Source organism: Mesorhizobium sp. Arg314 (assembly GCF_053714275.1).
In genome coordinates this window covers 386,145-436,376 of record NZ_JBSKBP010000001.1, presented here as the reverse complement: position 1 = coordinate 436,376, position 50,232 = coordinate 386,145, and the positions used below count along the sequence as shown (strand labels likewise).

43 protein-coding genes, 1 tRNA gene, 1 other RNA gene and 1 pseudogene (1 of these 46 cut by a window edge) are annotated in these 50,232 nt (G+C 64.0%); 18 read left to right on the top strand and 28 right to left on the bottom strand.

The window, feature by feature from the left end; genetic code table 11:
* The 10 genes and pseudogenes from ACWGS9_RS01985 to ACWGS9_RS01940 form a co-directional block, all read right to left on the bottom strand.
* Positions 1-802 (bottom strand): annotated as a pseudogene (locus tag ACWGS9_RS01985) (IS630 family transposase); the annotation flags it as partial.
* Between the two features lie 543 nt (positions 803-1,345).
* Positions 1,346-2,581, bottom strand: a complete 1,236-nt coding sequence (locus tag ACWGS9_RS01980; RefSeq protein ID WP_454503636.1) for a DUF1501 domain-containing protein — start codon at positions 2,579-2,581, stop codon at positions 1,346-1,348.
* 16 nt (positions 2,582-2,597) lie between these two features.
* Positions 2,598-4,055, bottom strand: coding sequence for a DUF1800 domain-containing protein (locus ACWGS9_RS01975; RefSeq protein WP_454503635.1), 1,458 nt, complete (start codon positions 4,053-4,055; stop codon positions 2,598-2,600).
* Positions 4,056-4,223: 168 nt separating this feature from the next.
* Positions 4,224-4,511, bottom strand: coding sequence for a GCG_CRPN prefix-to-repeats domain-containing protein (locus ACWGS9_RS01970; RefSeq protein WP_454503634.1), 288 nt, complete (start codon positions 4,509-4,511; stop codon positions 4,224-4,226).
* A 108-nt stretch (positions 4,512-4,619) separates the two neighbouring features.
* Complete coding sequence (locus ACWGS9_RS01965; RefSeq protein WP_454503633.1) at positions 4,620-5,060, bottom strand: periplasmic heavy metal sensor; 441 nt, start codon at positions 5,058-5,060, stop codon at positions 4,620-4,622.
* Complete coding sequence (locus tag ACWGS9_RS01960; protein WP_454503632.1) at positions 5,057-5,506, bottom strand: hypothetical protein; 450 nt, start codon at positions 5,504-5,506, stop codon at positions 5,057-5,059. The genes ACWGS9_RS01965 and ACWGS9_RS01960 overlap by 4 nt, the downstream gene beginning before the upstream one ends.
* 74 nt (positions 5,507-5,580) lie before the next feature.
* Positions 5,581-6,123, bottom strand: a complete 543-nt coding sequence (locus ACWGS9_RS01955; RefSeq protein ID WP_454503631.1) for an RNA polymerase sigma factor — start codon at positions 6,121-6,123, stop codon at positions 5,581-5,583.
* A gap of 45 nt (positions 6,124-6,168) precedes the next feature.
* Positions 6,169-6,621, bottom strand: a complete 453-nt coding sequence (locus ACWGS9_RS01950) for an EF-hand domain-containing protein (protein ID WP_454503630.1) — start codon at positions 6,619-6,621, stop codon at positions 6,169-6,171.
* A gap of 158 nt (positions 6,622-6,779) precedes the next feature.
* Positions 6,780-6,968 (bottom strand): YodC family protein, encoded by a 189-nt coding sequence (locus ACWGS9_RS01945; protein ID WP_073989443.1) that lies wholly within the window; start codon positions 6,966-6,968, stop codon positions 6,780-6,782.
* Between the two features lie 1,056 nt (positions 6,969-8,024).
* Positions 8,025-8,100 (bottom strand) — tRNA-Thr (locus ACWGS9_RS01940).
* A gap of 338 nt (positions 8,101-8,438) precedes the next feature.
* Here ACWGS9_RS01940 and ACWGS9_RS01935 point away from each other — a divergent pair.
* Positions 8,439-9,635: a hypothetical protein gene (locus ACWGS9_RS01935; protein ID WP_454503629.1), complete on the top strand. Its 1,197-nt coding sequence runs from the start codon at positions 8,439-8,441 to the stop codon at positions 9,633-9,635.
* Between the two features lie 252 nt (positions 9,636-9,887).
* Here ACWGS9_RS01935 and ACWGS9_RS01930 read toward each other — a convergent pair whose 3' ends face one another.
* Both ACWGS9_RS01930 and ACWGS9_RS01925 read right to left on the bottom strand, forming a co-directional pair.
* The gene (locus tag ACWGS9_RS01930) at positions 9,888-11,495 is read right to left on the bottom strand and encodes a cisplatin damage response ATP-dependent DNA ligase (RefSeq protein ID WP_454503628.1); all 1,608 of its coding nucleotides are present in this window, start codon (positions 11,493-11,495) and stop codon (positions 9,888-9,890) included.
* A 241-nt stretch (positions 11,496-11,736) separates the two neighbouring features.
* The gene (locus tag ACWGS9_RS01925) at positions 11,737-12,747 is read right to left on the bottom strand and encodes a ligase-associated DNA damage response exonuclease (RefSeq protein ID WP_454503627.1); all 1,011 of its coding nucleotides are present in this window, start codon (positions 12,745-12,747) and stop codon (positions 11,737-11,739) included.
* A 236-nt stretch (positions 12,748-12,983) separates the two neighbouring features.
* Between ACWGS9_RS01925 and ACWGS9_RS01920 the strand changes: the two genes are divergently transcribed.
* Together ACWGS9_RS01920 and ACWGS9_RS01915 are read left to right on the top strand one after the other, a co-directional pair.
* Positions 12,984-13,928 carry a methyltransferase domain-containing protein gene (locus ACWGS9_RS01920; protein ID WP_454503626.1) on the top strand — a complete coding sequence of 315 codons (945 nt, stop codon included), beginning with the start codon at positions 12,984-12,986 and terminating at the stop codon, positions 13,926-13,928.
* A 134-nt stretch (positions 13,929-14,062) separates the two neighbouring features.
* Positions 14,063-14,437, top strand: coding sequence for a hypothetical protein (locus tag ACWGS9_RS01915; RefSeq protein ID WP_454503625.1), 375 nt, complete (start codon positions 14,063-14,065; stop codon positions 14,435-14,437).
* A gap of 129 nt (positions 14,438-14,566) precedes the next feature.
* Here ACWGS9_RS01915 and ACWGS9_RS01910 read toward each other — a convergent pair whose 3' ends face one another.
* The 7 genes from ACWGS9_RS01910 to ACWGS9_RS01880 all read right to left on the bottom strand — a co-directional run bounded on the left by ACWGS9_RS01910 (position 14,567) and on the right by ACWGS9_RS01880 (position 24,166).
* On the bottom strand, positions 14,567-15,508 hold the full coding sequence (locus ACWGS9_RS01910; RefSeq protein WP_454503624.1) for a 2-hydroxyacid dehydrogenase: 942 nt from the start codon (positions 15,506-15,508) through the stop codon (positions 14,567-14,569).
* A gap of 81 nt (positions 15,509-15,589) precedes the next feature.
* Positions 15,590-17,218, bottom strand: a complete 1,629-nt coding sequence (locus ACWGS9_RS01905) for an ABC transporter ATP-binding protein (protein ID WP_454503623.1) — start codon at positions 17,216-17,218, stop codon at positions 15,590-15,592.
* The gene (locus ACWGS9_RS01900) at positions 17,215-18,354 is read right to left on the bottom strand and encodes an ABC transporter permease (RefSeq protein WP_454503622.1); all 1,140 of its coding nucleotides are present in this window, start codon (positions 18,352-18,354) and stop codon (positions 17,215-17,217) included. Before ACWGS9_RS01900 ends, ACWGS9_RS01905 begins: the two co-directional genes overlap by 4 nt.
* The gene (locus ACWGS9_RS01895; protein WP_454503621.1) at positions 18,354-19,448 is read right to left on the bottom strand and encodes a microcin C ABC transporter permease YejB; all 1,095 of its coding nucleotides are present in this window, start codon (positions 19,446-19,448) and stop codon (positions 18,354-18,356) included. The genes ACWGS9_RS01900 and ACWGS9_RS01895 overlap by 1 nt, the downstream gene beginning before the upstream one ends.
* Positions 19,449-19,478: 30 nt before the next feature.
* Positions 19,479-21,356: an extracellular solute-binding protein gene (locus ACWGS9_RS01890; RefSeq protein ID WP_454503620.1), complete on the bottom strand. Its 1,878-nt coding sequence runs from the start codon at positions 21,354-21,356 to the stop codon at positions 19,479-19,481.
* Entirely contained in the window at positions 21,356-23,233 is a 1,878-nt protein-coding gene (locus ACWGS9_RS01885; RefSeq protein WP_454503619.1) for an extracellular solute-binding protein, read from the bottom strand. Before ACWGS9_RS01885 ends, ACWGS9_RS01890 begins: the two co-directional genes overlap by 1 nt.
* A 255-nt stretch (positions 23,234-23,488) precedes the next feature.
* The gene (locus ACWGS9_RS01880) at positions 23,489-24,166 is read right to left on the bottom strand and encodes a c-type cytochrome (RefSeq protein ID WP_454503618.1); all 678 of its coding nucleotides are present in this window, start codon (positions 24,164-24,166) and stop codon (positions 23,489-23,491) included.
* A gap of 193 nt (positions 24,167-24,359) precedes the next feature.
* Between ACWGS9_RS01880 and ACWGS9_RS01875 the strand changes: the two genes are divergently transcribed.
* Positions 24,360-25,088: a 3-deoxy-manno-octulosonate cytidylyltransferase gene (locus ACWGS9_RS01875; RefSeq protein WP_454503617.1), complete on the top strand. Its 729-nt coding sequence runs from the start codon at positions 24,360-24,362 to the stop codon at positions 25,086-25,088.
* Positions 25,089-25,097: 9 nt separating this feature from the next.
* Positions 25,098-25,961: a prephenate dehydratase gene (locus ACWGS9_RS01870; protein ID WP_320214235.1), complete on the top strand. Its 864-nt coding sequence runs from the start codon at positions 25,098-25,100 to the stop codon at positions 25,959-25,961.
* 326 nt (positions 25,962-26,287) lie between these two features.
* Here ACWGS9_RS01870 and ACWGS9_RS01865 read toward each other — a convergent pair whose 3' ends face one another.
* Genes ACWGS9_RS01865 through ACWGS9_RS01855 form a run of 3 tightly spaced genes read right to left on the bottom strand, consistent with a single transcriptional unit; the run spans position 26,288 to position 27,997 of the window.
* On the bottom strand, positions 26,288-26,590 hold the full coding sequence (locus ACWGS9_RS01865; RefSeq protein ID WP_454503616.1) for a Dabb family protein: 303 nt from the start codon (positions 26,588-26,590) through the stop codon (positions 26,288-26,290).
* A gap of 10 nt (positions 26,591-26,600) precedes the next feature.
* Complete coding sequence (gene nudC, locus ACWGS9_RS01860) at positions 26,601-27,542, bottom strand: NAD(+) diphosphatase (RefSeq protein WP_454503615.1); 942 nt, start codon at positions 27,540-27,542, stop codon at positions 26,601-26,603.
* 35 nt (positions 27,543-27,577) lie between these two features.
* Positions 27,578-27,997, bottom strand: a complete 420-nt coding sequence (locus ACWGS9_RS01855; RefSeq protein ID WP_454503614.1) for an HIT domain-containing protein — start codon at positions 27,995-27,997, stop codon at positions 27,578-27,580.
* Between the two features lie 180 nt (positions 27,998-28,177).
* Between ACWGS9_RS01855 and ffs the strand changes: the two genes are divergently transcribed.
* The 11 genes from ffs (at position 28,178) to ACWGS9_RS01800 (ending at position 39,560) form a co-directional block, all read left to right on the top strand.
* An RNA gene (gene ffs / locus ACWGS9_RS01850) (signal recognition particle sRNA small type) lies at positions 28,178-28,274 on the top strand.
* Between the two features lie 106 nt (positions 28,275-28,380).
* The gene (locus tag ACWGS9_RS01845) at positions 28,381-30,183 is read left to right on the top strand and encodes a DNA polymerase III subunit gamma/tau (RefSeq protein ID WP_454503613.1); all 1,803 of its coding nucleotides are present in this window, start codon (positions 28,381-28,383) and stop codon (positions 30,181-30,183) included.
* An 82-nt stretch (positions 30,184-30,265) separates the two neighbouring features.
* A complete protein-coding gene (locus ACWGS9_RS01840; RefSeq protein WP_027165932.1) occupies positions 30,266-30,589 on the top strand; it encodes a YbaB/EbfC family nucleoid-associated protein in 324 nt (107 codons plus the stop codon).
* A gap of 203 nt (positions 30,590-30,792) precedes the next feature.
* Positions 30,793-31,800, top strand: coding sequence for a cell wall hydrolase (locus ACWGS9_RS01835; protein WP_454503612.1), 1,008 nt, complete (start codon positions 30,793-30,795; stop codon positions 31,798-31,800).
* Positions 31,801-32,002: 202 nt separating this feature from the next.
* The gene (gene recR / locus ACWGS9_RS01830) at positions 32,003-32,608 is read left to right on the top strand and encodes a recombination mediator RecR (RefSeq protein WP_454503611.1); all 606 of its coding nucleotides are present in this window, start codon (positions 32,003-32,005) and stop codon (positions 32,606-32,608) included.
* 191 nt (positions 32,609-32,799) lie between these two features.
* Complete coding sequence (locus ACWGS9_RS01825; protein ID WP_454503610.1) at positions 32,800-34,074, top strand: lytic murein transglycosylase; 1,275 nt, start codon at positions 32,800-32,802, stop codon at positions 34,072-34,074.
* Positions 34,075-34,329: 255 nt separating this feature from the next.
* Positions 34,330-35,967, top strand: a complete 1,638-nt coding sequence (locus tag ACWGS9_RS01820) for an ABC transporter substrate-binding protein (RefSeq protein WP_454503609.1) — start codon at positions 34,330-34,332, stop codon at positions 35,965-35,967.
* An 18-nt stretch (positions 35,968-35,985) separates the two neighbouring features.
* Positions 35,986-37,053: an ABC transporter permease gene (locus ACWGS9_RS01815; RefSeq protein ID WP_454503608.1), complete on the top strand. Its 1,068-nt coding sequence runs from the start codon at positions 35,986-35,988 to the stop codon at positions 37,051-37,053.
* On the top strand, positions 37,050-37,970 hold the full coding sequence (gene nikC, locus ACWGS9_RS01810; protein WP_454503607.1) for a nickel transporter permease: 921 nt from the start codon (positions 37,050-37,052) through the stop codon (positions 37,968-37,970). The genes ACWGS9_RS01815 and nikC overlap by 4 nt, the downstream gene beginning before the upstream one ends.
* Before the next feature lie 10 nt (positions 37,971-37,980).
* A complete protein-coding gene (locus ACWGS9_RS01805) occupies positions 37,981-38,817 on the top strand; it encodes an ABC transporter ATP-binding protein (RefSeq protein ID WP_454503606.1) in 837 nt (278 codons plus the stop codon).
* Positions 38,814-39,560: an ABC transporter ATP-binding protein gene (locus ACWGS9_RS01800; RefSeq protein ID WP_454503605.1), complete on the top strand. Its 747-nt coding sequence runs from the start codon at positions 38,814-38,816 to the stop codon at positions 39,558-39,560. Before ACWGS9_RS01805 ends, ACWGS9_RS01800 begins: the two co-directional genes overlap by 4 nt.
* Positions 39,561-39,761: 201 nt before the next feature.
* On the opposite strand, the gene ACWGS9_RS01795 is transcribed toward ACWGS9_RS01800, so the two are convergent.
* From ACWGS9_RS01795 to ACWGS9_RS01785, 3 genes are read right to left on the bottom strand one after another with little or no spacing between them, the layout of a single operon-like run.
* Positions 39,762-42,863, bottom strand: coding sequence for an efflux RND transporter permease subunit (locus ACWGS9_RS01795; protein ID WP_454503604.1), 3,102 nt, complete (start codon positions 42,861-42,863; stop codon positions 39,762-39,764).
* Positions 42,863-43,936 carry an efflux RND transporter periplasmic adaptor subunit gene (locus ACWGS9_RS01790; RefSeq protein WP_454503603.1) on the bottom strand — a complete coding sequence of 358 codons (1,074 nt, stop codon included), beginning with the start codon at positions 43,934-43,936 and terminating at the stop codon, positions 42,863-42,865. Before ACWGS9_RS01790 ends, ACWGS9_RS01795 begins: the two co-directional genes overlap by 1 nt.
* On the bottom strand, positions 43,933-45,069 hold the full coding sequence (locus tag ACWGS9_RS01785; protein WP_454503602.1) for an efflux RND transporter periplasmic adaptor subunit: 1,137 nt from the start codon (positions 45,067-45,069) through the stop codon (positions 43,933-43,935). The genes ACWGS9_RS01790 and ACWGS9_RS01785 overlap by 4 nt, the downstream gene beginning before the upstream one ends.
* 377 nt (positions 45,070-45,446) lie before the next feature.
* On the opposite strand from ACWGS9_RS01785, the gene ACWGS9_RS01780 reads away from it, so the two are divergent.
* Complete coding sequence (locus ACWGS9_RS01780; RefSeq protein ID WP_454503601.1) at positions 45,447-46,724, top strand: 4-aminobutyrate--2-oxoglutarate transaminase; 1,278 nt, start codon at positions 45,447-45,449, stop codon at positions 46,722-46,724.
* 52 nt (positions 46,725-46,776) lie between these two features.
* On the opposite strand, the gene ACWGS9_RS01775 is transcribed toward ACWGS9_RS01780, so the two are convergent.
* From ACWGS9_RS01775 to ACWGS9_RS01765, 3 genes are read right to left on the bottom strand one after another with little or no spacing between them, the layout of a single operon-like run.
* Positions 46,777-47,103, bottom strand: coding sequence for a type II toxin-antitoxin system RelE/ParE family toxin (locus ACWGS9_RS01775; RefSeq protein WP_454503600.1), 327 nt, complete (start codon positions 47,101-47,103; stop codon positions 46,777-46,779).
* A 3-nt stretch (positions 47,104-47,106) separates the two neighbouring features.
* A complete protein-coding gene (locus ACWGS9_RS01770; protein WP_454503599.1) occupies positions 47,107-47,337 on the bottom strand; it encodes a type II toxin-antitoxin system ParD family antitoxin in 231 nt (76 codons plus the stop codon).
* 38 nt (positions 47,338-47,375) lie between these two features.
* Positions 47,376-48,629 carry an NAD(P)/FAD-dependent oxidoreductase gene (locus tag ACWGS9_RS01765; protein WP_454503598.1) on the bottom strand — a complete coding sequence of 418 codons (1,254 nt, stop codon included), beginning with the start codon at positions 48,627-48,629 and terminating at the stop codon, positions 47,376-47,378.
* A 415-nt stretch (positions 48,630-49,044) separates the two neighbouring features.
* Here ACWGS9_RS01765 and ACWGS9_RS01760 point away from each other — a divergent pair, with 415 nt between their 5' ends.
* Positions 49,045-50,232, top strand: the 5' portion of a protein-coding gene (locus ACWGS9_RS01760) for an imelysin family protein (RefSeq protein WP_454503597.1). 102 nt of this gene lie beyond the right edge of the window; the window shows 1,188 of its 1,290 coding nt (coding positions 1-1,188); the start codon lies at positions 49,045-49,047; the stop codon falls past the right edge of the window.

Sequence of the window (50,232 nt, the reverse complement as noted above, 5' to 3'; positions counted from 1 at the left end):
AAGAGCTGTTCGATCGGATTGAGATCGGGTGAGTATTTCGGCAGGAAGAAGAGCCTTGCGCCGGCGGCGCGTATGGCCCGGCGCACCGCCTTGCCTTTGTGCGAGCCGAGATTGTCCATGACGACGATGTCGCCGAACCGCAGGGTCGGGACGAGCACCTTCTCGATATAGAGGAGGAACCTCTCTGCGTTGATCGGGCCGTCGATCAGCCAAGGCGCATCGACACGGTCTTGGCGCAGCGCCGCCAGGAAGGTCATGGTCTTCCAGTGGCCATGCGGCACTTTGGCCTTGATGCGCTGTCCAACCGGCGCCCAACCCCTGAGCGGCGACATGTTGGTCTTGGTCCAGGTCTCGTCGATGAAGACCAGCCGCGCGGGATCGACCCGGCCCCGATACTTCGTCCACTGCATCCGCCGTCGCGCGATATCGGGACGATCCTGCTCGGCGGCGATCAGCGTCTTTTTTTGTGACTGAGCTTCTCGGCGTGCACGAACTCCCACACCGAGCGGTAGTCGACCTGCAGGCCACGCTCGCCGAGCTCGGCCACAAGGCCGCGCAAGGTGAAGTCCCTGTCGTGACAGCGCTCGATCAGCCAGTCGCGCCACGCTCCCGAGAGCTTCTTCGGTTTGTAGCCGCCAACCTGGCGTGGTGCCGCGCTGCCAGTTTCTTCGACACGCTTAAGCCACGCAATGGCCGCGCTATAGCTGACGCCAAAGCGAGCCGCCGCCGCCCGCCGCGACAGCCCTTCCGTCTTCACCGCGGCCACAACCCGCTCGCGAAGGTCCATCGAATATCCTGCCATCCATGCTGGCCTCCTCCCAGCATGAATGTTGAATCAGAACTGCGATGATTTGGGAATCCTACGACTCATATAAATCTCATCCCGCTCTAGGGCCCGCCTGTCGTGACAGCCCGACCCGGCGCTGCCGCGAACCGATCTGACGTCACTGGCACCCCGGCTATTGGAGCTGGTGATCGCTTTCTGGGGATGAACGCCCGCGCTGGAGGCGGTGCGGGCGTTTTTTGTTGAGCTCCTCACACGAGGGTTCATTTCGTTGGGCTTCCCGAAAACGTTCGTGATTGGCCGAAGCCTCTCAGCTTCGTCATCCACGGGCGGAGCGGAAGCGAAGCGGACGCGGAGACCCGAGAATCCATTCCGTTACCTTAATCGTAGAATCCAGCGGAGCAGAATTCTGCACCGTGGCAATGCCTCAACGTCACGGAATGGATCCTATGGTCTGCGCGCGTCGCTTCGCTCCTTGCTCCGCCCGTGGATGACGAACTGACAGGCGCCTTGGCCAATATCCACATTATGCCAAATGCAGGCACGATCTGGATTGGTGGCTCACACCACCAGATCTGGCATTGGCTTCACCGCCACCGACTCCGGAAACACCTTGTCGCCTAGCACCGCCGCAGACAGCCCGAACTGATCCGCCAGCAGGCCCTTGAGCACCGCGCGCACATCGCTGGTCGGCGCCAGGTCGCGTTGTTCGTAGAGCTGGGCCGGCTTCAGCCCCGGCCAGTCGGCGATGACGCGGCCGCCCTTGATCGCGCCGCCGGCGAGCAGCGCCACGGTGGCGGTGCCGTGGTCGGTGCCGACCGTACCGTTGATGCGCGCGGTGCGGCCGAATTCGGTGATGGCGACGATCGCCGTGTCCTTCCATCTCGAGCCAAGCCCTTTCTCGAATTCCTCGAAGGCGCCGTCGAGGCCGCCGAGCAGATTGGCGAGCCGGCCTGTCGCGCCGCCTTCGTTGACATGCGTGTCCCAGCCGTCGAAGGCGAGCGCCGCGATGCGCGGCCCGTCATCGGCCGCCATCAGCCTTGCCGCGCCCTGCGCCGACTGCCGCATGCCGCCGGCATTGTCGAGGCCGTTTGGCTTCATCGTCTTGCGGTCGAGCTGGTCGCCCATTGCCATGCGGTCGGCGTCGAGCCCTTTCTGCAGCGCCGCAGCCAGCACCGGGTCGCGATGGCTGTAGAGGTCGAGCACGCGCTCAGCCAGCGCATCGCCGGGCGTCGGCAAGGCCTGCGGCGCCCAGCCGAGCACGGGAGCGGCGCCGCGCATCACCAGCGGCGTCGAAGGCCCGACCGCGAGCCCGCCGGCCTTCGCTATCCTGTCGCCCGCCGGCAGGCTGGCCAGCGCCCGGTTGAGCCAGCCGGTGGTGGCATTGCCGGGGCCGGGCAGGCCGCTTTCCAGCACGTCCTGGCCGTCGAAATGCGAGCGGTCGCGGTAGCCGGTCGCGGCCGCATGCACCACCGCCGCCTGGCTTGCCTTGAACAGGCGCGCAAACACCGGCATTGCCGGGTTGACGGCGAAGAAACCGTCGAGCGGCAATGCCGGGTTGGCGCCGGAGAGCGAAAGCGCGATGTCGCCATGCAGGCCGGCATAATCGGGATCGCCGACCGGCCCGACCGTCGATAGCCCGTCAAGCGCGCCGCGCAGCACGATGACGATCAGGCGCGGGTCGCGATTGTCGGCCGCGCGGGCAAAGCGCGGCAGGAAAGCCCATGCAAACAGTGCGCCGCCGGTCATCAGCACGGCGCGGCGGGACAGGTTTGGGGTTTCGCAAAGAAAGCTCATCGCCGCATCTCCATTGCTACCGTCGCTGGAATTCTGGCGCCATCAACAGCAGCGCCAGGCCCTGCTGCCTGGACTCGGCGCGCGAAATCGCCTGCCGTGTCTCGGCCGATACGGACGCGCCGATCAGCGACGCCAGCATCTCGTTGGGATTGCCGATGTCGTCCGCCTGCTTCGCGGCCTGCCAAGCAATATCCAGCCGCGTCTTGAGGCCCTCGGCGGAGGTCCATGCATCCGTCTGGTCGGAAAAGCCGTTCGGCCCCGGCGGCTGCCAGAGCGGTTCGCCAAGCGCCCGCAGCCAGCGAAGCGACCGTTGCGGTTCGTTGCCGGCGGTAGCGCCGACCGCTCGTCGCAGCGCGACGACATAGTCCAATGGCGAGCGCAGCTTAGTGAGCGGCGTCGACCAGGCTTCGGGGATATCGATCAACGTCAATGCGATCGAGCGCAGGTCGCCGTCGGTCTTGGTGAAGACCGCGGCCAGGCGGGCGACCGTCGCCGGCGGCGGATCGTCCGCGATGAAATGGCGCGCAAGCTTGGTGGCGATGTGCCGCGCGGTTGCCGGATGGCGGGCGATGTCGTTGAGCGCCGCCTCGGCCTGGCCCATACCACCGTCGGGATAGGTCTTGCCGAGGAGCATCGCCTGGCCCGGCTGGTGGGCGTTGGCGTTGAAGACGAATGTGCCCGGTTCTCCAAGCCGCCCCTCGCGTCCCGCCATCGTCCAGCCGGTCAGCATGCCGGCGAAACTGGTGACGTCGGCTTGGGCATAACCGCTGCCGACGCCAAGCGTGTGCAGCTCCAGGATCTCGCGGGCGAGGTTCTCGTTGAGGCCGCGGTTGCGTCGCTTGCCGGCGCGCGAATCCGGCCCGATCGACTGCTGGTTGTCGAGATAGAACAGCATTGCCGGGTGGTGCTCGACGGCCAAAAGCATGTCGGCGAAGCGGCCGAGCACGAAGGGGCGGATCGCCTCGCGCTCGAAGGCGCCGGCGCTTGCCCGCACGACCGGCGCCTTGGCGGCGGAAACGCAGAAATGGTTCGACCAGAAGCCGACCAGCCTCTCCACGAAGCCGGGTGTCGCGGCGAGCGCCTTGTCGAAACGAGCCTGCGCTTCGTCGCGATAGATATCGGCCTCGACGCGCGGCACCGCGGGTTTGGCTTTTGTCTCGGCCGGGCCGGTTGGATCAGCTGCTGCCGTCGGCTGCATGGCGGGCGCCGCCGTCTCGTCCCGTGCCGCCTTGCGTTCCGCGGCCGCCGTCATGCTGGCCTGGATCGCCGCGGTGCTGTCCAGCAACCCGGCGTTCCGCGGATCGTCGGGCGGAATGAGCGCGATGTCCTGCTGCTTGAGCTCGGCCTTGAGGTAACCGCGCGGATCGGCGGCGATCTTGCCAAGGTCGTCGCCGGATTTTGCACCGAGGCCGAAGCGATTGAGCGCGACCAGGGCCGGATCCGGCAATACGGGATTTGCAACTGGTGTGGCCAACGAAGCCTCCGTCCGAAGCCGACTCGAATCAGTGAGATAGAGCATGATGTCGTTCGAAAACCGCTTCACACTTTTCGGCACCATGCTCCGGCGCGTCGGCCGGCATGTTCCATGGATCGCAAGGGCGCTCATGAGGCGGGCCGCGGCACGGGCATCATGAGGCGGTTCCTACCAGCGGCGCCAGTGGTGCCAGCGGTGATAGGGGTGCCAGACCGGGCCGATATAGACGCGCGGCCCGCCCCAGTAATGATAGCCGGGATAGATCACGCGGCGATTGGGGACGCAGCGGCCCCAGTGGTTGGGGTGCCAGCCCGGACCGCAGCCCCAGGCGACGTGCTCTATCATTGCGGACGCCGGCGCAACCGGTGCGATCGGCATCGCCGATGCGGCACTTGCCGCGGCTGTCCCGCCGATGGCGAGCGCGGCCGCGATGGAATATTTTGTCAGACCGTTCATGGGATACTCCCGAAAGTTTCGAGGTTGAAGAGAACCTGCCCGCCAAAGGCGGTCACAGGCCTGTCCCTCTTTCCCTTGAACGGCATCGCCGGCGCTTTCCGTCGCTGCCTATGGCGATTTTTTTGCGGGCGGCTGCCTGCCGGCACGCCGCAACAGGGCGTCCGCCAGCAGTTGACGATCTTCCGGCGAGCCTGATGCCGCGAATTCGATGATGCGCTGCTCCAGCCTCGCGCGGACGGTGACATCGGCATTTCGAGCCCGCTCGAGTGCTGCCGCGAGCGCTGCCGTGTCGAGCGTCGGCTGTTGCAGGAGGTTGGCGGCCTCGCGCCTTGCGGCCTGGCCGTCGAGGATGACATCTCGCGATTCCCGGCGAGCTTCGCGCAGCGCCTGGCGGAAGACCTTGCGGTCGGCCGCGGGCAGCCGGCCGCCCGCCGATTCCAGCGAATAGCCCGGATTGGATTTGCCGATCAGCCAGCCGGCGCCGCCGGCCATCGCGCCGATCAGAAAAACATTCAGCACCAGCGATGCCGCGACAAGACGGGGGCTCATAGGTCCTCCTCGGTCTGGTCGGCGCCGGGACCGGCATCGCCGAACGACGTCGCATTGGCGTCCATCACATAGTGGTCGGAGGGAGCGTCCGGGGTGACGACGGTCACCAGCGCCAGCCCGGCCACGGCGCCGGCGAGGCCGACGCCCGCAAGCCCGAAGCCCAGCCACCAGAACCGCCGGCGGAGGCCTTGCCTGACGTCTGCCGTAGCACGGGCGACGATCGTGCCATAAAGCGCGGAGCTTGGCGCCTCGACGCTATGCCGGTTGAGCATGGCGTCGAGCCTGACGGCGCGCCGCAGGACAGCGCGGCCTTCCTCGGTCTCGGCAAACAGCAAGGCGGCTGCCTGTTCGGCCGGCGGCCAGCGATGCAATGCGCTGCCATAGGCATCCGCCAGCGCGGCAAAACGCTTGGCGTCCATCGGCCCTTCCGCAGTCTTCTCAGCCATCTCGCTTCCCCTTCCACCGTTCCGACGTGGCCCCCCACGTCATCATCTGCAAAGCCGGCAATTCCCTCGCTGTTTCAGTCAACGTCATCATCTCCGATAAGCATGGCCTGCAATGCGCGTCGGCCACGCGCGAGCAGGCTTTCCAGCGCATCGACGCTGACCTGCATGGCGCTGGCCGCCTCGATGTTGGACAGCTCCTGATAATACACCAGCACGATCGCCTCGCGCTGCCGCGGCGTGATGCGCTGCAGCGCATGGCTGACCCGCCGCTCGTCGTCGCCCGGCAGGGCATCGGGAAGCGGCGCCTCGTCGGCCACCTCCGGCAGCTCGTCCGTCGTCCATTCGCGTCGGCGCCGCAGCCGGTCGTAGCAGAGGTTGAGCGCAACGCGGTGGATCCAGGTGTCGAAGCGTGCGCGCCCCTGGCGCCAGCCCGAGGCGTGGCGCCAGATACGCACGAAAGTCTCCTGGGCGACGTCTTCCGCCTCCGCAGCGTCGCCGAGCATCCGCGTGGCCAGAGCCAGGACGCGTGGCAGCTTGCGCGCCACCATCGCCTGCACGGCGGCGGGATCGCCGGCACCGATGCGGCGTACCAGTTCCTCGTCCGGATCGGCGCCCATCAGCCCGGGCGCTCGCGATTGTCATTATGCGGCATAACCTCTTGGTCATTGCTCCTGATTGGGAGCGGTTTTGTGGCCCGGCCTCTCGTCGGCGCTGAGCACGCCGTCACTGTTCTTGTCGAGCCTTGCAAAGCGCTTGGCGAGGAAGGCGTCGAGCTCGGCCTTGTCGACGAAGCCGTCCTTGTTGGTGTCCATGCGTGCGAAGGATTTGGCCGGATCGCCCTTGGCCTTGCGCTCGGTCTGGAAAGCGGTCCATTCGGCGAGGCTGACCTTGCCGTCATTGTCCGTATCCGCCCGCATGAACGCCTTTTCCCGGCGCGCCTCGAACGTCTCCAGCGTCAGGCCGGACTTGGTGAGGCCGGACGTGGCGGCAGCGGCAGCCGAGGTGCCCGGCGTCGTCTGGGCCGGTGCGGGGGCAGGGGTCGGCGTCGCTGTCTGGGCGACCGCGGCCGCGGTCTGCAAGCCAAGGGCAACGACAAGTATCGTAGGGCGGATCATGCTCTCGTCTCCGGTTGGGCGGGGCCATTGGCGGCCACGCTTCAGCCGTTAAACGCGGCGACGAGCAAAATCCGTCGGTCCTTCATCGACCGGACATCAAATCCATCGGATCGGGCTGCGCCGGACCGGAGCGTCCCCAAAAGGACTGAAAGCGACGACTATCTCGGCTGGTCGACCACCACCAGCTGGTCCGGCTTGAAGCCCGCATGCTGCGGGGTCCAGACGTCGCCTTCGCGGTTGAACCAGTGGCACAGATACATGCCGGAGGCCGCGCCGTCGCTGATTGTCATTTCCGGGCCTCCGGATTTCAGCCTGACGACGTCTCCGGTCTTGAAACTATTGGGCATTTCGACCTCCCATGCTGACAAGTGGAGTTTCCCACCAACAGCGATTCCCGACAATGGCCGAGATGCGCCGATGACGTGGTGCAGGGCTGGGAAGGCGTGGAAAGACTGATGCCGCTTGCGTGACACGCCGGGCAGCACTGAATGCGTGGGCGGATCATGTCGAGGCTTTGGAGCCGAAGCGGCCGCGTGATCGCTCTTTGCGTTTAATCGGTGTCGCGCCGCGGAACCGGCGTCTGCACCGATTGGCTGTCTTCTCCGGCCGGGCGGCCGGTCTTAGACCTTTCATCGGGCCACAACGCTTGTGCCTTCATTACCGCTGCCAAAAGATTATCTGCTCCGACGCTTCCGATCTCAGTTGGAAGCGGGCTGTTGCCGCCTGCTCCGAAATCGACGTGATAGACCCTGCAACTCCTCATCGCACTTCCGACAATTGCGTCTCGGCACGGGCGCTAAGATGGAAGCCCGGCTCGCTTTTTAGGATTGAGATCCGCAAGCCGGGCTATGCACCGACCGATGGGCGGGGGGCTTGGGGTTATCAGCCGGCGCGATCGCGAGACTGTCTGATTTGCCCGCTGGCCCACAATCGACCGAGGTCCATCCTGCCAAGCGCATTGGTCCGAAGGGACCAAAGATATAGCCCCTTATTCCGTTGGGGCAGATTGCCCTGCCCTCAAAGGAAGGCGTCGTCCGCCGCGGATTTTGGAAGCTGCTCGCTCCGCATTCGATAGTCTTGCAAACGGGTGAACGAATATGGCGGGATCGCCTTTGCCCGCTCACGTAGGCAATCTGATATCCATTGACGGATAGTCGCTTGACGTCGTCGGCCCTTGTCGTAGCGGCCTCCGAAAACGGGGATGGTATTATATCGTGCCCGGATTTGTACGGTCCGGGCACGATTGTGCGCTCTGGCGCGGACTGCGCCAGGCGCGCGGCCGTAGGCAAAACAGGGACAGGCCGGGCATTTTTGTTACCTGCCCCGTTGCCTATGTTTGGTTCACGGGCAGACCGGTTAAGCGCTCGGCCTCCGGTAACAGTTTGGTTCTCTTGGAGAAATTTTGGTGCCGCTTGCGTGACTCGAACACGCGACCCCATCATTACGAATGATGTGCTCTACCAACTGAGCTAAAGCGGCCCGGGAAGCGTCAGGCTTCCGGAATGGGCTGCGTGATAGACTCAACCGCTCGCTAATTCAAGATGGGCAGCGGTGAATTCCGACCTGGAGCCTGGCAATTCCCCTATACGGTTAGCGCGCAACAGATGCGGCCGAGGCCTTTGGCGGCGTGCAAGCCGGCTTGTGGATGACAACGCGACGGATAGGTTGCCGTACCGGCTGCGTGGAAAAATGTTGATTCTTCAACAAAAAATGCCGAAATGGCTTTGGCCGGCAAGGCAGCCGCTCGCCCGTTGATTGATTGGTCGCCTGCGGCTAACGATCAGGGAACTGTGAGCGAAAGCACAGAGGGAGCTCGCTTGGACGCCATCGAGAAAGCGATCCGCAATGCCTTCGAGAAAGGCAATGCCGAGGACCGGGCGTTCCGCGAGAAGGTCTATCGATCGGCCTTTGCCGCGCTGGACCGCGTCCTGCAGGCCAACCCGAACATCACGGTCGAGGCCGCCATCGGCCGCCGCAAGGCGGTGCAGGCCAAGATCACGGAGATCGAGTCCGAATTCCTGCCTGCGGTGCCCGATGTGACGCTGCCGCCGGAAAACGTCGCGCCGGCCGGCAATGGCGCGCCGAGCCCTCGCGCCGACATTCCGGCCGCGTCGGTCGCGCCATCGGTCGACGCGCCCTTGCCGCCGGCGCAATCAGCGTCGTCGCCCTCGATCACCTTTGACGGCCCGGTCCAGCCCGATGCCTCGGACCAGCCGCGCTCGCGCGTGCTGCCGCGAGTGCCCGACATCATGCCGGACGAGACGGCGCTTCCCAACGCCCCGTCGCTCGATGATTCGCCGGGTGCTCCGGTCGGCAATGGCGCGCAGGTCGCGCCGGACCGGGACGAGCGGCGGATCAGGGGGCGGCGCCTGCCGTTGACCGCGATCTTCGCCGTCGCGACACTGCTCGCGGCCGCCGGCATCGGCCTCTACTTCGCCAAGCAGACCGGGGTCTTCAAGACGGCCGCCGAGCTCAACACCGGCCCGCCCGAGCCGACGCCGACGCTGGACGACGAGGACTCCTCGCAGCCGGCCTCGCCCGGCTCGCCGCAGAAGCCGGGCGAGGCGGATCAGTCGAAGAACTGGATCAACGTCTTCTCGCCCGCCGATCCGACCCATGTCAGCACGCCTTCCGACGCCAGAGCCGACGTGATGAAGGACGACACCGGCCTGTTCCTGCGCATCCGCTCCGGCGCGTCGGGCTCGGCCATTGCCTTCGATGTCGGCCAGGGCGTGCTGGAGAAGCTCGCCGGCAAGCACGCCATGTTCGACATCGTCGCCCGCTCGGAAGAGGGCAAGGAGACGCAGGTATCGGTGGACTGCAATTTCGGCGATCTCGGCGATTGCGGCCGCAAGCGTTACGCGGTCGGCCACGAACGCAACGAATATCTGTTCGACGTCCAGTTCCCCAACAAGCACCCGGGTGCCGCCGGCACCATCGCCGTCAACTCCGACTTCGACCAGAAGGGCAAGTCCGTCGATATCTACGAGATACGCGTTTCGATCGCGGAGTAGTTTCGGAACCAACTGGTAAATTGCCGACGTCGGCGCCGCCCCTCATCTGCCTGCCGGCATCTTCTCCCCGTGGAACGGGGAGAAGGGGGCTCTCGTCGGCGACCTCGCCAATCGCCTACGTTGCACGGACAGCGCCGGCATTGCGGCCAGCTTCTTTCTCCCCGTTCTACGGGGAGAAATGCCCGGCAGGGCAATGAGGGCGGCGCCAGCGTTCTCAAGCGAGGGCGAACTTGAGCAACAGCCTCCCTCTGACTAGGCGAGCGGGTCGAGCAGTGCCTGCAGTGTCTCGATACGGTCGGCTTCCGCGGCCGGCTTGTCCCAGCGCAGCCGTGAAATGCGAGGAAAGCGCATCGCGACGCCGGATTTGTGGCGGGTCGAGCGGTTGAGTCCTTCGAACGCCACCTCCAGCACCAGGCCGTTCCGGCGATCGGCGCGCACCGAGCGCACCGGCCCGAAACGCTCGATCGTGTTGTCGCGCACATATTTGTCGATCTCTCTCAGCTCCTCGTCGGTGAAGCCGAAATAGGCCTTGCCGACCGGCACCAGCTCTTCCGAGCCCTCGGGGCCGGACCAGACGCCGAACGTGTAGTCGGAATAGAAGCTGGAACGCTTGCCGTGGCCGCGCTGCGCATACATCAGCACCGCATCGACCGTATGCGGATCGCGCTTCCACTTGAACCATGGGCCTTTCGGCCGGCCGGCAAGATAGGGCGAATCCCAGCGCTTCAGCATCACCCCCTCGATGATCGGATGCGGCGGCGCCTGGCGCAGCCGCTCCAGGGTCTCCCAATCGGGGAACTTAACCAGCGGCGAGAGGTCGAAGCGGCTGGGGTCGAGCGTGTTGACGAAGGCTTCAAGGTGCTTGCGGCGCTCTGCAAAGGGCAGCGCGCGCAAATCCTCGCCGTCGATCTGCAGCGCGTCGTAGCAGCGCATGAAAGCCGGATATTGCTGCTGGATTTTTGGCGAGACGCTCTTGCGGTTCAGCCGCTGCTGCAGGTCGGAGAAGGTCCCGGTCGCCTCGCGCGGGTCGCCGACCAGCAACTCGCCATCGAGCGCCGCTTCGAAATTCATTGTCGCGGCAAGGTCCGGGAAGGCACCGGACACATCGTCACCGGTGCGCGAATAGAGCCTGCGGACGCCGCCTTCGCACACCGCCTGCACGCGGATGCCGTCCCACTTCCATTCCGCCGCGTAGTCGGCCGGTTCGAGCTTTTCGAGATCGCCATCGTCGACGGCATTGGAGAGCATCACCGGCCGAAACAGCGCGAGCGCCGCGCTCTTCGGCTTGTCCGCTTTGCCTTCCAGCCAGGCGAACAGCTCGGTGTAAGGCGGCGCCAGCCCGTGCCAGAGCTCCTCGATCTCGGCGACGTCGACTTTGCCAAGCTCGGCCAGCGCCTGTTTGGCGAGCCGCGCTGAAACGCCGATCCGCAACCCGCCGGTCACCAGCTTGATGATAGCGAAGCGCGCTGAGATACTGGCGTTGTCCAGCAACCTCGCCAGCACCTTGGGTCCGTCCGATCGGCTGGCCGCCTGCAGCTTGCCGACCACCTCTGCAAGCGTCGGGTGATGGTTGGGAGTATGCCCGGCCGGTTGCGGCCAGACCAGCGACACCGTCTCGGCGAGGTCGCCGACATAGTCGTAGGAATAACCGAACAGCACCGGGTCCATGCGCTCGACCACCAGCGCGCGCAGCATCGCCGGCTTCACCGCCGCGATCGACAGGTCGCCGGTGATCGCCGCCAGCGCCAGCCCGCGATCGGGGTCCTCGACACCGCGAAAATAGTCGGTAAGCAGCGTCAGCTTGCCGTTGCGCGACGGCGTCAGCACCAGCCGGTCGAGGAGTTCGGCGAAGCGGTTCATGGCCGGGTGCACCACGCCAATGGCGAAAGCCGGCGCCAGGCACCCCCCTCTGTCCTGCCGGACATCTCCCCCGCAAGGGGGGAGATTGGCAGTTTCGGCTGTGCCGCACATCCTGCAACGCTGGTGATTGGCGAAGGCCGTTGCGACATTCGATCTCCCCCCTTGCGGGGGAGATGGCCGGCAGGCCAGAGGGGGGTGCGAAGGATCGATGCGTTCGCGATTTCTGGATTTAAAAACACTATCAATCGCCCTCGTCCTCATACCCCACCAGATGCAGCGGCCGGGCGGCGATGCCTTCGAGTTCGCACCAGCGCACCAAGGCCTCCTCGCGACCATGCGTTACCCAGATCTCCCCGGCGCCGGTTTCCTTGATCGTGGCGGTGAGCTCGTCCCAGTCGGCATGGTCGGAAATGATCAGCGGCAGCTCGACGCCGCCCTGCTTGGCGCGCTGGCGGATGCGCATCCATCCCGAGGCGAAGCAGGAGATCGGATCCGGAAAACGTCGCGCCCAGCGGTCGGCGAAGGCCGACGGCGGGCCGACGACGATCGCGCCGGCGAAATCGGCCTTGCTGCCGCTCTCCACGGTTCCTGGCTCCAGCCGGCCGAGATCGATGCCCTGGCCTTGATAGTATTCGCTGAGCTTCGCCAGCGCGCCATGGATATAGATCGGCCCGTCGTAGCCGGCGTCGCGCAACAGCCGCATCACGCGCTGCGCCTTGCCGAGCGCATAGGCGCCGATCAGATGCGAGCGTTCGGGAAACTGCGCCGCCGATTTGAGCACGCGCGCGATTTCCTCATGATCCGGCGGATGGCGGAACACCGGCAGGCCGAAGGTCGCTTCGGTGATGAAGACATCGCACCGAATAGGCTCGAACGGCAGGCAGGTGGCGTCCTTCTGGCGCTTGTAGTCGCCGGAGGCGACGATGCGCATGCCCTGGTGCTCGACGGCGATCTGCGCCGAGCCCAGCACATGCCCGGCCGGGTGGAAAGTGACGGAAACGCCATTGATGTCGACCGTTTCGCCAAGCGCTGCTGCCTGCGTCGTCCCGGCGAAATCCTCGCCATAGCGCAGCCCCATGATGTCGAGTGTCTCTTGGGTGGCGAGCACCGAGCGGTGGCCGGAGCGCGCATGGTCGGAATGGCCGTGCGTGATCAGCGCCCGCTCGACGGGCCGCACCGGGTCGATGAAGAAATCGCCCGGCGGGCAATAGAGGCCTTCCGGCCGGGATTTGAGCAGGTCGCTGGCGCGCATCGCTCCAAGATAGTGGCTAAATTCCGCGCGGGAAGCCTGTTGCAAGAGACTGCTGACTCGTCCTAGATCGCGCTCGCGTTTCGTTGTAACGCCATCACGATCTAACTCTTTGTTGAGCATGATCTCTTTCCGAAAACCGGTTCCCACTTTTTGCTTCGCTGACCTTCGGTTCGGGATCATGCTGTAGAGCCGGCCGCCGGCCGCCGGCTCGCCTCGCCGGTAGGATCCTTCAAGAGATGAAACCGCTCCAGGCCTCGTCGGGCGATCTGAACGCCGACCGTCGTGCCGATTTCGCCGAGATGCTGCTCGCGTCGGGCGAGCCCGCGCAGGCGGCGGAGCTTTTGCTTGGCGCGCTGGAGCTCGCGCCGCAATGGGCTGCCGGCTGGTTTCGCCTCGGCGAGATGCAGGAAGCGGCTGGCCTGCTCGACCAGGCCGCGCGAGCCTGGGCCATGGCGCTGAAGCTGGAGCCCGCGGACCGACTTGGCGCCGCGCTCAAGCTTCAACTGATCGGCAAGGCGCCCGCCGCCGCGGCGCCGCCCAGCGCTTTTGTCGAGACCTTGTTCGATCACTACGCCGACAGTTTCGAGGAATCGCTTGTCGAGAAGCTCGGCTACGGATTGCCGGATTTTCTCAGGCACGCCATCCGCAAGGCAAGGCCCGGCCGATTCCGGCTGGCCCTCGACCTCGGCTGCGGCACCGGCCTGATGGGCGAAAGGCTGCGCCCGTTCGTCGACCGGCTGGAAGGCTACGACATCTCGGCCGGCATGTTGAAGAAAGCCAAGGCCAAAGGCATCTACGACCTGCTGGCCAAGGCCGATCTTCAGCATTTTTCTCACCCTGGCGCGGGAGCCGACCTCGTGGTCGCGGCCGACGTGTTCATCTATATCGGGGCGCTCGAACGCATTGTCGGCGCGGTGGCCGGCATGCTTGCCGATGGCGGCATGGTCGCGTTTTCGGTCGAGACGCTTGCCGGCGGCGGTGATTTCGCCCTACGACCGTCACGGCGTTACGCCCATTCCGAGGCCTATGCGCGGCGCGTGCTTTCCGCCAACGGGCTTAAGGTTTTGTCGCTGGAAAGCATGGTTATCCGGCACGACCGGCGTGATCCAGTCGAAGGCCTTGCCATTGTGGCTGGCTTCCCGGCTCCAGCTGCTCCGAAGAGGAATCCAGAAACCGCATGAGCCCGTGCTTGCTGCGAAAAAGCCCGAATGGCATGGTCGGGATCGCGCGGGGCGGATACCAAATCTTTATTTTACGCAATTCCGGACGGAAAACCGATACGCACTTTTCCTGGATTTGCTTTAAGGAGGGATCCATGCGCTGGACCATGGTTGCATTGGCGTCTTGCCTGACGGTCGCCGGATGTGTCGGCGGCACATCGATGGCCGAGCGCCAGGACGAGGATGTCCAATCCTCATTGCAATATGACGAGGTGCCTTGCGATCAATTGCTGGCGCAGCGCAATCAACTGGCGCAGCAGAACAATCTGCCTGTCACGGCCAAACCGGGCTTCTCCAATCCGGCGATGGGCTTCGGCCCGTTCATGCCTGACACGCGCTCCAAGGCACAGCGCGACAAGAACAAGGCGAGCGGCGAGATCGACGCCATGAACCGCTCGATCGAGCGCCGCGACTGCGGCAAGCCGAAGAAGAAGGAGAGTTTCGGGCTGCCTGGTTCGAAACCGTCCTGAGAATTCGACTATCCCGCTCAGCTCACCTCCGTGAGAGCGATCAAGCAATGCAATTCCAGGAAAAGTGTGCAGCGGTTTTCCGTCCGGAATTGCGTGAAAACAAGAGTTAGAGCGGTTCGGCGAACCGCTCTAATAACCCGCCTCGCGGTCGACCAGGTTTTCGAGCTTTTCGCCACGCTCGTAGGCAGCCATCTGGCGAAGCATGATCGGCACCAGGTGGGCCGGATCCGACGTCGCCGCCGCATGCGGCGTGACGAACACCTTCGGATGGCTCCACAGCGGACTGGTCTTCGGCAGCGGCTCGACCTCGAACACGTCGAGGCTTGCTTCCTTCAGCGTGCCGTCCTCAAGCGCGCGCAATATGTCGGCGTCCTTCTGCAGGCGTCCGCGACCGGCGTTGATCAGCACCGAGCCGCCGAGGCCGTTGCGCTTGCGCAACTCCTTGAGCAGCCCGTAATTGACGATGCCTTGCGTTTGCGGCGTGAGCGGCAACAGCACGACCAGGATGTCGGTGGCGTTGAGGAACGGGATCAGTCCCGCCTCGCTGGAATAGGTCGAAACACCCTTCATCGGCCGCTCGCTGCGCGACCAGCCGTTGACGGCAAAGCCGAGTGACAACAGCGGCGAGGCCGCGGCGTGGCCAAGACTGCCAAGCCCCATGATGCCGACGGAGATGTCCCCGGCTACCCGCTGCGGCGGCTCGTGCCATATCTTTTTTTGCTGCTGGACGCGGTAGAGCATGGCCTGGCGATGGTGGTCGAGCACCCGCCAGGCGACATATTCAACCATGTGCTGGGTAAGGTTGTCGGCGACGATCTTGACGATCGGCACGTCGGGCAGGCCGGGATCGGCAAAGACATGGTCGACGCCCGCGCCGATCGAAAAGATGGCGCGCAGATTGGGCAGCGACTTGAGAAGGTTGGGCTTCTGCTTCCACACCACCGCATAGGTGATCGACGGATCGTTAGCGCCGTTCGGCTCCAGCACGACCTCGCGCTCGGCCGAGAGCAACTCATGCCAGCGCTGCGGGTGGATGCCGGTGAGGGCAAGCAGGATTTTGCCTTTTTCCATTCTAGGATTTTTCTTCCCTATTTGAAGCAATTCCAGGAAATGTGTGTAGCGGTTTTCCGTCCGGAATTGCGCGAAAAATAGCTACTCGCTGACCACGCCGGTCGGTGCCGTCTCGATCTTGAAGGCTGCCGCCATCAGCGCCCGCGTATAGTCGGTTTGCGGGCTGCTGAAAATCTGTTCGGACGTTCCAGCTTCGACGATCTGGCCATTGCGCATGACGATGACGTCATTGGCAAGGGCGCGGACGACTTTCAAATCATGGCTGATGAAGAGATAGGCGAGATTGTGCCTGGCCTGCAGGGCGCGCAACAGGTCGACCACCTGCGCCTGCACGCTCATGTCGAGCGCCGAGGTCGGCTCGTCGAGCATGACGAAGCGCGGATTGAGCACCATGGCGCGCGCTATGGCGACGCGCTGGCGCTGGCCGCCGGAAAACTCGTGCGGATAGCGGTGGCGCGTTTCGGGATCGAGGCCGACTTCCTTCAGCACCGCGACCACCTTGTCGTCGCGCTCATCGGGCGTGAGCTTCGGCTCGTGGATCTTCAGCCCTTCCTCGATGATTTCGGACACCGACAGGCGCGGGCTGAGCGATCCGAACGGATCCTGGAAGACGATCTGCAGTTCGCGCCGCAGCGGCCGCGTGGCGCTGAAGGAGAGCTGATTGATGTCCCGCCCATTGAAATTGATCGTGCCGGTCGACGAGATCATCCGGGCGAGCGCCAGGCCGAGCGTCGTCTTGCCCGAGCCGGATTCGCCGACGACGCCGAGCGTCTGGCCGGCCCGCACGGTGACGTCGATGCCGTCGACCGCCTTCACATGGTCGACCGTTGTGCGAAAGAAGCCCTTTTTGATCGGGAACCAGACCTTGATGTCCTTGCCTGTCATGACAGCCTTGGCATCCGGATTGGCCGCTGGCGGCTTGCCTTTCGGCTCGGCGGCCAAAAGGTGCTTGGTATAATCGTGCCGCGGATTGGCGAAGATTTCCCTGGTCGGGCCGCTCTCGACGATCTTGCCCTTGGTCATCACGCAGACGCGGTCGGCGATCCGGCGCACGATGCCGAGATCATGCGTGATGAACAAGAGCGACATGCCCTTGCGGCTCTTCAGCTTGGCCAGAAGTTCGAGGATCTGCGCCTGCACGGTGACGTCGAGCGCGGTGGTCGGCTCGTCGGCGATCAGAAGCTCCGGCTCGTTGGCCAGGGCCATGGCGATCATGACGCGCTGGCGCTGCCCGCCGGAGAGCTGATGGGGGTAGGCATCGAGACGTTTTTGCGGATCGCGGATGCCGACCTCGGTCAGCAGCTCCAGCGTGCTTGCGCGGGCCGGCGCATCGCGCAGGCCCTGATGCAGTTGCAGCACCTCGACGATCTGCTGCTCGATTGTGTGCAGCGGGTTGAGCGAGGTCATCGGCTCCTGGAAGATCATGGTGACCTTGTTGCCGCGCACGCCGCGCAACGCCTTCTCGTTGGCGCTCAACAAGTCGGCACCGTTGAACAGGATCTTTCCAGAAGGATGGCTGGCCGCGGGGTAGGGCAAAAGCTTCAGCACCGAGAGCGCGGAGACCGATTTGCCCGACCCGGATTCGCCGACCAGCGCCAGCGTCTCGCCCTTGGCGATGTCGAAGGAGACGCGGTCGACGGCAATCGACTGCTTGCCGCCTTGTGCGAAGGCGACGCTCAGATCGCGGACGGACAGCAGGGGCTCGCTCATTTGAACGTCTTGCGCGGATCGAAGGCGTCGCGCGTCGCCTCGCCGATGAAGACCAGCAGCGACAGCATCAGTGAAATCACGATGAAGCCGGAGATGCCGAGCCACGGCGCGTTGAGATTGCGCTGCGCCTGTTTCAGCAGTTCGCCGAGCGATGCAGAACCCGGCGGCAGGCCGAAGCCGAGATAGTCGAGCGAGGTCAGCGTCGAGATCGAGCCTGAGAGCAGGAAAGGCAGGAAGGTCAGCGTCGCCACCATGGCGTTAGGCAAAAGGTGGCGGAACATGATGGTAAGGTTGGGCACGCCGAGCGCGCGCGCGGCGTTGACATATTCGAAATTGCGCGCGCGCAGGAACTCGGCCCGCACGACGCCGACCAGCGCCACCCAGGAGAACAACAGCATCAGGCTAAGCAGGATGAAGAAGCCGGGGGGCAGGATCGCGGAGACGATGAGCAGCAGATAGAGCACCGGGATCGCCGACCAGATCTCGATGAAGCGCTGGAACAGAAGGTCGGTCCAGCCGCCGAAATAGCCTTGCACCGCGCCGGCTGCGACGCCGATCAGCGAGGAGCCGAGCGTCAGGATAAGCCCGAACAGCACCGAAATGCGAAAGCCGTAGACTACCCGGGCCAGCACGTCGCGGGCCTGGTCGTCGGTGCCCAGCCAGTTCCAATTGCCGACGACGCAGTTCTCGTCGGCCTCTCCCTTCGGATATTGGCTGCAGCGCGCCTTCTTGTCGTAGAGCCAGGAGGGCTTGGCGGGCGCTGCTTCAGGGATGGCGTTGTTGACGGTCTGGTAGGAGTAGCGGACCGGCGGCCAGATCATCCAGCCATTGGCATCTATCTCGTCCTGGATCACTGGATCGCGATAGTCGGTGACGGCATAGAAGCCGCCGAACTTCTCTTCCGGATAGGCGACGAGCACCGGAAACAGGATCTCGCCCTTGTAGGAGGCGATGATCGGCTTGTCGTTGGCGATCAGCTCGGAAAACAGCGACAGCACGAACAGCAACAGGAATATCCACAGCGACCAGTAGCCGCGCCGGTTCGCCTTGAAGTTCTGCAGCCGCCGCTGGTTGAGAGGCGACAGCCGCGGCCGGGCGGGGCGGGCCGGCTTGGTTTCGGCCGATGCCATTGCCATCAAACGTCTCTCCGCTCGAAATCTATGCGCGGATCGACCCAGGTGTAGATCAGGTCCGACAGCAGGCCGACGAAAAGGCCAAGCAGCGAGAAGATGTAGAGATTGGCGAAGACCACCGGATAGTCGCGGTCGATCACCGACTTGAAGCCGAGCAGGCCAAGCCCGTCGAGCGAGAAGATGTTTTCGATCAGCAGCGAGCCGGTGAAAAAGGCTGATATGAACGCGCCGGGGAAGCCCGCGATGACGATCAGCATGGCGTTGCGGAAGACGTGGCCGTAGAGCACCTTGTGCTCGGACAGGCCCTTGGCGCGCGCCGTCACCACATATTGCTTGCGGATTTCCTCGAGGAAGGAATTCTTGGTGAGCAGCGTCGTCGTGGCGAAGGCAGACAGCACAAGTGCCGTCAGCGGCAGCGTCATGTGCCAGAAATAGTCTATGATCTTGCCCGGCCAGGACAACTGGTCCCAATTGTCGGAGACGATGCCGCGCAGCGGGAACCAGTCCCAGAACGAGCCGCCGGCAAACAGCACCATCAAAAGGATGCCGAACAGAAAGCCGGGGATGGCGTAGCCGACGATCACCACGCCGCTCGTCCAGACGTCGAATGTCGAGCCGTCCTTCACCGCCTTGCGGATGCCGAGCGGGATCGAGATCAGGTAGGACAGAAGCGTGATCCACAGCCCGATCGAAATCGACACCGGCATCTTTTCCAGGATCAGGTCGAGCACCGAGATGTCGCGGAAATAACTGTCGCCGAAGTCGAAGCGGCTGTAGTTCCACAGCATCATGCCGAAGCGCTCGAGCGGCGGCTTGTCGAAGCCGAACTGCTTTTCCAGCTTCTTGATGAATTCGGGGTCGAGCCCTTGCGCGCCGCGGTATCTTGAGCTGACGTCGCCTGAGACATCGAAATTGGTGGCGCCGGCATCGCCGCCGCCGCCGCCCAGCCGATCGTTGCCGCCTTGGTTGGTGAGCCTGGCGATGACCTGCTCCACCGGCCCGCCCGGCGCAAACTGGATCACGGCGAAGGAGATCGCCATGATCCCGAACAGCGTTGGGATCATCAGAAGGATGCGGCGCAGGATATAGGCGCCCATCAGGCTGCCGGTCCCGCGCGAAGGGGAGTGTCAGGCCTTGCCAATTTTTGCCGCCTTGCCCTTGTCGACCCACCACAGCGCTTCGACCGGAAAGCCGAAATCGGGTTTATGCTCGGGAAAGCCGAACATGTCCCAATAGGCGCTTCGGTGATTCGCCAGATACCAACTTGGAATCCAATCGCGCCGCGCGCGCAAGGCCCGATCGAGCGCCCGCATCGCGACCGTCAGGCTGTCGCGGTCCTTGGCGGCACCGACGGCGTCTATGAGCGCGTCGATGGCCGGGCTCGCTATGCCAGGCAGGTTGCGTGAGCCTGAAATGCCGGCACTTCGTGAATGAAAGAAGATTTCAAGGTCGTCGCGGGTCGGCGTGGCGCTGAAGGAGAAAGCGGCCGAGACCAGGTCGAAATCGAACGTCGATTGCCTGAGCTGGTATTGGGCCGAATCGACCAGCCGGATGGAAGCGTCGATGCCGATTGCCTTCATATTGGCGACCCAGGGCGAATAGACCTGCACGAAGGTCTCGTCGTCGACGAGGAATTCGGCGGGCAGCCGCCCGCCCTTGCCGTTGACGACGAAATCGCCGGAGCGTTTCCAGCCCGCCTCGCCAAGCAGCTTCGCGGCTTTGCCGAGTTGTTTGCGGTCACGCCCCGAACCGTCCGAAGCCGGTTGCGTCACCGCCTCGCCGAAGACCTCCGGCGGCAGCTTGTCGCGCAACGGCTCCAGCAGGGCGAGTTCCTCCGGCGATGGTGTGCCGTCGGCGCGAAAGTCCGATTTCTCGAAGCAGGATTGCGAGCGCTCATAGGAGCCATAGAAGAAATTACGCCGTGTCCATTCGAAATCGAAGCAGAGCGCGATCGCCTGCCGCACGCGCGGGTCCTGGAACTGCTCGCGCCGCAGGTTGACGGCCGTGGCCTGCATTGAGGGCACCGTTTCGGCGGGGAATTCGTGTTTGACCACCTTGCCGGCGGTGAAGGCCGGAAAGTCGTAGGCCGTTGCCCAGACGCGCGAGGTGAATTCCTCGCGATAGAGGATCTCCCCCTTCTCGAAAGCCTCAAAGCCGGCCGTACGGTCCTGATAGAACTCGATGCGGATACGCGCGAAATTATTCTGGCCGCGATTGACCGGCAGGTCGTTGCCCCAATAGTCGACTACCCGCTCATACTCGATCCAGGCCCCCGCCGACCAGCGCCCCACCTTGTAGGCGCTCGAGCCAAGCGGCGGATTGAGTTGCGAGGAATCGAACGGGTTGGCCGTAAAGAAGGCCTTGGACAGGATCGGAAATACGACAATGTTGAGGATTGTGCGGGCCGACTGCTTGCCGTCGAATTTGAGCTCGACGGTGTGGGCGTCCTTCGCCACGGCGTCGTCCAGATGCGTCAGCGACAACGCGTAGTCCGGGTGCCCTTTGTCCTTCAGCAGCTTGAAGGTGAAGGCGACATCGTCGGCAGTGAGTGGCGTGCCGTCATGGAAGCGCGCCTGCGGGCGCAGTGAGAAGGTGAAACCGTTGCGATCGTCCGAGATTGTGACACCGTCGGCGATCAGCCCATAGACCGCGTCCGGCTCGTCGAGCGCCCGTACCATCAAGGAGTCGAAGCACATTTCCATACGCTGCGGCGCATCCCCCTTGGAGACGAATGCATTCAGCGTGTTGAATGTCTGCGGGCTCTGGTTGGCGCCCCAGTTCGGTGGTGAGAAGTTGAAGGTGCCGCCCTGCGGCGCATCGACATCGACATAGTCGAAATGCGTGAAGTCGGGCTTGTATTTCAGGTCGCCGAAGGCCGACAGGCCGTGCACCTTCACGCCGGTCGGAATGGCGGCGAAAGCCTTTCCGGGCAGCAGTGCCGCAGCCGCCGTTGCAGCGCCGAGCGCCAGGAATTCACGACGGGCAAGCAACGTCTGCCGCCTCATCAGTTGCCCCTGTATTTGGCTGCCAATGCCTTTTCCTTCCCGGTGTCGATCCACCAGGAATCGATATCGGCGCCGCGGTAAGTGGGCTGCTTTTCCGGCATGCCGAACTTGTTCCAATAGGCGAGCCACACCACCGCGCGGTAGTATTGCGGCACGGTATAGTAGTTCCACAGCAGCACGCGATCGAGCGCATGGGTGGTGGCGACGAGATCGTCGCGACCGGTGGCGAAAATGATGCGGTCGACCAATGCGTCGACGACCGGGTTCTTAATCCCGGAATAATTGCGCGATCCTGGCGTGTCCGCCGCCTTCGAGCTCCAGAAATCGCGCTGCTCGTTCCCTGGCGATTCCGATTGCGCGAGTATGCTGGTGATGACGTCGTAATCGAAGTTGTTGACGCGGTTGATGTACTGGGTCTGGTCGATGATCCGCAGCGTGGCATCGACGCCGATCTTGCGCAGATTGGCGATCCAAGGGCTGGCGATGACCTGGTCGGTGTCGTTCCAGCCAAGGATCTCGACCTTGAACGGTGCGCCGGTCTTGGCGTTCACCATCTTGCCGCCCTTGATCACCCAGCCCGCCTGGGCGAAGAGGTCGACCGCCTGCTTCAGGTATTTCCGCTCTGCTTGCGGTGAATCGTAGACCGGCAGCTTGAATTCCTGAGTGAACAGTTCCGGCGGCAGCTTGTCGCGGTATTTTTCCAGGATATCCAGTTCCTTGCCCTGTGGCAGTCCGCTCGACGCCAGCCCTGTGCCCTGGAAATAGCTCTTGGTGCGTGTGTTCGAGTTGTAGAACAGCGTGCGGTTCATCGTTTCGAAGTCGAACGGATAGGTGAGCGCGGCGCGCACCAGCCGGTCCTGGAACAGCGGCCGCCGCTGGTTGAGCACGAAAGCCTGCATCGGCACCGGCGATGTGGTCTTGAATTCCTTTTTGATCACGTCGCCTGCGCTGATCGCCGGAAAATTGTAGGCCGTCGCCCAGCGCCGCGAACTGTTTTCCGGCTTGATGTCGTCAAGCCCGCCCTTGGTGAAGGCCTGCCAGGTGGCATTGTCGTCCAGTATGTAGGTGAAGCGCTGGGTGTCGAAATTCTCACGTCCGATCTTCACCGGCAGCTTGGCGCCCCAATAGTCGGGCACGCGCTGCCAGACGATTTCCGCACCCGGCTTGAAGCTGGCGATCCTGTAGGCGGCGGAGCCCAGCGGCGGCTCGAGCGTCGGCCTTGTGATGTCGCGCTTCTTGCCGCTGGCGTCGGTACCCTCCCACCAGTGCTTCGGCAGCACGACGAGATCGCCGAGGATCTTGGGCAGTTCCCGGTTGCCCTTCTGGTTGAAATGGAATTCGACCTCACGGTCGGAGACCGCGACCGCTTCGGTCACGTTCTCGAAATAGCGGTTGTACATCGGGCTGTGGGTTTTGAGCACCTGGAAGGACCAGATCACGTCGTCGACGGTGATCGGCTGGCCGTCATGCCATTTCGCGCGAGGGTCGAGCCTGTAGGTAGCCGAGGAATAATCCTGTGGGTACTTGTAAGCCTCGGCAATGAGAGGGTGGCTGACGCTACCCTCGTCGGTCGCCTGATCCATCAGCGTGTCGTAGAGCAGCCCGCCGCCGAATTGGGCGAAGCCGGAGCCCGGCGATCCCTGCACGATATAGGGGTTGAAGCTGTCGAATGTGCCCGTAACCACGGAATTGTAGGTTCCGCCTTTCGGCGCATCCGGGTTGACGTAGTCGTAGCGCTGGAAATTCTCGCCATATTTGGAAGGGCCGATCAGCGAGGAGGTGGTGTGCCATTCATCGGCGAAGCTGGCCTGCAAGCTCGCGGCGAAAGCGACCGCCAGCATCGATGCGAAAAGCGTGCGGAAGCGGCCAACCTTCATGCGTTCTCCTCGTCGCGAACCCTGGAGCGTTCGTCGTTTCGCGGAAACGACAGTCGCTCTATCGCTTTGTCTCAACGCAATTCCGGACGGAAAACCGGTTCCTGCTGTCCTGGAATTGCTCTGCCACCCGCAATCTAGATCATTTGACGGCGGTGAAAACCGCAAGGGCAGTCTTTGTCACCCAATATGCGGCTTTCCTAACAGAAAAGCCGGGACGAACCCGCCTTTTCCAAGGAAGTCTCTATGACAAATTGTTTATTGAGCGGGCGCCGCGGGCTTGGCCGGAGCGGTTCCCTCGGCCGGCTTGGCGGCACCGTTCGCAGGCTTCGCGGCATCCGCGGGCTTGGCAGCGTCCGCAGGCTTGGAAGCGTCCGCGGCGGCGCCCGGCTGCGGCAGCGGCTTCGGATTGTCCGACAGCGTGCGCAGATAGGCGATCACGTTGGCACGGTCTTCTTCTTTCGGCAGGCCGGCAAAGCCCATCGCCGTGCCCTTCACGTCTTTCTTGGGCGAAGTGATGAAGCGGTTGATGTTTTCGTAGGTCCACTTCTCGGTGCCGCCCTTGGAATATTCCTTCATGCCGGCCGAATAGGCGAAGCCCTCATGCGAGGCGACCGGACGGTCGACGATGTCCCAGAGATCGGGGCCGACCTTGTTCGGGCCGCCTTTTTCACCCGAGTGACAGGCCTGGCATTTCTTGAAGATGGCCGCGCCCGCGTCAGCGCTTGCGGTGGCAAGCAGGTCGGCGATCGGCTTTTCGGCTGCGGCGGGCGCGGCGGCGCCACCCTCGGTCGGCTCCTGGGCTTCGATGGCGAAGCCGGGCTTTTCGGGGGCAGGCGAGGCAAAAAGCCCGTCCGAGACGAGGCCTATAGAAAAGACGATGAAGCAGGTTCCCAGAAATCCGCCGAGCAGCTTGTTGACTTCGCTGGAATCCATACGCCCCTTGCTCCCTTTTCCGGCGGACCGTCCCGTCCACTCCGTCCGTCGGTATCGCGAACTGCCCCGAAAGGCCAGTCAAATCGGGCGGAAACTAGGTCTTTTGCTCTGGCGTTGCAACACCTATAAGGGCGCTTCCAGTGAGACCTTTTGCCACTTTTCCATTCGCGTTTTTCGATCGCCCTGAAATCCGATGTCAACCTTGATCCTGATCCCCGCCCGCATGGCCTCGACGCGCCTGCCGGGCAAGCCGCTGGCCGACATTGCGGGCGCGCCGATGATCGTCCACGTCGCCCGCCGCGCCGCCGAGGCCGGGCTTGGCCGCGTGGTGGTGGCGACCGACACGCAAGCGGTCGCGGAGGCCGTGCGGGCGCATGGCTTCGAAGCGGTTATGACCCGCATGGATCATGAATCAGGCTCCGACCGTATCTTCGAGGCGCTGACGGCCCTCGATCCTGAAAAGCAGGTGGAAACGATCGTCAATGTGCAGGGCGACCTGCCTACCATCGATCCCGAGATCATCGGCGCGTCGCTGCGGCCGTTCGAGGACAGGTCGGTCGATATCGCCACGCTCGGGGTCGAGATCGTGCGCGACGAGGAGAAGACCAACCAGAACGTGGTCAAGATCGTTGGCTCGCCGCTGTCGTCGACGCGGCTGAAAGCGCTCTATTTCACCCGCGCCACCGCGCCGTGGGGCGAGGGTCCGCTCTATCATCACATCGGCCTTTACGCTTATCGCCGCGCAGCGCTCGAACGCTTTGTGGCGCTGAAGCCGTCGCCGCTGGAGCGTCGCGAGCGGCTGGAGCAGCTGCGCGCGCTGGAAGCCGGCATGCGCATCGACGCCGAGATCGTCCAATCGCTGCCGCTTGGTGTCGACACGCCCGACGACCTCGAGCGGGCAAGAAAGATCCTTTCAAACTGAGATATCGGCATGACCGCTAAGACCAACAGAATTTCCTTTCAGGGCGAGCCCGGCGCCAACTCCGACACTGCCTGCCGCAACATGTTCCCGTCGATGGAACCGTTGCCTTGCCCGACCTTCGAGGACGCCTTCAACGCGGTCGAGACCGGCAAGGCCGAGCTTGCCATGATCCCGATCGAGAACACGATCGCCGGGCGCGTCGCCGACATCCATCACATCTTGCCGGAATCGAAGCTGCACATCGTCGGCGAATATTTCCTGCCGATCCACTTCCAGCTGATGGTGCTGCCAGGCGTCAGGCGTGAAGAGATCAAGACCGTGCACAGCCACATCCATGCGCTCGGCCAGTGCCGCAAATACATCCGCAAGAACGGCTGGAAGCCGGTGGTCGCCGGCGACACGGCGGGCTCGGCGAAGATGGTGTCGGAGGTCAGGGACCGCACCATGGCCTCGCTGGCGCCGGCTTTAGCCGCGGAGCTCTATGGACTCGACATCATCGAGAAGAATGTCGAGGACACCGACTCCAACGTCACCCGCTTCGTCGTGCTGACCAAGAACAAGCAATGGGTGGAGCGCCCCGCGCCGGACGCCAGGATGATGACGACCTTCATCTTCCGTGTCCGTAACGTCCCGGCCGCGCTCTACAAGGCGATGGGCGGCTTCGCCACCAACGGCATCAACATGACCAAGCTCGAGAGCTACCAGCTCGGCGCCTTCACCGCGACGCTGTTCTACGCCGACATCGAGGGCCATCCGGACGACCCGCTGGTCAAGCTGGCGCTCGACGAACTGCGCTTCTTCTCGCGCGAGATGCGCATCCTCGGCGTCTATCCGGCAAGCGCATCGCGCGAACAGTGGAAGGTGGCGGATTAGCCTTTTCGCACGTTTTCAGGAAGGAGCCGGCGCCGCGGCCAGCCCCTTCTCCCCGTCACTATACGGGGAGAAGTGCCCGGCAGGGCGATGAGGGCAGCGCTGACTTCGACGGTTAACGCGTCCAAATTCGAGTCGAGGCCAGAAGCTCGCATTTGGCCTCCAGCGTCTGTGCCGCCCCTCACCTGCCTGCCGGCATCCTCTCCCCGTATAGTGACGGGGAGAGGGGCGCTGTCACTGCTGATTTCGCTAATCGTCAAAGCCGCAGAAAGGGAGCAGCAGGGGACGAAATGTTTCACCATTGTGATTGATGCCGGAACCGATTTTGGTCAGCCAAACCCCAGCGGCACGTAGTCGATCTCCATGTACTTATCGACCTCCGGCACCCAGCGGTCGCGGACGAAGGCGACGTGGTCGGGATGCTCGTTGTAGCGCGTGTAGGCGGCCTGGTCGGCGAACTCCATCGAGAAGCCGAACTGGTAGTCGTTCTTCGGGCTCACCTGCCGCAACTGCTCGAAATGCGTGACGCCCTTGATCCCGGCGAGGATCTTCTTCGCGTCGTGAAGGAACCGCTTCGTCTCCAGCGACTGCAAGGGATGCTTCAGCGTGAACACGACGGTGTGACGGATCATTTCTCGGCTCCTATTCGCTGTCGACCCAGGCGCGGATGAGGTGATGGGCGATCGCCCCTTTCGGCGGTGTAATCAACCCATCGGCATGCTGCCTGTCCAGCATCGTGCGCACCTCGTCGCGCAAGAACCAGCGGCAGTCCTCGAGCTCGTTGAGGTCGGCCTGGATGTCTTCGTTGAGCGGCTCGCCGAAGCAGCCGATCATCAGCGAATAGGGGAACGGCCAGGGCTGGCTGGCGTGGTAGACGACGCGGCCGAGCCGGATGCCGGCCTCCTCCAGCGTCTCGCGCCGCACCGCCGCCTCGATCGTCTCGCCCGGTTCGATGAAGCCGGCAAGCGCTGAATACATGCCTGGCGCGAAATGCTTGCCGCGCCCGAGCAGGCATTTTTCGCGCGTCACCGTCAGCATGATCGCCACCGGGTCGGTGCGCGGAAAATGGTCGGTGCCGCAGGCCGGGCAATGCCGCCTGTAGCCGCCGGCGCGCATCTCCGAGCGGTTGCCGCATTTCGAGCAAAAGGCGTGGCTGGCGTGCCAGGCGAGCAGTGCCGCGCCCTGCGCCAGCGCGCCGGCGGCCGCCTCGTCGATCAGCCCCTGCATGTAGACGGAACGATAATCGATCGCCTTGATCGTCTCGGGCAGTTTTTCCGGCTCGATGCCGGCAGGCACCGCCAGCACCGGCCCGCTGTCGGAAAAGCCGAGCAGCACACCGTGGTCGAGCGAAACCTCGAAGGCTTGGCTTTTATCCGCCTTGAACCAGGGGTCGAACTTGCCATCGTCGAGTTTGAGATAGAGCCGGCCGGCATGCATCAGCATCAGCCGCGCGGTTTGGTCGGCCAGCGCTTTTTCGACCGCATCGTCGGCGCGATTCTCGGACTGCCGGTCGATCTGGTTGCCGGCGAAGCCGACGAACTGGCTCGGCTCGCGCAAGGGCGCGTCAAACAGGCGAAAGCTCATGGGGACTCGGAATGTGCAGGTGGACACCGGTCAGCTTATAGCGCCGCCTTGATCGTTTGGGCAAACCGCCTGATATCGGAGCGCTGGTAGGGTTCGCGAATGCCGTGTCCCCAGACCGGTCCCGGCCAGCCGGGATCGCCCTCGGACCGGGCGACGACATGGACATGCAGCTGGCGCACGATGTTGCCGAGCGCGCCGGTGTTGATCTTGGTGCAGCCGGTCACCCGCTTCAGCGCCTGCGCCACCATATTGGTCTCGAAAGTCAGCATCGCCTGGTCGAGCGGCGTCATTTCGTGGATTTCTTCCGTGCCCGGCCGTTGCGGCACCAGCACCAGCCATGGCCAGCGGCGGTCGTTCATCAGCCTGAGCTCGCAAAGGCCAAGCCACATCAGCTGCTCGCTATCCGCCTCCAGCCGGGCGTCCAGCGTAAATCCGGCCTTGAGGCCAGGCAGCATGGGCGTTTCCTTTGCTTTTGTAAGCATTTTCCAAACCCGGAACGCTAGAGCGGCGGCAAGGTGGCTGCAAGCGATTCATTGACCGCTGTTATCGATTTGAAGGACTTTCCAGTCGCTATGTGGCTGCAGGTTCTGGCTCTGCCCTTGCATTTCGCCGCCGAATTGCCGATATGGAGCGCGGGAGGTTGGTGGTGGACGATCCACTCGCCAACCGGGTCAGGTCCGGAAGGAAGCAGCCCTAACGAGCCCGGAACGGGTCATTGTTCCAGCCTCCCGCCTCTTCGCCTTTCTCCCGCGACATTGACGGCGCCAAGCCGTGCGGGCGAGATTATGCGCAGGAATCGGCCGCCTTCCGTCGCGGTCCTGGGAGCTTTTGACGGCGAATGAGCGAAGCCGGAAACTTGGGGACGGAAAAGGCCGGCGCCTATCGCGTCCTGGCGCGCAAATACCGCCCTTCGAATTTTTCCGAGTTGATCGGCCAGGAGCCGATGGTCCGCACGCTGACCAATGCGTTTGCCACCGGCCGCATCGCCCAAGCCTGGATGCTGACCGGCGTGCGCGGTGTCGGCAAGACGACGACCGCGCGCATCCTCGCGAGGGCGCTCAACTACAAGACCGCGACAGTAGACCAACCCTCGGTCGATCTTTCGATCCCCGGCGAGCATTGCCAGGCGATCATGGAAGGCCGCCATGTCGACGTCATCGAGATGGACGCCGCCTCGCATACCGGCATCGACGACATCAGGGACATCATCGACCGCGTGCGCTACGCGCCGGTCTCGGCCCGCTTCAAGGTCTACATCATCGATGAAGTGCACATGCTCTCCACCCAGGCCTTCAACGGCCTGTTGAAGACGCTGGAAGAACCGCCGCCGCACGTCAAATTCATTTTCGCCACCACCGAGATCCGCAAGGTGCCGATCACGGTCCTGTCGCGCTGCCAGCGCTTCGACCTGCGACGCATCGATGCCGGCGCGCTGGTCGGGCATCTGTCCTCGATCGCGGCCAAGGAAGGCATTTCCGTCGACGACGAGGCCTTGGCGATGATCGCGCGTGCCGCCGAAGGCTCGGCGCGCGATTCGCTGTCCATCCTCGACCAGGCGATCGCCCATGGCAGCGGCACCGTCAGCGCCGATGCGGTGCGCGCCATGCTCGGCCTCGCCGACCGCGCCCGCATCATCGACCTGTTCGAGCACGTCATGAAGGGCGACGTGTCGGCGGCCCTGGCCGAGTTCCGCGCGCAATACGACACCGGCGCCGATCCGGCCGCCGTGCTCACCGATCTTGCCGAATTCAACCACCTCGTCACCCGGTTGCGCTTCGTGCCGACAGCGGCCGACGACGCGTCGCTCTCCGAGGACGAGCGCCGGCGCGGCGCCGAATTCGCCGGCACGCTCTCGGTGCGCGTGCTGTCGCGAACCTGGCAGATGCTGCTCAAGGGCATACCCGAGGTGCAGTCGTCCAACCGCCCGGTCAGCGCCGGCGAAATGGTGCTGATCAGGCTGGCGCATGCCGCCGACCTGCCGACACTGGACGAGGCGCTGAAATCGCTGGAAGGCCCCGGCCCGCTGCCGAACGGCGCTCCGCGCGCCAATGCAGCACCGGCAAATCCGGGCAATGGCGGCGGCGCCAGTGCTGTCGCGCAGACCCGGATGCCGACCTCCGGTGGCGGTGCGCAGACCATGCGTCTGGTAGAAGCGCAGCCCGCGCCCGCCGCGTTTGTTCCGGCACCGGAGCCGGTCACTGAGACGCCTGTCGTTCCGGTCAAATCGCTGGCCGACATCGTTGCGCTTGCCGACGCCAATCGCGACATGGCCTTCAAGGTGCTCCTGAAACGCTGCGTGCGGCCGGTGCGCATCGAGCCAGGCCGTCTCGACGTCACCCTGACCGACGACGCGCCCAAGATGCTGCTCAACGACCTGACCTCCAAGCTGCGCGCCTGGACCGGCCGCAACTGGCTGGTGTCGCTGTCGAAGGAAGAGGGCGGCCAGACATTGGCCGAGATGGAGACGACGAAGCGCGAGAACGCCTTCTCCGACGCCAAGAGCGACCCGACGGTCGCGGCCATCCTCGCCCGCTTCCCGGGCGCCAAGATCATCGACGTGCGCATTCCGGACGTGCCGGATGTGGAAGAGGCCGAGGCCGAAGTGCCGGTCGAGCCTGCCGCCGACGATGACGAGATTTAGAGCATGATCCCGAAAAGTGGGAACCGGTCTTCGGTCAAGATCATGCTCTCGCCAAGATAGACGAACAAAAAGGACATTTGAGATGAAAGATCTTCTCGGCCTGATGGGCAAGGCAAAGGAAATGCAGGCCAAGTTCCAGGCCATGCAGGACGAGATAGCCACGCTCGAAGCCACCGGCCAGGCCGGCGGCGGCCTGGTCAGCATCACGCTCACCGGCAAGTTCGAGATGAAGGCGCTGAAGATCGATCCCTCGCTCATCAAGGCGGACGAAGCCGAGATCCTCGAGGACCTCATCCTGGCCGCCCACAATGACGCCAAAAATAAGGTCGAGCAGATCATGCAGGAGAAGACCAAGGCGTTGACGGCGGGCCTGCCGATTCCGCCCGGAATGAAATTGCCGTTCTGAGGCGGCGTCCGCCAGTTAATTGATTATGAACGGAAATTGAGTGCGCGGCGCGTTGTTAACCATTTTGCCGGCGTTGCTCACGGGCTCATTTCGCGGCTTTCATAAAGTTTTACCCAAGTCCAGAAGTTGCTAACCCTCCAGCCATCTTTTTGCCCGAAAGAGTCTCATTCTTGCCACATCTCGGGGCGGGCTGGCATCTGGACATGAGGCTTTTTTTGGTGATCGCGACGCGATGGAAGACGCCGCTGCTGCTCGTCGGCATCGTCACTTCCGCCTTGCTCCTGGCCGGCTGCAGCCAGACCACTTCCTCCCATGGCATGTCGGTGTCGGGCCTGACCGACGCGCTTACCCCGAGCTTCCTCACACGTTCCTCCAGCCACTCGCTGAAGGATAAGGAATGCCTGCAAAGGGCGATGTTCTTCGAGTCCAACCGGTCGAGCCGCGACGGCATGATCGCCGTCGGCACGGTCGTGATGAACCGTCTGCGCTCGGGCCAGCATGGCAACACCATCTGCGAGGTCGTCGGCGAGAAGGGGCAGTTCGCGCCCGGCGTGATGACCCGGCCGATGAATTCGAGAGCGCTGCCCGATGTCGAGGAAGCTGCGGACGCGGTGCTGCGAGGCGAGCGCAAGGCCAAGCTCAAGAACACGATGTATTTCCACACCGCCGGCCTGCGCTTCCCTTACAATAACATGCACTACACGATGGTGGCCGGCGGCAATGCCTTCTATGAGAAGCGCGGCCGCAACTGGCAGCCGCTGCCGGATGAGCCGATGGTCGCCATGGCTTCCGACAAACAGCAGAAGATCGATCCTACTGCTCCCGTGCTGGTGGCTTCCGCCGAGCCGGTGGTCAAGACGATCATGCGCCCGGACCCGAACAAGCAAACCTATATGACGGCGGCCGTCGAGCTGGCATCGCCGGCCAAGAAGACCAAAACTGTTGCCGAGGAGCAGACCTACGTGACAGCCTCCGTCGCGCCTTCGCAGAAGGGCGGCCGCGTCGCGCAGAAGCAGATTGTCGTGGCGATGCAGGAGCCGATGGCCGAACCGGACGCCTCGCGTTTCGGCGGCACGGTCAAGGGCCGCTACATCACCTCTGTGCCCAACGTGCCGCAGGAAGCGTCGATGGGCTTCCAGTCGACGCCTGAGAACACCGACGCCATCGGTGCGATGATCGCCAGCCAGGACCGGCCGCTGGAAACCAACTGAAACCCGATTCCATCCAGAGCAGGGCCCGCCATGGCAGCATAGCGGGCCCTGTGCTTTTGCCGGCTGTTCCAAACCGCGCTGAAAAATCCTGGAGCAGCTCACCGTACTAGTGAAACGGTGAACTGCCCCACCTTTCGCTTTGACGCTATTCCGGACAGAAAACCGCTTCGCACTTTTCCTGGAATTGCTCTAGATCAGAGCGATGTCGAAGAGAATCGCCGGACCGGAAATCGAACGCCTGATCCAGCTCCTGGCCAAGGTGCCGGGGCTTGGGCCGCGTTCGGCCCGGCGCGCGGCACTTCATCTCATCAAGAAGAAGGATCAGCTGCTCGAGCCTTTGGCGGCCGCCATGGGCGAGGCGGTCGACAAGGTTCGCATCTGCTCGACCTGCGGCAATGTCGACACCACCGATCCTTGCATGATCTGCACCGATCCGCGCCGCGACGCCGGCACGCTGATCGTCGTCGAGGACGTCTCCGATCTCTGGGCGCTGGAGCGCGCGGCCGCCATGAACGCGCGCTACCATGTGCTCGGCGGCACGCTGTCGCCGCTCGACGGCATCGGTCCGGACCAGCTCAACATCCGCTCATTGGTCGACCGCGTCGCCGGCGGCGAGGTGAAGGAGGTCATCCTCGCGGTCAATGCTACCGTCGAGGGGCAGACAACGGCGCATTACCTGACCGATCAATTGTCAGGCTTCGACGTCAAGGTGACAAGGCTGGCGCATGGCGTCCCGGTCGGCGGCGAGCTCGATTACCTCGACGAAGGCACGCTGGCCGCGGCGTTGCGGTCGAGGACGGCGTTTTGAAGTTGGGGGGGAGGGGATCAGTGACAGGCTGGTTTTCTGGAAAGATTGCACTCCGTCCCACCCCCCTCTGCCCTGCCGGGCATCTCCCCCGCAAGGGGGGAGATTGGCTGTTTAGGCGCCCCGCACCGTCCTGCAACGTTGATGATTGGCGAAAGCCTGCGCGACATCTGATCTCCCCCCTTGCGGGGGAGATGTCCGGCAGGACAGAGGGGGGTGTGAAGGAACGCCACCTTCGCGTATCCGTCACTGTCTTCATTTTGGCCGCGTTGGTTTTCTCCTTCGGAACCCCCTCCCGCGCCGCCCCCATCGACGACCAGTTCCAGGCCTGGCTGCAAACCGACCTCTGGCCCGAGGCCAGGACAAAAGGCATCTCCAGGAAAACCTTCGACGAGGCCTTCACCGGGGTGAAGCCGAACCTCAAGCTGCCCGACCTCGTCATGCCCGGCGAGAAGCCGACGACCCCTGAGAAGCAGCACCAGGCCGAGTTCGGCCCGCCGGCCAACTATTTCGCGGAGAAGATCATTGGCGCCGTCACCACCGGCGGACGTTCGCGCGATAGCGTCAACGCCAGAGTGCTCGGGCTGATCGAGAAGCGCTACGGCGTGCCGGGCGAGATCGTGCTGGCGATCTGGGGCCGCGAGACCGGCTTCGGCGCGGCCAAGATGCCTTACGACGCGTTCGAGGTGCTGGGCACCAAGGCCTTCATGTCGACGAAGAAGGATTTCTTCCACACCGAGGTGCTGGCGGCGCTCGAAATCGTCGAGCGCGGGCTGGCGCCGGTCAACGCGATGAAGTCTTCCTGGGCCGGCGCGCTCGGCCAGCCGCAATTCATGCCGACCTCCTTTTTGAAACACGCCGTCGACTTCGACGGCGACGGCCGGCCCGACATCTGGAATTCCACGCCCGACGTGCTCGCCTCGATCGCCAACTACCTCGTCCACTATGGCTGGGTGAGGGGCCGCGGCTGGGGGACCGAGGTGACGGTGCCGGCAAATGTCTCCTGTTCGCTCGAAGGGCCTGACCAGGGCAAGAAGATTTCGGATTGGGTGGCGATGGGCATCAGGCGCGTCGACGGCAAGGCGTTCCCGGCGAGCGAATTGAAGGCCGAGGGCCTCCTGCTGATGCCGGCCGGGCGCAGCGGTCCGGCCTTCATCGTCACGCCGAACTTCTATGTGCTGAAGGAATATAACAACAGCGACCTCTACGGCCTGTTCATCGGCCATGCCGCCGACCGCATCGCCAAAGGCGACGCCATCTTTGTCGGCGCTTGGGGCGCGGTCGGCGACCTGCACAGGTCCGATATTGCCGCCCTGCAGCGCGCGCTGGAGGCCAAGGGCTATGACGTCGGCAGCGCCGACGGCCTGCCCGGCTTCAAGACGCGCCGCTCGATTGGAGTGTGGCAGGCGAAGAACGGCAAGCCCGCCACCTGTTTTCCCGACGCGGGGCTGGTTGCTGCTCTGAAATAAGCCGCCGAATTAGGAGATTATTTCCGCTTGGCGACATCGATTAGTCGGCCTGTGTGTGGACCGGGCTCCACCCGCTCTGGTCCAATACGCCGTCTTGCAAATGCTCGTTGCCGGGTCGGGCGCTGGTCGTTATGGTGTTGACCAACTGGACAAAAACCGCTGCGATAACGGGTCCGGCGGCCATCGTTCGGCCGGCAAGAAAACGCCACAGCCTGAGCCGGGAACTCAGGTCAACAAAACAGGGAACAAATCACCATGATGCTGGAAAAGTTTGCTCTGCGCTCTCGTACCTTGCTTGCGGGTGCCGCGCTGTCCGCGTTGCTCGTCGCGCCCGCCTTCGCGGTCACGCCGGCCGACACGCTGGTCGAGGGCTTTGCCATCGACGACATCATCTCGATGGATCCGGGCGAGGCGTTCGAGCTGTCGACGGCCGAGGTCACCGGCAACACGTATGATCTCCTGGTCCGCCTAGACCTCAGCGATACCTCCAAGGTCAAGGGCGACCTCGCCGAGAGCTGGACAGTTTCCGACGACGGCCTGACCTACACCTTCAAGCTAAAGCCCGGCATGAAGTTCGCGTCCGGCAATCCGATCACCGCGGCCGATGTCGCCTATTCCTTCGAACGCGCCATCAAGCTCGACAAGAGCCCGGCCTTCATCATCGGTCAGTTCGGCATCAGCGGCGACAATGTCACCGAGAAGGCCAAGGCCGTCGACGACACCACATTCCAGTTCGTCGTCGACAAGGCCTATGCGCCGAGCTTCGTGCTCAACTGCCTGTCGGCCACGGTCGCCTCCGTCGTGGATGCCAAGCTGGTCAAGGAACATGTCGCGGCGGCCAAGCCGAGCGCCGACTACAAATGGGACAACGACTTCGGCAATGCCTGGCTGAAGACCGGCTATGCCGGCTCGGGCCAGTTCAAGCTGCGCGAATGGCGCGCCAACGAAGCCGTCGTGCTGGAGCGCAACGACAATTACAATGGCGACAAGGCAAAGCTCGCCCGCGTCATCTACCGCAACATGAAGGAAAGCTCGGCGCAGCGCCTGGCATTGGAAGCCGGCGACATCGACGTCGCCCGCAACCTCGAGCCGAACGACCTCGACGCCATCGCCAAGAACGCCGACCTCACCACCACCAGCGCGCCGAAGGGCACGGTCTATTACATCAGCCTCAACCAGAAGAACCCGAACCTCGCCAAGCCCGAGGTGCGCCAGGCGTTCAAATATCTGGTCGACTATGACGCGCTGAGCACGACCATCCTCAAGGGCATCGGCGAGATCCACCAATCCTTCCTGCCCAAGGGCGACCTCGGCGCCGTCGACGACAATCCCTTCAAGCTCGACGTCGCCAAGGCCAAGGAATTGCTTGCCAAGGCCGGCCTGCCGGATGGTTTCAAGGTGACCATGGACGTGCGCACCGGACAGCCGACCACCGGCATGGCGGAATCGATCCAGCAGACGCTCGGCCAGGCCGGCATCAAGCTTGAGATCATCCCGGGTGATGGCAAGCAGACGCTGACCAAGTACCGTGCCCGCAACCACGACATCTATATCGGCAATTGGGGGCAGGATTATTTCGATCCGAACTCCAATGCCCAGACCTTCGCCTCGAACCCGGACAATTCGGATGCCGGCAAGTCGCATACGCTTGCCTGGCGCAATTCCTGGGACATTCCAGACCTGACCAAGCAAACCGAGGCGGCGCTGCTGGAGAAGGATTCGAGCAAGCGCGCCGACATGTACAAGGACCTGCAGCAGAAGATCCTCGACACCAGCCCGTTCGTCATCATCCACCAGCAGCTGGAAGTGGCCGGGCTGCGCAAGAACCTCAAGGATTTCAAGCTCGGCCCGAGCTTCGACACCAACTTCGTCTGGTCGGTCTCCAAGCAGTAGACCCGGCGGACGCGACGCGTGAGCGTAGCTGACAATCAGGCGGCGGCAGGGCGCGGGAGCGCTCGTGCCGTCGCGATTTTATCATCGATCGGCCGCTTCCTGGTCATCGCGGTGACGACATATCTCGGTCTGCTCGCGGTGACCTTCTTCATCGGCCGCGTCATCCCGATCGACCCGGTGCTGGCCGTGCTCGGTGACCGGGCGCCCATCGCCGTCGTCGAGCGCACGCGTCGTGAGATGGGTCTCGACCTGCCCTGGATCGAGCAGTTCTATATCTATGTGAAAAGCGCCCTTCACGGCGATTTCGGAACCTCGGTATTGACCACCAATCCGGTGATGTCCGACATCCGCCGCGTCTTCCCGGCGACCATCGAGCTCGCGACGCTGGGCACCATCATCGGCGCCGTGATCGGCGTGCCGCTCGGGGTATTGGCCGCGGTGAAGCGCGGCAGCCTCATCGACCAGGTCGTGCGCATCATCGGCCTGATCGGCTATTCGGTGCCGATCTTCTGGCTCGGCCTGCTGGGGCTCGTGCTCTTCTACGCCAAGCTGCAATGGGTCGCTTTCCCGGCGCGGCTCGACGTCGTCTACGAGTACACTTTCACGCCGATCACAGGCTTCTACCTGCTGGATGCCGCGATGCAGGGGCAGTGGGATGTCTTTTATGACGCCTACCGTCACATCATCCTGCCGGCCGCGCTGCTCGGCTATTTCGCGCTTGCCTATATCAGCCGCATGACGCGCTCCTTCATGCTGAACGAGCTGGCGCAGGAATATATCGTCGCCGCCCGCGCCAAGGGCCTTTCCGAAACGCGCATCATCTGGGGCCATGCATTTCGCAACGCGGCGGTGCCGATGGTCACGGTGATCGCGCTTTCCTACGCCAGCCTGCTCGAAGGCTCGGTGCTGACGGAGACCGTCTTCTCCTGGCCGGGCATTGGGCTTTACATCACCAATTCGCTGCAGAATGCCGACATGAACGCGGTGCTCGGCGGCACCATCGCCATCGGCTCGGTTTTCATCGGCATCAACCTTCTGTCCGACCTGCTCTACCGGCTGCTCGATCCAAGGACCAAATCTGGATGAGCGCTGAGACGATGCAGACCCGCCGCGAATGGCTGCTCAGCGAGCGGCCGGCCTCACGCATGCAGGCAAGGCTCGGCCGCGCCTATGTCACCTGGCGGCGTTTCTCGGCGAACCGGCTCGCCTTTGTCGGCCTGCTGATCATCATCGCGCTGCTGGTCGTCGCCGCCTTCGCCGATGTGCTGGCGCCCTATTCGCCGACCATCGGCGATTTGAAGAACGCCCGCCTGCTGCCGCCAAGCGCCGCGCACTGGTTCGGCACCGACGACCTTGGCCGCGACATCTATTCCCGCATCGTCTACGGCTCGCGCTGGACGCTCTATGTGGTGATCCTCGTCGCCGTCATCGCGGCTCCCATCGGCCTTTTGGTCGGCACCGTGGCCGGCTATGCCGGCGGCTGGACCGACGCTATCCTGATGCGCGTCACCGACATCTTCCTCGCTTTTCCGAAGCTGGTGCTGGCGCTGGCTTTTGTGGCGGCACTCGGGCCAGGCATCGAGAACGCCGTGCTGGCGATCGCGATCACCTCCTGGCCGCCCTACGCGCGCATCGCGCGTGCCGAGACGCTGACGGTGCGCAATTCGGACTACATCAAGGCGGTGCAACTGATGGGCGCCTCGCCCTTCCGCATCGTGCTGCGCCACATCATGCCGCTCTGCATTTCCTCGCTGATCGTCCGGGTGACGCTCGACATGGCGGGCATCATCCTGACCGCCGCCGGCCTCGGTTTCCTTGGCTTGGGCGCGCAGCCGCCGCTGCCCGAATGGGGCGCGATGATCGCGTCCGGCCGCCGCTTCATTCTCGATCAGTGGTGGGTGGCAGCGGCCCCAGGTGCGGCCATCCTCATCGTCAGCCTTGGCTTCAACCTGCTCGGCGACGGCCTGCGCGACGCGCTCGACCCCCGGAGTGGTGACCAATGAGCGGCGACCAATGAGCGACACGCTTCTCGAAGTCGACGATCTGCGCGTCACCTACCCGACCCGCACCGGCCTTGTACAGGCGGTTCGCGGCGTCTCCTTCTCGCTTGGCCGCGAGCGTCTGGGCATTGTCGGCGAGAGCGGCTCCGGCAAGTCGCAGACCGGTCGCGCCATCATGGGGCTGACCCCGCCGCAGGCGGAGGTTTCGGCGAAGAAACTCGCCTTCGACGGCATTGATCTGCTCTCCATATCGCCTCGCCAGCGCCGGTCCCTGCGGGGAAATCGCATCGCCATGATCCTGCAGGATCCGAAATATTCGCTCGACCCGGTGATGACCATCGGCCGCCAGATCGTCGAGACGCTGCGCACCCACGAAAAGGTCTCCAAGGCCGAGGCACGCAAGCGAGCGCTCGCCATGCTGCAGGCGGTGCAGATCCGCGACCCGGCCCGCGTCTTCGATCTTTATCCGCACGAGGTCTCGGGCGGCATGGGTCAGCGCGCCATGATCGCCATGATGCTGATCACCGGACCCGAGCTGATGATCGCCGACGAGCCGACCTCGGCGCTCGACGTCACAGTGCAGCTCGACGTACTCAAAATCCTCGACAAACTCGTCGCCGAGCGCGGCATGGGGCTGATCTTCATCTCGCACGATCTGCGCCTGGTCTCCTCCTTCTGCGACCGCGTCGTCGTCATGTATGCCGGCAAGGTGGTCGAGCAGCTCAAGGCCACCGAACTGCGCGATGCCCGGCATCCCTACACGCGCGGCCTGCTCAACTGCATGCCGAGGATAGGCTTCGAGCGCCATCCGCTGCCGGTGCTCGACCGCAAGCCGGAGTGGGCGGCATGACGGCAGCGATCAGCATTCAAGGGCTGGAAGTGGTCTTCGACCGTTTTCGCGCGCTGAAAGGCGTCAGCCTAGAAGTGAAGGAAGGCGAATCCTACGGTCTGGTCGGCGAGAGTGGCTCCGGCAAGTCGACGCTGCTGAGGGCCATCACCGGCTTGGCGCCGGTTGCCTCGGGCACCATCACCGTCAATGGCAAGACGCTGGGCAAGACCCGCGACAAGGCTTTCTATCGTGACGTGCAGATGGTGTTCCAGGATCCATACGGCTCGCTGCATCCGCGCCAGACCGTCGACCGGCTGCTGCAGGAGCCTTTGGCCATCCATGGCATTGCCGACGGTGAGAAGCGCATCGAGCGCGCGCTGGACGAGGTCGGCCTCGGCAGCGGCTTCCGCTTCCGCTATGCGCACCAGCTCTCGGGCGGCCAACGCCAGCGCGTGGCGATTGCCCGCGCGCTGGTCCTCGAACCCTCGGTCCTGCTTCTCGATGAACCGACCTCCGCGCTCGACGCCTCGGTCCAGGCCGAGGTGCTGAACCTGCTCGAAGAGGTGCGCGGGCGCCGCAAGCTCACCTTCCTGATGGTCAGCCACGACCTCGCCATCATCACTCATATGTGCGAGCGGCTGATGGTGATGCAGAATGGCGAGGCGGTGGAGACGCTGACCGCAAGCCAGCTGATCGGGCATCGGGTGAGCGAGGACTATACGCGCAACCTGCTCCGGGCGAGCGAGGGGTTTGTGCGGGTGTAGTTTCGGAGGTAGCGTTCCGTCACACCCCCCTCTGTCCTGCCGGACATCTCCCCCGCAAGGGGGGAGATTGATCGCGCAGTCGTTTTCGCCAATCAATCACCAGCGCAGCAGGATAAGCGGGCGGCGAAAGCTGCTGATCTCCCCCCTTGCGGGGGAGATGGCCGGCAGGCCAGAGGGGGGTGTGAAGGATCGCGGCGTAAATTACGTTGCCGCCGCCCCGCCGTCCGCGGGTACTTCGCTTTGCGCCCCATCCCGCCCCCGTTTCGGCTCCTTGATCCGGAACCACGTCACGTAAAGCGCCGGCAGGAACAGCAGCGTGATTGCAGTACCTGCGATGATGCCGCCCATCATGGCATAGGCCATCGGCCCCCAGAACACTTCGCGCGCGATCGGGATCAGCGCCAGGCTTGCCGCCGCCGCCGTCAGCGCGATCGGCCGCATGCGGTGCTCGGTCGCTTCGATCACCGCCGCCCAGCGGTCCTTGCCCTCGGTGACCAGGTCCTCGATCTGCACGATCAGGATGACAGAGTTGCGGATCAGGATGCCGATCAGCGCCAGGACGCCGAGTATCGCGACGAAGCCGAGCGGCGCGCCGCTCGGCACCAGGGCGGCCACCACGCCGATCAGGCCGAGTGGCGCCACCGCCACGACCAGGAACAGGCGCTGGAAGCTCTGCAATTGCACCATCAGGATGGTCGCCATGATGAACAGCATCAGCGGCACCACGGCCGCGATCGGTCCCTGGCTCTTGGCGCTTTCCTCGACAGACCCCGCCGTCTCGATCGAATAGCCGGGCGGCAGCTTGGCGATGAAGGCGTCGACCGACGGTTTCAGCTCGTTGACGACGGTCGCCGGCAGCACGTCGCCGACCAGGCCGGCGCGCACGGTGATCGTCGGCGTGCGGTTGCGCCGCCATACGGTCGGCTGCTCGAGGTCGTAACGGAAGTTGGCGACAGCGGCGAGCGGGATCGCCTCGCCGTTTCCGGTCGGCAGCTGGATGTTTTGCAGCGTCTCGATCGAGCCGCGCTCGGCCTCGCGCGACCGCGCCACGACATTGATGAGGTATGTCGCGTCGCGCACCTGCGTGATCGTCGCGCCGCCCACCGTGCTGTTCAGCGTGCTGGCGATGTCGGACGAGGTGATGCCGAGCTGGCGTGCCTCGTCCTGCAGCACGTCGACCCTCAGCACGCGCTGCGGCTCGTTCCAGTCGAAAGTCGGCGCGGCAAGCTTCGGATTGGCCGAGATCAGGCCGGAGAATTGTTGCGCGAGCTCCCGCACCGTCTGGATGTCGGGACCGCCGACGCGGTATTGTACCGGGCGCCCGACCGGTGGGCCGAGCTCGAGCGGCTTGACGAAGGCATCGGTGCCGACGAACTCCGCGCGCAGCAGCTTTTCCAGCGCCGGCTTCACCCGGTTGCGCGCCTCGATGCTCTTGGTGACGATCACCGTCTGGCCGAAATAGGGATTGGCCGGCTGCACGTCATAGGCAAGCACGAAGCGCACCGCGCCCTGGCCGATATAGGAACTGAAATGATCGATGTCGGGATTGCCGACCAGCGCGCGCTGCTCGAAGCGCTCCATCTGGTCGCGCGTCTCGGTGATCGAGGAGTTCTGCGGCAGGTTCCAGTCGACGATCAGCTCCGGCCGGTCGGAAGGCGGGAAGAACTGCTGCTGGACAAGCCCGAAGCCGGCGATCGAGGCCGCAAACAAAAGCACCGTCGCGATGATGGTCAGCCAATGGCGGCGCACGGAGAAGACAAGCACGCGCCGGAACAGCGAGGTGAAGCGCCCGGGCTGGTCGTGACGCTTCTCCTTCATCGTTGCGGGCAGGATGGTCACGCCGAGCAGCGGCGCGAACAGCACCGCGACGATCCATGACACAAGCAACGACACCGCGATGACGACGAACAACGTGAAGGTGTATTCGCCGGCCGCGCTCGAGTTGAGGCCGATCGGGATGAAGCCGGCGACCGTCACCAGCGTCCCGGTCAGCATCGGGAAGGCGGTCGAGGTGTAGACATAGGTCGCCGCCTTGCGCAGATTGTCGCCGACCTCCAGCCGCGCCACCATCATTTCGACCGCGATCATCGCGTCGTCGACCAAAAGCCCGAGCGCGATGATCAGCGCGCCGAGCGAAATACGCTGCAGCGAGATGCCGAGATAGGCCATGACGGTGAAGGTGATCGCAAGCACCAGAGGTATCGACAGCGCGACGACGAAGCCGGCCCGCAGCCCGAGGCTGATGAAGGAGACGGCGAGCACGATGGCGACCGCCTCGAACAGTGCCCGCGTGAAGCCCGAGACCGCCTCCTCGACGATGACCGGCTGGTCGGCGACCAGATGGACCCCGACGCCGACCGGCAGGTCTGCCAGCACCCGCTGCATCTCCTCGTGCAGCGCTTCGCCGAATTTGAGCAGATTGGCGTTGGGCTTCATGCCGATGGCAAGCCCGATCGCATCCTGGCCGTTGAAGCGGAACAGGGCCGTCGGCGGGTCGACATAGCCGCGCCGGATCGTCGCCACATCGCTCAGGCGGAAGAAGCGGTCGTTGACGCGAAGATTGATGGCCCGCAGGCTCTCCTCGGAGGTGAACTGGCCCCCGACGCGCACGCTTATGCGCTCCGGCCCGGACTGGACAACGCCGGAAGGCGTGATGGCATTCTGGGCCTGCAGGCTGGCCACGATCGCCTGCTGGTTGAGGCCAAGTGCAGCGATCTGGCGCGTCGAGAATTCGAGATAGATCGCCTCGTCCTGCGCGCCGACCAGATCCACCTTGCCGGCATTTGGCACGGTCAGGATCCTGGTGCGGACATCCTCGACATAGTCGCGCAACTGGCGCGGCGTCAGCCCGTCGGCGGTGAAGGCATAGATGTTGCCATAGACGTCGCCGAAGCGGTCGTTGAAGAACGGTCCCTGCACGCCTTGCGGAAACTGCGCCTTGATGTCGTTGACCATGTTGCGCACCTGAAGCCAGTTCGGCACGACATCGCGCGCCTTGGTCGTGTCCTTCAGGTTGACGAAGATGACGGTCTGGCCGGCAGTGGTGACGGATCTGGTGAAGTCGAGGCTGTCGAGCTCCTCGAGCTTTTTCTCGATGCGGTCGGTCACCTGCTGCACCGTCTCCTTGACCGAGGCGCCGGGCCAGTTGGCCTGGATGATCATGGTCTTGATGGTGAAGGCGGGGTCTTCCTCGCGGCCGAGATTGAGGTAGGAGAAAATGCCGGCCACCACGAACACCAGCATGAAGTACCAGACCATGGAGCGGTGGCTGAGCGCCCAGTCGGAGAGGTTGAAGCCCTTCATCAGACCCCGCCCTCCGGTACTTTGACCTTCTGGCCTTCGCTCAAACTGTGGACGCCGGCGGTGACGATGCGCATGCCGGCCTCAAGTCCCTCCGCTACCGTGAAGCTGCTGCCGTTCTTCGAGGCGATCTTGATCTCGCGCGCGCTCACGCTTGAGGATTGCGGATCGACGATCCAGACTTTCTCCGCACCATCCTTTTCGAGCAGCGCCGACATCGGCAGTTCGATCGTCGGCGTGACCTTGGTCATGCGGGTCGCCGTGATCGTCGAACCCAGCCGGAATGCCAATGGCGGATTGACCAGTGTCAGCCGCACGCGGCGGGTGCGCGTGGCGCCTTCCGACTGCGGCGCCACCTCGCGCAACCTGGCGTCGGTTTTGATGGTCGGCAGCGATTGCAGGATGATCTCGAAGGGCGTGCCGACGGCAAGGTCGCCGGTCAGTTGATCGGGAATGTCGACCACCGCCTCGCGCGGATCGGTGCGCGCCACGGTGACGACCGTCTGTCCGGGCGAGACTGTCTGGCCGACCTCGGCGCCGATCGCTGTGACGACGCCGTCGAAATCGGAGAACAGCCGGGCGTAGCCGAGCTGCTCCTGCGACTTGGCCAAACCGGCATTGGCCCGCTCGACGCCGGCTTCAGCGGCCTGCCGCGCTTGTTTGGCGGCATCGAATGTAGCTTGCGAGGTGTTGGCCGAGGCAAGCAACTGGCGCTGGCGGTCTTCGCTTGCGGCGGCGTTGGTGAACTGCGCCTGCGCGTTCGACAGGTCGGCTTTCGAAGCCTGGACGGCAAGCTCTAGCGCCGTCGGGTCGAGCGCCGCGATCGTCGTGCCCTTGGTGACGAGGTCGCCGACCTTGACGTCGCGCGAGACGACGCGGCCGAGCAGGCGGAAGGCAAGGTCGGCGCTGTATTGCGGCTGTACCGTGCCGGCGAAACCGAAAGTCTCGACGGTCTTCGGTTCGACCACCATCGACAGCACCGGCCGGATGATCTCCGGCGGCTTTTCTTCCGAGCGCGAGCAGGCGGCAAGTGCGGTAAGGATCAGCAAGGGAGCGATGCGCAACAACCGGTTCATTGGCTCGCCCCCGCGATCTCGATCTTCTGCCCGGGACTGAGCAACTGCCCGCCGGCGGTGACGACGCTCTGGCCTTCCTGCAAACCCTTGTCGACGACGACCACGCCGGAATCGAAGGCGAGCACTTCGACCGGCGCTGTCGTCACTGCCTTGCTCGACAGATCGACGATCCAGACGGCGGGCTTGCCGGCCGTCGAGGTCAGCGCCTGCCAAGGCAAAAGGACAGCCTTCAGCGGCCTGGCGCTGACGGTGCCGATGACAGCGGCACCGAGCGGCATGCCGGCCGGCGTATCGGGAATGCCGACCTTGACCCGGATCGACCCGGACGCGGTATCGACCGCCGGCGAGATTTCGCGCACCTTGCCGACTGCCCGCACCTGCGGGTCGGACAGCAGCGTGATCGTCACCGCCGGGGAAGGCGGCGTCTGGACAACCAGCGTCTCGTGCACGTTGAAGACGGCGTCCCGGTCGCCATCCTCGGCGATTGTGAACACGGTCTGCGCCGCCTGCACCACCTGCCCGGCCTCGACCTGACGCGCAGTGATCACACCGGCGGCGCCCGCCTTGAGTTCGGTGTAGGAAAGGTTTTCCTTGGCGTTGGCCAAAGCGCTTTGCGCCGCATCGACGCTGCCTTGCGCCACTTTCAGGGTCTGGTTGGCGGTGTCGAAATCCCGTCGCGTCGTGAAGCCTTGCGAAAGCAGCGTCTTTTGCCGTTGATAAGTGGCTGCCGCCTCGGTGAGCTGCGCCTGTGCCGCGTCGAGGTCGGCCTGGGCCGACCGCAGGTCCGATTCCTGTTCCTGCGGATCGATGCGGGCAAGCACGGTGCCCTGGTCGACATGCTGGCCGACATCGACCAGCCGTTCGGCGACGCGGCCGCCGACGCGGAACGACAGATTGTTGAGGGTCCGGGCAGCGATCACGCCGGTCAGCGAGGTTCGTGGCGCGTAGTCGGCGAGCGCGACCGTCTGCGTCGTCACCACCACCGGCAGCTTCTTTTCCGCTGCCTGCTGTTTCTGGCAGCCGGTCGCCGAGAGCATCGCGCCGGCGCAGGCCAGCAGCAACAGGATGTTTGGACGAGGCAAAGGGCTGAGCGACGAAGGCGGCAAGGCGGACGATGTCGCGTTCCTGCTCATGGTTCCCCTCAACCGTGGGAGCCGCTCCTGACGGCGGCACGTCGCGGACGAAACGAGGATAGTCGATCGGCGGGAAAAGGAAACCATTTCCGCGAGGCCTGTCGCCGGGCTGGTCCAAGATCGCTTTCCGGGCCAGAGCGGTTCACCGTTTCATCGAAGCGGCGAGCCGTATCTCTTTGTCTTGACGCAATTGCGGACGGAAGCTACGGCGAAGCCGCCGAGCCCGACCGCTCCACACCTTCCCTGGAATTGCTTTCGGCAGGCCCAATCGACTGGGCCAATGTGCCGACTTGAGGAAAACGTAAAATAAGGCGAGAAGAGTTTCGATCAACGGAACGGGCCCAATCTCGGTGAGGGATGGCCCGATGAGGGACGAGATGAAGAATTCAGCCATTTCCGAGCGCAAGAACCAGTCGATATCGCGCGGCGTCGGCATGACGACGCAGATCTATGCCGATCGCGCCGAGAATTCGGAGATCTGGGACGTCGAGGGCCGCCGCTATATCGACTTCTCGTCGGGCATCGCGGTGGTCAACACCGGCCACCGCCATCCGAAGGTGATCGAGGCGGTCAAGGCGCAGCTCGACCGCTTCACCCACACCTGTCACCAGGTCGTGCCCTATGAGAGCTATGTGCATCTCGCCGAGCGCCTGAACGGCATGCTGCCCGGCAAGTTCGACAAGAAGACCATCTTCGTCACCACCGGCGCCGAAGCGGTCGAGAACGCCATCAAGATCGCCCGCAACGCCACTGGCCGCCAGGCGGTCATCGCCTTTTCCGGCGGCTTCCATGGCCGCACCTTCATGGGCATGGCGCTGACCGGCAAGGTCGTGCCTTACAAGGTCGGCTTCGGCGCGATGCCCGCCGATGTCTTCCACGCCCCGTTCCCGGTCGCGCTACACGGGGTTTCGGTCGCGGATTCGCTTGCCGCGCTCGACAAGCTGTTCAAGGCCGATGTCGATCCGGGCCGCGTTGCCGCCATCATCGTCGAGCCGGTCCGGGGCGAGGGCGGCTTCTACGAAGCGCCGCGCGATTTCATGGCTGCGTTGCGCAGGATCTGCGACCAGCACGGCATCCTGCTCGTCGCCGACGAGGTGCAGACCGGCTTTGCCCGCACCGGCAAGATGTTCGCAATGGATCATCATGACGTGGCGCCCGATCTAACCACCATGGCCAAGAGCCTTGCGGGCGGTTTCCCGCTGTCGGCCGTTACCGGCCGCGCCGAGATCATGGATGCGCCCGGCCCCGGGGGGCTCGGCGGCACCTATGGCGGCAGCCCGATCGGCGTCGCCGCGGCGCACGCCGTGCTCGACGTTATCGAGGAGGAAAAGCTCTGCGACCGCGCCAACGCGCTCGGCGCCAGGCTGAAGCAGCGGCTGGAATCGATCCGCGACGACGTGCCGGAGATCGTCGATATCCGTGGCCCAGGCTTCATGAACGCCGTCGAGTTCAACGATGCGAAGAAGGGGCTGCCGTCGGCCGAGTACGCCAACGCCGTCAGGCTGAAGGCGCTGGACAAGGGCCTCATCCTGCTCACCTGCGGCGTCTACGGCAACGTCATCCGCTTCCTGTCGCCGATCACCATCCAGGACGGCGTCATGACCGAGGCGCTGGACATTCTGGAGACCTCGATCCGCGAAGTGTGCGCGGCCTGACGGGCGGCTCGATTCCTCCTGACGGCTTCCGCTGAAGCGGATGAATGTGCCGTCAGGAGTTCGGATACTGCAACCAGGCTGGAATATCCCTCTGGGCGTGCAGAACCCGCCACACATCGATATGGTCGGTCTGTTCGAAATAGAAAATCAGGTATGGATAGCGCTTGAACTGCACGCTACGCAGTCCAGACAATCCAATTTCGTAGCCATATCTCAGAGAGCCAGATGCCGGATGGCTGGCTATCAGTTTGTAGGCGTTTTGGAGGTCGTCGACATAGCTCAATGCCACATGCGAACCAACTTCGCGTGCATAATAATCAACGGCGTCCTCGATATCTCGCAGAGCAAGATTTCGAAGAATAATCGCCTTTGCGACCACTAATTATTGGCCCCGAGCTCGTTTTCTCAGCGCCGCGAAATAGTCATCGTCAACGGGAGTGCCCGGCGCGGATGACGCACCCTCAAGCAGCAAACGGCGCAGAAGTTGACGATCCTGATCGTGGCGGATCAATTCACGCACATACTCGCTGCTCGTGCCATAGCCGCGATCCGTCACTTGCTGATCGACAAAATGCTTCAAGCTGTCAGGCAGTGAGATGTTCATGGTGCTCATCCAGGGTATTTTATGGCGTATGGCAAAAATTGGCAAGCTTACGCACCGGCCTTGGCTGGCTCCATATTCTGAAACGCCGCAAGCGCTGCCTTCAGCGCATCCGGCCCGCCCGCGACCGTCTGCGGCGTCGGCGAGAAGCCGGCGCCGAGCATCTTGCGGCCAAGCATGTGGTCGGCGGGCCGGTTGACGGATTCGATGCCGAGCAGCCGGCTGCCTGCATAGTGGTAGATAGAGAACTTGTTGTCGGCGAGGTCGCCCAGCACGACATGGTGATCGCCGCCTTGCGTCAGCCCCACCATCTGCAGCTTCATGTCGCCGATATCGGACCAGAACCACGGCACCGCCGAGAAGGGCTCGGCATGGCCGAGGATGGTGCGCGCGGCAAGCCGCGCCTGGTCGGTGGCGTTCTGCACCGATTCCAGCCGCACGTCGCCGCCGGTGAACCAGTGGCGGTAGGCGGCGGCATCGCCGATGGCGAGGATTTCCGGGATCGAGCTTTGCATATGCTGGTCGACGCGGATGCCGTTGCCGATGGCTAAGCCCGCCGCTTCCGCCAGTTCGACATTAGGCACCACGCCGATGCCGATGATGACCATCTGCGCCGGCAGGCGCTCGCCGCTGGAGGTTATCGCGGCCGAAACGCGGCCGCTTTCGCCCTCCAGGCGGGCAACGGTGGTGCCGGTCAGGATGCGCACGCCCGTTGCCTCCAGGCGTTGGCGCACATGCGCGGCGATGACCGGCGCGACGGCGCGGCCGAGCAACCGGTCGACGGCCTCGACGACGGTGACGTTGCGGCCGGCGGCCCTCAGCGTCGCCGCGATCTCCAGCCCGATGAAGCCGCCGCCGAGAATGACCACGTCCTCGGTCCGCGCGCTGAGCTCGCGGATCACCCGCGCGTCGGCCAGCGAGCGCAGCGAGACCACGCCGGCGAGGCCGGCGCCGTCGAGCTTGAGCAGACGCGGCCGCGAGCCGGTCGCAAGGATCAGCCGGTCGAAGGCAAGTTTGCCGCCGCCCGCCACGTCCAGTCTGCGCACGCCGGCATCGATGCTCTCGATGCGCACGCCCGACCGATAGTCGATAGTGTGGCCGGTGTAGAAGGTCTCGCCGCGCAAGGGCTGCGGCTTGGCCTCGGCGTCCTTGATGAAGGTCTTGGACAGCGGCGGCTTGTGATAGGGCAGTTCCTTCTCGTCGCCGATCAGGACGACAGGCCCTTCATAGCCTTCCTCGCGCAGGCTGGCCGCCGCCTGCACGCCGGCATGGCCCGCACCGACAATCACAACCCCGTTCGTCATCGCGATCCTTTTTCTTTTTGAAATCTATGATCTTCCGCCAGGTGGCGATTGTCTGCCGCCGCCGCAACAGCCGGTGTCCGGGTCGCACCCAGGACGGCCACCTGTCAATAACGTGCGGCACTCAGCGACGTGTCTAAAGTTGATAATCGCAGTTTAGAATAATTCTAAACTGTTGTTTCGATTGAATTTTTTCTGCCGCGCCAGTTGACTCCCGGGCTCTCCATCGCTTTATGAAGAGCTGCGCGCAAAGCGCATCCCTTTGATGTCTGGGCCTTGAACCCTTTCGATTGGAGGCAAGTGGGTGTCTTTCTATCGCGAACCGCGCATCGACGCGGCCACCATTTTTCCCGGCATGCTTATGCCTCGGCGCGGGTGGGCGCCTTTTCTTGAATTTCCAAGGAACTGGAGAAGGATAATGACGGCACGTAATGGCGGCAGGCTGGCTGCGATCTGCGCCACGGCTGCGTTGACGGCGGCGGTGTTCGTGTTGCCGGCGAAAGCCGAGACCGATGCGAAAGCGGTGATCAAGACCTATGCCGACATCGCGCTGGCCAAATATGAGGATACGCTGACCACGGCGCAGGCGCTGGACAAGGCGGTCGATGCGCTCATCGCCAGTCCGTCGGCCGATACGGTGAACGCTGCGCGCGAGGCCTGGAAGGCGGCGCGCATCCCTTACCAGCAGACCGAGGTCTATCGTTTCGGCAACAAGATCGTCGACGACTGGGAAGGCAAGCTGAATTCGTGGCCGCTGGATGAGGGCCTGATCGACTATGTCGCCAAGAGCTACGGCACCGAGTCGGACGAAAACGCGCTCTATACGGCCAACGTCATCGCCAACAAGGAGATCGAGATCAACGGCATGAAGATCGACGCCTCGAAGCTGACGCCGGAATTCCTGTCCGGCACGCTGCAGGAAGCCGGCGGCGTCCAAGCCAATGTCGCGACCGGCTATCACGCCATCGAATTCCTGCTCTGGGGCCAGGACCTGCACGGCACCGGGCCGGGCGCCGGCGAGCGGCCCTTTACCGACTACGACCTCAAGAATTGCAGCAATGGCAATTGCGACCGTCGCGCCGAATATCTGAAGTCTGCCAGCGACCTTCTGGTGTCCGACCTGCAGGAGATGGTCGACAACTGGAAGCAAGACGGCGCCGCGCGCAAGAACCTGACCGACGGCGATGCGAATGCCGACATCTCGACCATCTTCACCGGCATGGGCTCGCTCTCCTATGGCGAGCTCGCCGGCGAGCGCATGAAGCTCGGCCTGTTGCTGCACGATCCGGAGGAGGAGCAAGACTGCTTCTCCGACAACACCTATATCTCGCATCTTTACGATGCCGTCGGCATCCGCGACGCCTACCATGCCAGCTACAAGCGCCTCGACGGCTCCGTGGTTTCGGGTCCGTCGGTGTCCGACATGGTGAAGGTCGCCGATCCGGCGATCGACAAGGAGTTGTCGGGCAAGCTCGACGTCACTGTCGCCAAGATGGAGGCGATCAGGGCGCGCGCGTTGGCCGGCGAGGCCTACGACCAGCAGATCGCCGAAGGCAACACGCAAGGCAACGCCACCGTGCAGGCGGCGATCGACGCGCTGGTTGAC

Bases quoted from the DNA above. Each gene is read 5' to 3' on its own strand.
- ACWGS9_RS01880 (WP_454503618.1), bottom strand. From the start codon at position 24,166: ATGGATTCCAGCGAAGTCAACAAGCTGCTCGGCGGATTTCTGGGAACC.
- nikC (WP_454503607.1), top strand. From the start codon at position 37,050: ATGAGCGCTGAGACGATGCAGACCCGCCGCGAATGGCTGCTCAGCGAG.
- ACWGS9_RS01955 (WP_454503631.1), bottom strand. From the start codon at position 6,123: ATGGGCGCCGATCCGGACGAGGAACTGGTACGCCGCATCGGTGCCGGC.
- ACWGS9_RS01835 (WP_454503612.1), top strand. From the start codon at position 30,793: ATGAGGCTTTTTTTGGTGATCGCGACGCGATGGAAGACGCCGCTGCTG.
- ACWGS9_RS01965 (WP_454503633.1), bottom strand. From the start codon at position 5,060: ATGAGCCCCCGTCTTGTCGCGGCATCGCTGGTGCTGAATGTTTTTCTG.
- nudC (WP_454503615.1), bottom strand. From the start codon at position 27,542: ATGAGCTTTCGCCTGTTTGACGCGCCCTTGCGCGAGCCGAGCCAGTTC.
- ACWGS9_RS01840 (WP_027165932.1), top strand. From the start codon at position 30,266: ATGAAAGATCTTCTCGGCCTGATGGGCAAGGCAAAGGAAATGCAGGCC.
- ACWGS9_RS01920 (WP_454503626.1), top strand. From the start codon at position 12,984: ATGAAACCGCTCCAGGCCTCGTCGGGCGATCTGAACGCCGACCGTCGT.
- ACWGS9_RS01910 (WP_454503624.1), bottom strand. From the start codon at position 15,508: ATGGAAAAAGGCAAAATCCTGCTTGCCCTCACCGGCATCCACCCGCAG.
- ACWGS9_RS01915 (WP_454503625.1), top strand. From the start codon at position 14,063: ATGCGCTGGACCATGGTTGCATTGGCGTCTTGCCTGACGGTCGCCGGA.
- ACWGS9_RS01930 (WP_454503628.1), bottom strand. From the start codon at position 11,495: ATGAACCGCTTCGCCGAACTCCTCGACCGGCTGGTGCTGACGCCGTCG.
- ACWGS9_RS01825 (WP_454503610.1), top strand. From the start codon at position 32,800: ATGTCCGGCAGGACAGAGGGGGGTGTGAAGGAACGCCACCTTCGCGTA.
- ACWGS9_RS01765 (WP_454503598.1), bottom strand. From the start codon at position 48,629: ATGACGAACGGGGTTGTGATTGTCGGTGCGGGCCATGCCGGCGTGCAG.
- ACWGS9_RS01770 (WP_454503599.1), bottom strand. From the start codon at position 47,337: ATGAGCACCATGAACATCTCACTGCCTGACAGCTTGAAGCATTTTGTC.
- ACWGS9_RS01980 (WP_454503636.1), bottom strand. From the start codon at position 2,581: ATGAGCTTTCTTTGCGAAACCCCAAACCTGTCCCGCCGCGCCGTGCTG.
- ACWGS9_RS01865 (WP_454503616.1), bottom strand. From the start codon at position 26,590: ATGATCCGTCACACCGTCGTGTTCACGCTGAAGCATCCCTTGCAGTCG.
- ACWGS9_RS01855 (WP_454503614.1), bottom strand. From the start codon at position 27,997: ATGCTGCCTGGCCTCAAGGCCGGATTTACGCTGGACGCCCGGCTGGAG.
- ACWGS9_RS01795 (WP_454503604.1), bottom strand. From the start codon at position 42,863: ATGAAGGGCTTCAACCTCTCCGACTGGGCGCTCAGCCACCGCTCCATG.
- ACWGS9_RS01805 (WP_454503606.1), top strand. From the start codon at position 37,981: ATGAGCGACACGCTTCTCGAAGTCGACGATCTGCGCGTCACCTACCCG.
- ACWGS9_RS01890 (WP_454503620.1), bottom strand. From the start codon at position 21,356: ATGAGGCGGCAGACGTTGCTTGCCCGTCGTGAATTCCTGGCGCTCGGC.
- ACWGS9_RS01945 (WP_073989443.1), bottom strand. From the start codon at position 6,968: ATGCCCAATAGTTTCAAGACCGGAGACGTCGTCAGGCTGAAATCCGGA.
- ACWGS9_RS01785 (WP_454503602.1), bottom strand. From the start codon at position 45,069: ATGAGCAGGAACGCGACATCGTCCGCCTTGCCGCCTTCGTCGCTCAGC.
- ACWGS9_RS01900 (WP_454503622.1), bottom strand. From the start codon at position 18,354: ATGGCAATGGCATCGGCCGAAACCAAGCCGGCCCGCCCCGCCCGGCCG.
- ACWGS9_RS01875 (WP_454503617.1), top strand. From the start codon at position 24,360: ATGTCAACCTTGATCCTGATCCCCGCCCGCATGGCCTCGACGCGCCTG.
- ACWGS9_RS01800 (WP_454503605.1), top strand. From the start codon at position 38,814: ATGACGGCAGCGATCAGCATTCAAGGGCTGGAAGTGGTCTTCGACCGT.
- ACWGS9_RS01885 (WP_454503619.1), bottom strand. From the start codon at position 23,233: ATGAAGGTTGGCCGCTTCCGCACGCTTTTCGCATCGATGCTGGCGGTC.
- ACWGS9_RS01845 (WP_454503613.1), top strand. From the start codon at position 28,381: ATGAGCGAAGCCGGAAACTTGGGGACGGAAAAGGCCGGCGCCTATCGC.
- recR (WP_454503611.1), top strand. From the start codon at position 32,003: ATGTCGAAGAGAATCGCCGGACCGGAAATCGAACGCCTGATCCAGCTC.
- ACWGS9_RS01820 (WP_454503609.1), top strand. From the start codon at position 34,330: ATGATGCTGGAAAAGTTTGCTCTGCGCTCTCGTACCTTGCTTGCGGGT.
- ACWGS9_RS01780 (WP_454503601.1), top strand. From the start codon at position 45,447: ATGAAGAATTCAGCCATTTCCGAGCGCAAGAACCAGTCGATATCGCGC.
- ACWGS9_RS01960 (WP_454503632.1), bottom strand. From the start codon at position 5,506: ATGGCTGAGAAGACTGCGGAAGGGCCGATGGACGCCAAGCGTTTTGCC.
- ACWGS9_RS01925 (WP_454503627.1), bottom strand. From the start codon at position 12,747: ATGCGCGCCAGCGACCTGCTCAAATCCCGGCCGGAAGGCCTCTATTGC.
- ACWGS9_RS01970 (WP_454503634.1), bottom strand. From the start codon at position 4,511: ATGAACGGTCTGACAAAATATTCCATCGCGGCCGCGCTCGCCATCGGC.
- ACWGS9_RS01950 (WP_454503630.1), bottom strand. From the start codon at position 6,621: ATGATCCGCCCTACGATACTTGTCGTTGCCCTTGGCTTGCAGACCGCG.
- ACWGS9_RS01790 (WP_454503603.1), bottom strand. From the start codon at position 43,936: ATGAACCGGTTGTTGCGCATCGCTCCCTTGCTGATCCTTACCGCACTT.
- ACWGS9_RS01905 (WP_454503623.1), bottom strand. From the start codon at position 17,218: ATGAGCGAGCCCCTGCTGTCCGTCCGCGATCTGAGCGTCGCCTTCGCA.
- ACWGS9_RS01870 (WP_320214235.1), top strand. From the start codon at position 25,098: ATGACCGCTAAGACCAACAGAATTTCCTTTCAGGGCGAGCCCGGCGCC.
- ACWGS9_RS01895 (WP_454503621.1), bottom strand. From the start codon at position 19,448: ATGGGCGCCTATATCCTGCGCCGCATCCTTCTGATGATCCCAACGCTG.